Source organism: Buchnera aphidicola (Nipponaphis monzeni) (assembly GCF_006741185.1).
In the GTDB taxonomy this organism is placed as follows: Bacteria; Pseudomonadota; Gammaproteobacteria; order Enterobacterales; family Enterobacteriaceae; genus Buchnera_H; species Buchnera_H aphidicola_T.
In genome coordinates this window covers 519,044-576,714 of record NZ_AP019379.1, presented here as the reverse complement: position 1 = coordinate 576,714, position 57,671 = coordinate 519,044, and the positions used below count along the sequence as shown (strand labels likewise).

Genomic DNA, 57,671 nt, shown 5'->3' with positions numbered 1-57,671 from the left:
TGTGTAATTTAATCTAAAATAGATTACACATTTTATGTATATTTACAAATTATTAATTTTTAATAGTAATATTTATTTACGTAAATGTGCTGATTAAGTAAATTTAAATAATATAATAATCAATTAAACGATTAACATTTTTTTAAATTTAAAAAATTTATTTTATAGGAATAATCATGAATAATAATATTATTAAAGTGACTGATGAAACTTTTAAAAAAAATGTCATTCAAAATGAAAAATTTGTTTTAGTCGATTTTTGGGCTCCTTGGTGTGGTCCTTGCAAAACGTTTGTTCCTATTTTAGAAACAGTATCAAAATTATATGTTGGAAAATTAATTGTTGTAAAAATTAATATTGATGATAACCCTAAAATTATTAATACATATCAAATTAAAAATATTCCTACTTTATTACTTTTTAAAAATGGAAAAGTAATACATAGTAATGTAGGTGTAATATCTCAAGAACGATTAGAACACATCTTAAATACAACGATAAACTAATCTTTACAAAAAATATAATGCGGTTTTGTATTTTGCTGCGAAACCGCTGGTGTATATATTCAAAGTATATTATAATATATTTATAAAAATAATTATGCTAAAGATATTTCTTTTTATAAAAAAAACATTTTTTAATTTTAATACAACATACATTAAATATACTGTGTGTATTTAAATTTTTTAATCAAATGTTAAAAATATTTAAAATATATATTTTAAATAACATTAACAATAATAACTATTTCAAGATATACCTCTAGTTTACAAAGAACCTATTATCATGAACCTTACTGAACTTAAAAATACACCGGTTTCTGAATTAATTATTATTGGTGAAAATGTAGGACTGGAAAATTTAGCGCGTATGCGTAAACAAGATATTATTTTTTCAATTCTAAAACAACATTCAAAAAGTGGAGAAGATATATTTGGAAACGGTGTTTTAGAAATATTACAGGACGGATTTGGGTTTTTAAGGTCGGCTGATAGTTCTTATTTGGCTGGACCAGATGATATTTATGTTTCTCCTAGTCAAATTCGTCGATTTAATTTACGAACAGGTGATACTATTTCGGGTAAAATTAGACCTCCAAAAGAAGGTGAAAGATATTTTGCACTTTTAAAAGTTAATGAGGTTAATTATGATAAACCAGAAAATGCTAGAAATAAAATATTATTTGAAAACTTAACACCTTTACATGCTAATTCTCGTTTACGAATGGAAAGAGGTAATGGATCTACTGAAGATTTAACGGCTCGAGTATTAGATCTAGCTTCCCCTATAGGTTTAGGACAAAGAGGTTTAATTGTAGCACCTCCTAAAGCTGGGAAAACAATGTTATTACAAAATATAGCTCAAAGTATTACCTATAATTATTCAGAGTGCGTGTTAATGGTTTTACTAATAGATGAAAGGCCAGAAGAAGTAACTGAGATGCAAAGGTTAGTAAAAGGAGAGGTGGTAGCTTCTACTTTTGACGAACCAGCTTCTAGACATGTACAAGTAGCAGAAATGGTAATTGAGAAAGCAAAACGTTTAGTAGAACATAAAAAAGATGTTGTAATTTTGTTGGATTCAATTACTAGGTTAGCAAGAGCTTATAATACTGTTGTACCAGCTTCAGGAAAAATTTTAACTGGAGGTGTTGATTCTAATGCTTTACATAGACCTAAAAGATTTTTTGGGGCGGCTAGGAATGTAGAAGAGGGAGGAAGTTTAACTATTATAGCAACTGCTTTAATAGATACAGGATCAAAAATGGATGAAGTAATTTATGAAGAATTTAAAGGTACTGGGAATATGGAGTTACCATTATCTAGAAAAATTGCGGAAAAGAGAGTATTTCCAGCTATAGATTATAATAGGTCCGGAACAAGGAAAGAAGAACTTTTAACTCATGCATCAGAACTTCAAAAAATGTGGATTTTGAGGAAGATAATACATCCTATGAATGAAATAGATGCAATGGAATTTTTACTTAATAAATTATCTATGACAAAAACAAACAATGATTTTTTTGATATGATGAAACGTTCTTAATAGATTAACAATTATTGACGATAAATTTTTTTAAAAAAAGGTTATCTATTAAATAAAAGATACAATTATTTAATAGTATTTATTTTTTAGAAATATACTAATCATGCAATGTATTAAAAATGAAATAAATTAATAATTATATTTTATTTATTTTTTAATAAATTTAAAAAAATATTTTTTTCAATGATTATTATTTGGATATATATGATGTATTAATTTATAATTTTAATTTATTATAAAAGTAATTAAAAAGTTAAATTTATAATATTTTTTTTAAAAATATTAAAGATTAATTAAAATTAATTTTTTTGATTGATTGATGATCATTTTTGTACGAAAGTACTGGACATTTTAATTAAATGAATTTAAAATCAATCATAGTGTTAATGCGCCCATAGCTTAATTGGATAGAGCATTACCCTCCGAAGGTAAAGGTTTCAGGTTCAAATCCTGATAGGCGCATATGAACTTTTCAAATAATTATTTGTAATGGTGGTTATAGCTCAGCTGGTAGAGCATTGGATTGTGGTTCCAGAGGTCATGGGTTCAAATCCCATTAACCACCCATAAAAATATTTATCGGCGAATAGCGCAGCTTGGTAGCGCAACTGGTTTGGGACCAGTAGGTCAGAGGTTCAAATCCTCTTTCGCCGAGAGCTAACTTAATTTTAAATGTAACATAAAAAAATATAATTTAAATTATAAAGATTCATTTATAATATTGATTCGAGTTGTTTATAAGTAATACATTACATATTTTTTTAATTATTAATTTATTTTTTTATGGTTAGTAGTTATTTTATTTAGCAATATTATTGCTTAACTGATTTTTTTAATAATGTTGTTATTGCAATAATTGTTAATATTACTTAGTATTTAGTATTTGTTAAAATAGTAATTTTATTTACTTATGAGTCTAATATTATTTTAGTAATAGTTATGATTGTATTATATAATAGTAGTATTGTATAATATTATTATTGTTTACTATGTATGAAACAAAAAATAAAATTTACTAAAATGCATGGACTTGGTAATGATTTTGTAATAGTCAATAATTTAAATAAAAATTTTTTATTTACTCCAAAAATTATTTCGCAATTGTCACATAGAAATACAGGTATAGGTTTTGATCAATTACTTGTTGTAGAACGATCAAAATATTCTCATTTAGATTTTTTCTATAAAATATTTAATGCTAATGGAAAAGAAGTATATCAATGTGGAAATGGAGCTAGGTGTTTTGCTCATTTTGTTTATCTAAAAAAATTAACTACTAAAAAAAATATTTATGTTTATACTAAACAAAGTACATTACATATTAATAACATTGATAAGGAAGAAATAATAGTTAATATGGGAAAGCCTATTTTTGAACCTTATAAAATACCTTTTTTAGTTCCAGAGTATAATAAGGAGTATTCTATTACTATAGAAGATAAAAATATCGTTTGTAGCGTTTTGTCATTAGGAAACCCTCATTGTATAGTAAATACAAAAAATATTTTTAAAACTTCTGTAACATTTTTAGGGGGATTAATAGAACGTCATTTTTTATTTCCGGAAGGAGTAAATGTTAGTTTTATGCAAATTAAAACAACAAATGAAATCAGTTTAAGAGTATATGAAAGAGGAGTAGGAGAAACCAAAGCTTGTGGTAGTGCAGCATGTGCAGCAGTAATAGTGGGTATTTTACAAAAAAAAATAACAATGGGACGTGATATAATAGTTCATTTACCTGGAGGAGTTTTAAAGATATTTTGGGAAAATAAAAAATCATGTGTATATATGAAGGGACCTTCTACACATGTATATGACGGAATTATTAATATATAAAATATATAAAATATTTTTTTTAAAAAAAATATATTTAGTGTACTATTTATATGAATTAATATTTAATCATTTTTAATATATAAATATTAATTTGCTATTATTAAATTTAAAGGATAAATCATATTTGATAATTATCTTAATTTAAAATATAAAATTTTTTTATGTTTAAATTGTTTAAAAATATTTTTTTTAACAATTGATATTTGGTATACATTTTTTACATTATAAAATGTAAATATAATAATATTAGTTACTTTGTAGTATTTTAATATTAATATTATATATTACGTATAGAATTTTATTCTATATTATTTATTAAATTTAGAACTTTAAAATTATTACAAAATTTTTTTTATATAAAATGTAGATTAATTATTATTAACCTAATAAGTCTTAATTTGTTTAAGATTATATGTTATTTTTATCTTTTATAATTGTTCGTAACAGTAGTAACTGTTACATTAATTTTTTATTAATTTCCTAATGTATTTTAGTAATAAAGATTATTTTTTGAAGTAATTTATTTTTTTTGTTTAATTAACTAACATTGTATTAGGTAATTTTATAATTATTAATTTTTTATTTAGTAATTTCCAATATGAATTACTTTTATTTATTTTTTTGATTTACTCATTAATAAACGTTTTTATTGTATATATAAATTTTATAATTACAGTTATATTCATTAAATTTTTTTATTATAGTTTATTATATATATTTAATCAAATAGTTAGATTAATGTATTTAATTTTTTTTGTAAGATAGTAAATATTTAAAGCTCAATTTTAAATTTTCAGGTCATTTTTATATTTATAATTTAACTTATTTAATATTTTTATGTATTAATTAAAACAATTATTTAATAATTATTTTAATTAATACGAATAAATTTATAATTTTAATACAGATCAATAATTTTTAATTTTTTTTAAAGAATTTTAGCAAATAAATTAAAATATTTTATTTGCAAATTTCATGAATTACTTGACTAAAAAATAAAATTGCAGTAAATAAAAAATATGGAAAATAAATTAGGACATAATGTTATGTCATCCATTTCTTTTATAGATAAAAAAATAGAATTTAAAGGTAATAGTTTTAATTTTTTAAAAAATTTGAGATTACGTAAAAATATAACTCAAAATAATTCAGCAAAGATTCATAATAAACCAGAAATGGGCGAAGTTGTTACTTTATCACCACAAGAAAAAACGTTAACATATTCAAAAACATCTTTAGATCCAAAATACCCTATAGTATTTCATAAAAAACATGCTCGTATAGATAAACCAGTAACAGTAGAAAATAAAAATATTATTGATGAAGATGAAATACCAGTTCATCCAGATGGACCTTGTTTTGCAGAATTGTTGGGATTTGGTCATAGTTTAAGAGGATTGACTCCAGTATTTCATGCGATTAAAAGTATTGTTACTAGCGCTAAAAAAACAATTTCAGAAGCATCATTACCTGAAAATTTGTCTTCTGTTGTTACATATCCTGTCAATTCTTTTGTACAAAATTTATCTTCTAGATTTGCTTTTATTTTAAACTCTATTAATAAAACAATACAAAAGTCGTTTGTTGATGACTCTCATTCAAAAAATCCGGGGAAAATTGATTCTAAAGTTCATTCTGAATCTTCTAATCCCCGTAGTCTTAGTCCATCGTTAAACAACGAAGAAATTAATAGTGAATTACCTTGGAAAGCTTTTAGAGATAGAGATCATGCTATTCAAGCATCACATTTTGGAACAATGTTACAAAATACATTTGAAACATTACAAAGTAAATCAATGTTACATAGTTTATTTTTGAAAAAATTAGGTCGTTCTTCATATGAAATAAATGGTGTTAAAATACCTACTTCATCAGCTAGAATTGCACTAAAAAAAATGATTAACATAATACCTAATGCTGAATCTATTCAGTTAATTTCAACATATGCAAATGAAGGAGTATTCGGACAAGCATATTCAAATTTATTGAGTAAATATCCAGAAGTATCTAAATTACGTTTTAATAATTCACATGTTTCATATAAAATTAATGCATTAGATAAAGATACTTTTAGAATTGTAGCAACTAATTTAAGTGAATTAAAACCAACTTATGATTTTATGCAAACTCCATATCATTCATTAGGAATGCGTTCTTCTATGATTTTTTCTAAGAAAAATCATCCAGTAATGAAAAATGCTTTTTTTGTTCGTTAATAGTATACTTTAATATATAAAATATATTGAAAGTAAATTTTTTAAATTTTTTGTCGTTGAGGACGATATTAATAACCAAATATCGTCCTCAAAAAAATAGTAACATTTATATTATTATATTATTTTTTACGATTTTTTTATTTGTAATAATTTTTTTATTTATCTTTTTTAAATTATTTTTTATAATAAAAAGTGTCTTGAATATTTTGAACAAATTTACTGTTATTAATAATAACGATTTTATTAATGTCTATTAGTTATTAATTTAAGTAAGTTTAATTATTATTAAACAGTAATAGTACATGTAGTTACTTATTAAATTCATTTAGTGATTTTTTGTATATGTGTTTAAATAGTTTGGTTTTAAATTGTTACAATAAATATTTTAATTTATAACATAACCAATTAGTATTTATAGTAATTGTTATTAATTAATTAGTTTATTAGAAAGTGTTTTTTTAATTATATAATTGAGTTAAGTATTTTGATGTGTATGATAAAACTATTTAGATTAAATATAATAATTGATAATCAATGTTGTTGAATTAGTTTGTTTTGAAAATATATTTAATAATATTGCTTCAGCAAAATTAAATTTTTTTACTATATGTGAATAAACGTTTATTTATAAATATAAAATGATAAAAAACAAATTTAAACTAATTGATAACAATCTATTAAAAATTAATATAACATAAATAGTTTTCTTTGTATGTATACGTTTTTTTATTATAATATAGGTGAGTTTATAAAAATTTTAATATGTATAATATATATTATGTTGAAAAAATTATATTTCGTATTTATATATTAGTTATTAAAATTATTATTTTGTTGGCCATTGAATTAATAATTTTATATTGAATACTTTTAGTGTAGTTAATATGTTGTATAAACAACTCTTATTTTTCAAGAAAAGTAATGATACAAATAGTATAATTTTACCAATAATTTTCTGTTGTAATATGTCCAGGTTTCCTTCTAAAATGTTTTTCTATATTATATTTTTTTTTGAAAAAACATAATGTATCTTTTACCATAAAAGGATTTCCACATAACATTATATGAGAATTATTTATATCTATTTCTAAACCTATTTTATTTTCAATTTTTTTATTCAATAATAATTCAGGAATTCTTCCACATAAAGAATCTTTTTCATATTCTCTACTAACAATAGTTAATACACGTAGTTTATTTTTATATTTTTTCTGTAATTTTTTTATTAAAGGTAAATAATTGAGCTCTGATACATATCGGACAGCATGAATTAATATTATGGTTTTAAAGCGTTTAATATTTTCATATTCTTGCAGTATAGAACAATATGGACCAATAGCAGTTCCAGTAGCAAACATCCATAATATTTGACAATTTGGAATTTCATTTAATGTAAAAAAGCCAAATGATTGTTTGCTAATCATAATATTATCTAAAGGTTTTAATTTATATAATAGTTCAGTAATTTTGCCGGAAGGTATTAATGTTATGTAAAATTCTAAATTTTTATTATTAGGAGAATTAGTGTAAGAGTATGCACGTTGAATTCTTTTACCATCATTATTTATCAAAGATAATTTAGCAAATTGTCCAGCAATAAAAGGTAATATAGGAGCTTTTAAAAATATACTAAATAAATTAGGAGTCCATATTTTTACTTTTGTTATAGTAGCATTTATCCAAATAGTCATTTTTATACTCTTTGTTGTCTATAATAATTGAATTGATTAATTTTTTATTAGAAAGTTTTTAAATGTATTGAATTATTTAAAATATATTTATATGTGTTTATTTAAGATGAGCTATTTATATAGTGATTGTTTAATTATTATTTAATAATTGTTAAAAAATTTAATTTGTAAACTAATTAGTAAAAATATTATATATAAAATATAATGTTAAAATATTAATTTTATTTAATAATATAAATTATATTTGCATTTTTTGTTTTTTATTTTATATTAAGATATTTAATTTTATTACGTTGTAATAGTTGTTAAAAAATACTTTAATATAAAATATGGTATAAATAATAATTATGTATAATAATACATTTATTATTTAGAATGTACTTAAAATATATTAAATTATATTGAAATATTAACTAAATAATTTGTTAAATTTATATAACTAATGTTTTTTTATCTTAGATTAATCTAAGATAAAAAAACATTTAGTACTTTTTGTTCTTTAAATTTTAAGATTTATAATATAAATCGACTAAGATCTTCATTTGCTGCTAATTGACTTAAATGTTTCGTAACATATTTGCTATTAATATCTATAGAATGACCTTTGTTGTCATTAGCATGGAATGAAATATCTTCCATTAATCTTTCTAATACAGTATGTAATCTACGGGCACCTATGTTTTCCATAGATTCATTAACTTTCCAAGCTATTTCTGCTATCTGCCGAATTCCTTTTTTAGTAAAGTTTATAGTAACTCCTTCTGTTGCCATTAATGCTTTGTATTGAACTGTTATTGAAGAAGTTGGTTCAGTTAGAATACGTTCAAAGTCATCTATTGTTAGTGGTTGTAATTCTACTCTAACGGGTAGTCTACCTTGTAATTCTGGAATTAAATCAGATGGTGTTGCAATTTGGAATGCTCCTGACGCGATAAATAAAATATGGTCAGTTTTAACCATTCCATGTTTAGTAGAAACTGTACAGCCTTCAATTAAAGGTAATAAATCTCTTTGTACACCTTCTCTTGAAACATCTGGTCCTGACATATTACTTCGTTTACAAATTTTGTCAATTTCATCTATGAAAACAATACCATTTTGTTCTACTGCATGAATTGCTGCTTTTTTTATTTCTTCTATATTGAAAAGCTTAGCAGCTTCTTCTTCTGCTAATATTTTCATAGCATCTTTGATTTTTAACTTACGTACACTTTGTTTATTACTTCCTAGATTTTGAAACAATGATTGTAATTGATTTGTTAATTCTTCCATTCCAGGAGGAGCCATTATTTCAACTCCAATAGGTACAGTAGATACATTAATTTCAATTTCTTTATCGTCTAATTTTCCATCTCTTAATTTTTTTCTAAAAGATTGAATAGTAGTTAAAGGTCTATGATTTTGTTCATTTGTTCGCCAATTGTTTTGAACGGTTGGTACTAAAACAGCTAAAATCCTTTCTTCTGCCATCTTTTCTACTTTACTTTTGTTTTTTTTAATAATTTCTATTCGTATCATTTTAATAGCAGAATCAGTTAAATCTCTAATAATTGAATCAACTTCTTTTCCAACATAACCGACTTCTGTAAATTTTGTAGCTTCTATTTTTATAAATGGAGCATAAGCTAATTTAGCTAAACGTCTTGCTATCTCAGTTTTACCAACTCCTGTAGGGCCAATCATAAGAATATTTTTAGGTGTTACTTCATAACGTAAATCATCTTCTAATTGCATTCTTCGCCATCTGTTTCTTAAAGCAATTGCTACAGCTTTTTTAGCTTGATTTTGTCCTATTATAAATTTGTCTAATTCACTAACAATTTTTTTAGGAGTCATTTCAGACATAAGATTAATCCTTATTTTTTAGAAGGTAATTCTTTTATTGTAAAACTATGATTAGTGTAAATACAAATATTAGCAGCGATATTAAGTGATTTTTGAACGATTTCTTTTGCGTTAAACGTAGAATTATCTAATAATGCTCTAGCGGCTGCTTGAGCATAAGAACCTCCTGATCCTATTGCTATTAGATCATCCTCAGGTTGAATAACGTCACCACTGCCTGTAATAATTAATGAGGTATCTTCATTTGCTACGGCTAATAAAGCTTCTAATTTTCTTAATATACGGTCTGTTCTCCAGTCTTTTGCTAATTCTATAGCTGCTCTTTGAATTTGTCCTTGATACATTGTTAATTTTTTTTCAAATAACTCAAATAAAGTAAAAGCATCTGCTGTTCCACCGGCAAATCCAGCAATTACCTTTTTGTTATATAAAGTTCTTACTTTTTTCACATTACTTTTCATTACTGTATTACCTAAAGTAGCTTGACCATCTCCGCCAATGACTACTTGGTTTTTTAGACGAACACTTAAAATTGTTGTCACGAATAATTACCTTATGTAAATCAAAAATTATTAAATTTTTATATATTATTTTTTATAAGTGGTGTTCTTTGTAATGTTATGTATTAAATTTAGTGCAATATATACAATTGTAATTGTTATAATAAAATTTAACTATTTTTAGTATTGAGTAATTTTTGACAAATTTAATAATTTATGAAATATTTTTTTTAAATCTTATTTTTTTTAAAAATTGATTTTTAACATAAATATGTTTAATTAATTTTATCTATTAATTTTTAAATAAATAAAATTAATTTGTTTAGTTTTCTTGTATTGTTTTAATATAAAAAATGTTATTAAATGTTTTGATAGTAATGATTATTTATGATAATCAAAGCAATTGTATTTTTATTTATAAAAAATCTAACAATTTAGTATTTATTATTTACTTGAAAACAATAATTGTAATTGATAGTTTTTTTATATACAATCTTATGTTGTAAATATATACATTTTGTTATGTATAATGATATGTTTATATTATTAATTTTTTGAATAAACAATTTTTATATGTTTAATAAAAAACTAGTAATATACTTAATATATTCAATGATTTATTAATGTAATTTTAAATATATAAGTAATTAATTAAAGGAAAGAAACGTGAAAAAAAATATACACCCTAAATATTCGAAAATTAGTGTTAATTGTTCCTGTAGTAACGTTATTGAAATTTTTTCAACATTAACTCAAAATTTAACTTTAGATGTATGTTCGAAATGTCATCCATTTTATACAGGAAAACAGCGTATTGTTGATACTAGTGGTCGTGTTGAAAAATTTCATAAACGTTTTACTAGTCTTGTACGTTAATTCAATAAAAAATATGTTACACGCTATATATTTTCATTTTAGTTTTTATTAACAAAATTATTTACATAAAAATATTTTTTATATTTTATATAGTTATAAATAATTATGTTTTTATTACATAATATTATTATTTTAATACTTTAATAAAGTTAATATTAATATCGATATTATACTATTTTTAAAAAATTGATTAAATGATTGATTACATTTACATGTATATTATGATAATTTATAAAATTATTAAAAATAATGTTATTTTTTAGTTTTACAGTCATTTTTTAGTAAAATTGTATACAACAAAAATTATTATTAAAATTAATTTTAAATAAATAAAAAATAAATATTTTTTAATATTATTGATATAATACAAATATCATACATATTAATTGTTAATTTTTTTAAATTATTTTGTTATCTTATTTATTAATAATATTTATATTAAATTTGTTTGAATTATTCTTATAGTTTTTTTATTGAAAATAAATTTAATATTTTAATGTGCATTTTGATGTTTTATATATTTATAATATTTTTAGGTTTAATTTATAAAAATTAACCTAATTTATTTTTCTATATTTTATAGACAATTTTTTTTATTTGTAAGTATGGTATTACTGCTTAACAAAACAAATTAGTTTGTTGTTATGATATTCAAATAACATGTTTTATATTATTCATAATTGTTTTTTTATATTTAAATAATTTTTTTATTATATAATTGATAATAAATTATATATGTGTTTTTTATACTGAAATTTATTAATATTTTTTAAAATAAATTATTCCTAAAAATTTAAAAATTTTTTGTTATGGGAATGTTAGTAATATAGTAAATAATTTTATTATTAATTATTTATTTTTTAAAATTAATTTAAATCAACTTTTGAAGTATATTAGTAATGTTTTTAATATTACATGTTCAAAATGTAAAGTATTGTATGTCAAAATTATGAAATAAATTTTTACTAAAACAAAAAGATAATTATTTCTAAATTAGAAGCAAAATATTATTATTATAATACATAAATAAAAATTTAAAAGTATTTACTAGTAGTTGCTACATATTAACATGTTAAAAATATTAAAAAATGTTTAATTAATAATTTTTATTACTCTTATTATTATTTGTTTTATTTATTGCATTATTACGAATTTTAAGAAATTGATTTTATACCCATAGGTTATAAATAAAAATTATTATTAAATTTATTATAAGTAATAAATGATACTATTAAAGTTTGTTTGTATATTAACAATGCTTACTTAAAATAAATTGAATAAAATTAAATATTATGATAAATAATTTTTTTTTAATTTATAATTTTTAGCACAATATTGTGTATTATAGATTATTAATTATGAATTTAAATCAATTATTTAAATATTAAACTGTATATAATGTGTTTGGAAAGATTTTTATTTGTAAGTTTATAATAGTAAATAATATGATTATGAAGTATAACAATTTTTTTTAAAAATATAGTTAAATATTTAATATAGTTTTAAAATTAAATATCAATTGAAAATTGATAATTTTAGAATTTATTTTTAAGGAACATAAATAACTTTAATAATTTTAGTAAATATAATTTTTTTATTATTGCATAATAGTTAATTAATTTATAGTAGTTATCAATAATATGATGTTGATATAAGAAGTATTGTTTTGTTATTAAAATAGATATTTTTTTTAAAAAAATAGAAATTAAATATGAGTATACTTTAATACTAAATGTATTTTTATTTTTGAGCGGGAAACGAGACTTGAACTCGCGACCTCAACCTTGGCAAGGTTGCACTCTACCAACTGAGCTATTCCCGCATCAATTAATATATTATGTTCTTATAGTTAAACACAAAAAAATATATAATTCAAGAATCTTTATAAATTTTTTATGAAAATGCATATTTTATAGTCATTAAAACTAATTTTGAATAAAATGTTTTTTATAGAATGATAATTCTGAAATAGATGCATAAATGTCATGTAAAGCAGAATGTATATTATTTTTTTTAATCTTTTTTAGAATTTCAGGTTTCCATCGATAAACTAACTCTTTTAACGTACTAACATCAATATTTCTGTAATGAAAAAATAATTCTAAAGTTGGCATATATTTGAACAAAAATTGTCGATCTTGGCCAATTGAATTGCCACACATAGGCGATGTATTTTCTGGTACCCATTTTTTTAAAAAGTTAATTGTACTTAATTCGGCCATTTTTTCATTAAATAGGCTATTTTTTACTCTTGTAATTAGTCCATTTTTTGTATGAGTAGTACAATTCCAATTGTTCATGATATTTAGTGTTTTTTCAGATTGATATATAGGTATAACAGGGCCTTCTGCTATAACGTTTAAGTGAGAATTAGTAATTAAAGTTGCTATTTCTAAGATATAGTTCTTTTCAGGGTTTAACCCAGTCATTTCTAAATCAATCCAAATTAAATTACTTTTATTCATTATGTTATTAATTATTTTTTATTAAAATGTACAATTGTACATTTTTAAAGTATTGCAAATATTTTTTGACTTAAATAATTCAGGTCACTTAATTTTTGCGTCTTTGTACATTTATTTAGTGTATCATATAGTAACTGGTAATTTATTTGAGATAATTTAAATTAAGCTAAAATTTTTTACTATTTTTACAATTATATTTTTTATATATGTAAAAAATTTTTTAATAATAAATTGATTAACATTAACATGTTTAACTAATATGATTAAATAATTTATAAAATTATTCATTATATTAGTAATAATTGTATTTAAAAGCAAGTTACTATCTTTTGTCGCGCAGTATTAAATATATATAATTATATCTGTTTTAGACGTTTAAAATATATGTTTTATATATAAAATTATTTTCTAAAAAAAAATTATATTTTTAAAAAAATAGTATTATTTAATGTGATGTTATTTTTATATAATATCAATATATTATTGAATAAAAAATTAGAAACATAATTTTAATAATATATTATTGAATATTCATTAAATTTATATGAACTATGTTAATTATATAAACATTTTTTTTGCAAAACATATTTTTTTATAATGTATATATTTATAATTTAATTATATATTTTTTATTTATGAAATGTATGAAGGTAATATTTTATTATATTTTATATTAATTTTTTATTAGTTATGGATAGATTATATTAACTAAAATTATTTAATGAGATATTAATTTTTTTAAGAATTTTAAATATTATTATAAATAATAGGTTTTAACATTATATTTTTTTATATTTTTTAAATTTTAGTGAATAATTGTTATTATAATGAATAATTTATTTTTATTAATAAATATTAATATTATTACAATAATTAATTCGTTTAAAAAATTAATTTAAATTAAATGTAAAGATGCTGTTATAAGAATACTGTTATATTTTTAGTTGTTAAAATTATTATAATTTTGTTATCATTATGATAATGTAGTATGTATACAATCTATTTTAACAAAAAATATATTTTGTATTAATAAAATCATTAAATATTTTTTTAAAAAAATATTGTAAAATTGATATTTTATATAACATTTTATATATTTATAAATGATTTGATTTTTTTAGTATTTTATATAGTAAATATTATAGTAATTTTTATTATATTAAATTTATTTAATATTTTATTGATTTCAAATTCATATCATAAGAGTTTATTAAATGAAATATCTTGATCCTATAAATACACAAGCATGGGTAGAATTAAAAAAACATTTTGAACAAATTAAAAACGTACATATAAAAGATTTATTTTACAATGATTCAAATAGATTCGAAAAATTTTCTATTAATTTTGATAATCAATTATTAGTAGATTTTTCTAAAAATAGAATAACTAGTGAAACTGTTAATAAATTATTACAATTAGCTAATGAAATGAAATTAAAATCATCAATACAGTCTATGTTTAATGGAGAAAAAATTAATTATACTGAAAATCAACCTGTATTACATGTTGCGCTAAGGAACCAAATTGATAAAAAAATGATAGTTCATGGTGAAAATATTATGTCATGTATTAATAAATCTTTAAAAAAAATGCAAATATTTTCAGAATTAGTTATTAACAAGATTTGGATAGGGTTTTCTAATAAAAATATTACTGATATAGTAAACATAGGTATAGGGGGATCTGATTTAGGCCCACATATGGTTTATGATGCATTAACTCCATATCGTAACTATTTAAAAGTTCATTATGTTTCAAATATTGATGGATCTCATTTATTAAATGTTTTAAAAAAAGTAAATCCAGAAACAACATTGTTCATAGTAGTTTCAAAAACTTTTACTACTCAAGAAACTATGATTAATGCTAATAGTGCTTGTAATTGGTTATTAAAGTATGCTAAACATAAAAAATTTATATCGAAACATTTTTGTGCTGTTACTATGAATATTCAAAAAGCTAAGTCTTTTGGAATTGACGAACAGAATATTTTTGAATTATGGGATTGGGTAGGTGGTCGTTATTCTTTATGGTCTTCTGTTGGTATATCAATAATGCTTTCTATTGGTTTTAAAAATTTTATGAAACTTTTAGAAGGTGGACATGCTATGGATAGACATTTTTTAGAAACAGATTTTAAAAAAAATATTCCAGTGTTATTAGCGCTTATTAGCGTTTGGTACAATAATTTTTTTAGAATGGAAACAGAAGCTATATTACCTTATGATCAGTATTTACATAGGTTACCTGAATATTTACAGCAAGCAAATATGGAGTCTAATGGCAAATGTGTTAATAGAAATGGAAAATTAGTAACATGGCAAACAGGACCTATTATATGGGGTAAATCGGGTACAAATGGACAACATGCATTTTATCAATTAATGCATCAAGGTACAAAAATTATTCCATGTGATTTTATAGCTGCTATTAATAGTCATAATGAATTAGATGATCATCACAAAATTCTATTGTCACATTTTTTTGCTCAAACAAAGGCATTAGCATTTGGAACAAATAGTGATATCATTTTTAATGATTTTAAAAATGATATTGAATTTAAAAATCATGCTTTACCTTTTAAAGTTTTCTTGGGAAATCGGCCAACAAATTCTATTTTACTTAAAAAAGTGACACCATATACGTTAGGTTTATTATTAGCGTTATATGAACATAAAATTTTTACGCAAGGGGTAATTTTTAATATATTTAGTTTTGACCAATGGGGAGTTGAGTTAGGGAAAATACTTTCCAAAAAAATTTTTGTAAAATTAAATAAAACATTGAATATTTCTAGTTATGATTCTTCAACTGAAAATTTAATTAGTTATTACAAACAATGGAAAGAATAAACATTCTATCATAATTTATATTATACTTAATAAGTTTTTTTAGTTATGAATAACATATTTTATACAACACGATCACAATATGAATTGTAATATATTCACCTTAAGTAAAGTTATTATTTTTAATAGTTTTTTAATTTAACGAAATTGTTATACTGTAAATAAATAATATATTTCTAATAATGAAAAAATTTATTTTAAAATTAATAAATATTAATTTTACACACTTAAGCATGTTAAACAATAAATTTATTAAAAATTTTTAATATATCTTTTAAAAATTTTTAACTAATAGCTTAGTTTATATTAAATAAATAAGTTTAATGACTGATAAGTTAATATGTATAAATTTGTATTTTTTTAATTTTTTTAATATTAATTATTACTAATAAATAATATATTACTAAACATTTTAATAAAATAATGGACAGATAATTAATAATTACTAGTTTAAATTTTTTTTATAATTTTAAAAAATTAATAATTTTTTTTATTCAACAGCATTAATGTAGTAATAATTTAAATATTAATTATTAACTTAATGTTTAGATTGTTAATCGCAATATAGCTATTATTAATGATGGAATTATAAGTATCCGTATAATATTGGGAACATGTTTTTTGTAAAATAATTTAAAAAAGTAATACAAATAATAAAAAATAATTTTTTTTGTTATGAAAAACATACTTTTGTTAGATACTTTAATATATATTTATATATATTTGTATGTATTATAAAAAATAATTTGTCATATAATTTTTTTTAAATATTATTAAATAATAAAAAATTTTTAACAAATTTTAATTGAGTGCTTTATAATAGTGAAAAAAAAATTTCCAATTGTAATTTTTTTAATGGGTCCTACAGCTAGTGGAAAAACTGCTCTTGCAGTTAATCTTCAAAAAATTATTCCTGTAGAATTAATTAGTGTAGATTCTAAATTAATTTATAAGGAAATGAATATTGGTACAGCTAAAATTATTGAAAGGGAATTGAATACTGTTACCCACAGATTGATAGATATTAAAAACCCAAATGAATTGTATTCAGTAGCTGATTTTTATTACGATGCTTTAAAAGAAATTAAAAAAGTTATTTCTTTAGGGAAGATACCGTTGTTGGTAGGAGGAACAATGTTATATTTTAAAATATTGTTAAATGGATTAGCTATTTTACCAAAAAGAAATATTGCATTAAGAACTCTTTTTTTAAAAGAAATAAATGAAAAGGGAAACATTTTTTTATATAAAAAATTAATACAAATAGATCCACTATCAGCTAATAAAATACATCCTAATGATATACAAAGAATTCTTAGAGCTTTAGAAGTATACTTTCTTTCAGGATACACTTTAAGTGAGCAGTTAAAAGTAAAGCACTCAAAATTTCCATATAATTTATTTCAGTTTTCAATTATTCCATCTAATAAAGAGTGGTTAATTAACAGAATTCAAAATCGATTTAAAAAAATGATAGAAATAGGTTTTGAAGAAGAAGTGAAACAATTAATTAACAAATGGGGTTTAACGTTAAATTCACCTTCAATGCGATGTATTGGTTATTCTCAAATGTGGTTGTATATACATAAAAAAATTAATTATAATGATATGGTGTTGGATACTATTTTATCAACTAATAAATTAGCTAAACATCAAATTACATGGTTACGTAAATGGGAAGATATACATTATTTAGAATCAAGTTATCAACAATATCATATTAAACAAATATTAAATATTATAAATTTATAGTATTAATAAATAAGTGTGTAATATCATTTATTCGTTTTATATTTTTTATTTTTTTTAAAATAAATAAAATTAATTAGTTTTTTAATATTTAAGAATACTATTTTGTAGTATTTAATATTATAGAATGTATTTTGTATTAATGGTTTTTATTATAAATAATATTTTTAAAAAAATTTTTGTGAATAAATTTTATAAATAATATAAATATTTTTTTTAAAAAAAAACAGTTATTAGTTATTTAATAATTCATTTTAATAATATTTAAAATATTTATATATAAAAAAGGTTATTTTTTTAATAAAATTATCACTAGTTATTGATAGTACGTTTTATGATCTTGAAATTTAATGTTTAATTTATAAAATAGTTAATTACATGTTATGTTGTATTATTTTATAGTAAATAATAATTAAATGTTTTAAACAAATATGATTTACATAATAGATGTTAATTATTTATGAAAGAATCATTAACAATCATTTATATAAAAAATATTTTTATAAGTTGTTTTTTTAATTTTGTTTTATTAAATTTTTTGTTATTTTAAATTTAATTTATAAAATATAATTTGTATGTTTATTTAAATAATAAGTAATTTTTTTATAGTTGTAAAATAGAATAAAATTTCTACGATAATTTTAATAAAATTTAAATACTTAATGTATTGTATATTACATTAAAATGTTGTTGTTGTGACTGTATAAAATTAATTTTTAAAAAAAAATATTAATAATTGAATAAGAGCGTTGTTTATTTATATAGATAATTATTATAATAATAAATATTTTGTTAATTATTTTTTATTATTATTTCTAAGGTTATTTTTTTAAAGTAAATGATCAATAATTTATTAATAAATGTTATTGGTTACTTAAGTATAAACAATTTTGCGATGAATTATATATTTTATATAAATTATTTATTACCAAAAAAATAAAAGAAATACTTAAATGTATAATGTTTGAATTATTGTATTAAGTAGTAAGTTTTTATATAATATTTTTTTATGAAGAATAAGTTTTAATTTTTTGGTGATTTTATATAAATTTTAAAAAAAGTTAAAAATGTATAAAGATGTGAAAGATTATACTAATATAATGTTGTTTAAAATAGAAATATAAGTTTAAAAAAAATTTTTTATACAATATATATATTGTACAGTATCAAAAAATCATATGTTTTGAAAATTTATAAAAAAATTTTTATTTTTAAAATTTTTTTTATAATGTAAATTTATTAAATAATTGTCTCATGAAAATTTTTAATATATATTATATTATACAATATCATTATTATGATGATAATAAAAAATTTATAAAACAATAGTATATTTTTTATTGAAATATTTAAAAAATTTATTAAATGAAATTAATTTTTTTATATGTTTTTTAAATGTTTGAATGTAGCATTATCAAATGTTAGTATTTATTACATTTTAAATATATTTTTTTAAAGAAAATATGTAATACGTATAATTATACATTACATTTAAAATTAAGAATACAAATATATAAAATATAGGTTTATATTTTAGATTATTTAATTTTTTTTGTTTATTAGTTGTAATGAATTATTTATTTTTTATGTATATAAAAAGTAAGTTTTTTAATGTTTAGTAAAATAGTGTCCGTAATATATTGAATAATTTATTTTATACATTAAATATTATATTTGATATTTTACGTATTAACATTATTAATATTATATATACAGATAAAAATTATAAATAATATTTATAGATAAATTTATTGTTAAAAAGAATAAAATACTTGTTAAAATATTAAATTAAATCAAATTTTTTTTAAAAAAAACATTTTATTTTTTATAAATATAACTAATATTGTTAACTTAGAGGTATTAATTAGTGATAAATAAATTAACATATGAAATATTATTACAGAATATTTAAATATATAATAAATTATTAAATACTTTCAATAAATTGTTTGTGAATATAAAATTAGTATTAAATATTAATTTATTTTGTAGTTTACTTGATTAATTCAAAAAAAAAAATAATTACTAACAAAATTTAACGATATTTTTATTATCAAATAATAATTAAAGATTTATTAAATAATAATATAAAAAAATAGATATATAAATAATATATTTTTTTATTAATACAATTAATTTATTTCTAAAAGTATTTTTTTAATATAAAATTCTTTTAGAAATATAATATTTTATGAAATAATAAGTATTAACAAATAAAAAATTTAAAAAAAAATAGATATAGAATTGATAATAAAGTAATAAAGTTATTGTGACATTAAAACAGTATTAATAATTAAATTAGATCAATAAATTATTTTTTATGAATAATTATTTAAAATGTTTTAAATAAAAATAATATTTTTTAAAACTATATTTTTATTTGTGTAGGTTATTTTATTTCTTTATATCAACTATAATTAATTAATATTAAATTATTGTTGATATTTTTAAGTATATTTTATTTTGTTTATATATTACTCTAACAATTTTTTTAAAAAAAATAATATTTAACATTTTTCAATAAAAAAATATTTAAATGATTTAATTAGTAATTATTTAATACAAATAATACATTTTCTATTTTAAAGGACTCGTTATGGCTAAAAATGTTGTAGTATTAGGTATGCAATGGGGAGATGAAGGAAAGGGGAAAATTGTTGATTTTTTAACTGAAAAAGTAAAATATATAGTTAGATATCAGGGCGGGCATAATGCAGGCCATACTATTATTGTTAATAATAACAGAATAATTTTACATTTAATACCTTCAGGAATTTTAAATAAACATAAAATATGTATTATAGGTAATGGAGTTGTAGTTTCTCCTTCAGCTTTAGTAAAAGAAATTAATATGTTAAAAAAACATAATGTTTCTATTAAGAATCGTTTAATTATTTCAGGATATTGTAGTTTAGTGTTAAAATACCATGTTGCTATGGATAAAGCTAGGGAAGAAATAGATAAAATTGGGACTACTGGTTGTGGTATTGGGCCAGCTTATGAAGATAAAGTAGCAAGAAGAAGTTTACGTATTGGTGATTTAAATAATGAAAATTTTGTAATAAGTTCTTTAGAAAAAGTATTAAGATATTACAATCATCAATTAGTACATTTTTATCATAAAACACCTATTTTAATAAGTGATGTTTTACAAGAGTTATTACAATATAAAGATTTATTATTAGATTTAGTAGGGGATGTGCCTATTATATTATGTAACGCGATTAAAAACAACTTGTCCATAATGTTTGAAGGATCACAGGGGTTTCTTTTAGATGTAGATCATGGAAGTTATCCTTACGTAACATCTTCAAATACTATATCTGGAGGAGTGACAGCAGGAGCGGGAGTTGGTCCTACACAAATTAACAATGTTATAGGAGTATCAAAATCATATACAACTCGAGTTGGGTCAGGCCCCTTCCCTACAGAGATATTAGATGGAATCAGTACACACTTATGTACAAAAGGAAGAGAATTTGGTACCACTACTGGCCGTCGTAGAAGAATAGGATGGTTAGATACAGTTATTATTAAACGAAGTATTCAAATAAATTCTGTAACTTCTTTATGTTTAACTAAATTAGATGTTTTAGATGATTTAAATGAGTTAAAAATATGTATTGGTTATAAAAATAGTAAAACTGGTAAATGTAATATGGAAATTCCATATATCATAAGTGATTGGGATATCATTGAACCTATTTATGAAATTTTACCTGGATGGAGTCAAAGTTGTTATAAAATTACACAGTTTAATTTATTACCTATAGAAGCTAAAAATTACATTCTTAGAATTGAAGAAATATTAGAAATTCCAATTAGTATAGTTTCTACAGGACCTAGTAGATTAGATACAATAATATTAAAAGATATAAATTTACGTTAAACAAAATGTTTTTTTTTAATTGTATAAAATACAATATTATATATTATATATTTGAAATATATAATTTATTTGCTATTAATACGTTATTTAATTATGTAAATTGATGTTTTTTTACATTTGAATTTTCAAATATTATGATGTTTTATAAATAAAAATGTTTTTAATTAATTTTTTTATTGACAAATTCAATATAACGTTTTGTAATTATTTACTTAATATTTTTTTATGTAAAACCATTTTTTTTAAAAAAAATATTAGTTAATTGACATCTAATTTTTTCTAAATAAATTTAATAAAATATAGACATATTTGATACAATAATTAGCTAATCTTTACAAGATAAAGATTAAAAAAAATAAATTTTTTCATTAAAATTAAAAATAAAATGTTTATAAGTTGTTAAATGCGACTGATTTTTTAGTAATCAGAATCATGATGACTGATCAATGAAATGTAAAAATATTTTTATGCATGTACATTTTTACTTATATGTATTTGTACGATTTATATATTTATTATAGAAAATAATATTAGCAAATTTTATTTTTTTATAATATTACAAAAAAATTACAGATGTATAAATTTGTAGTGATGTAAAAAAATATTTTAAAATAATTATTTTTTAATAAGTTAAGTTAAATATATTATATTTTATTAATTATTTTACATGAATGCAAAAACCATTGTTAAATAAATTATCATTATGATATTTTGTATTATTGTTAATATTTTTAAACTATGTAATAATAGTACGTTAGGTTAATTATGGATATTTCAACTATAATAAAAAATATAATTCATAAAAATTCTATTCCTGAAAGTTGGTCTGATAAGTTAAAGCAAGAAATTTTAAATTATAAAAATAGTAATATTATATCAAATATTACAAGAATAGATTTAAGAACATTAGATTTTATAACTATTGATGAAGAAGACGCAAAAGACTTTGATGATGCAATTTTTTGTAAATCTCTTGTAGGAAATAGATGGAATTTAATAGTAGCTATTTCTGATGTTAGTTATTATGTTAGACCTAACACTTACATTGATGAAGAAGCTAAAAAAAGAGGGGCATCAATATATTTTCCTTCTAAAGTTATATCTATGCTACCAAAACAACTATCTAATAATATTTGCTCTATAATTCCTCATGAAGATAGGTTATGTTTAGTATGTGATATTATTATTTCTACAGATTTAGAAAAAGTACTTGAATATAAATTTTATGAAGCTGTGATTAACTCTAAAGCTCGTCTTAGTTATAATATTGTTTGGAAAATATGGAATAAAAATCAATTTTGGTGTAGAAAATATAAAAAATTGTTAATTTCAATAAATAATTTATATCAAATGTATTTAATTTTAAAAAAAATTAATGAATTAGAAAAGTGTATTTTTTTTAAAATTCATGAATCAAAAGTTGTGTTAGATAATCGGTTTAAAGTTAAAAAGATATTTATTCATCAAAAAAATTTAGTTCATCAGTTAATTGAATTATGTATGATTTTAGCAAATATATTAGCAGCTACATATATTATTCAAAATAATAAAGTACTTTTGTTTAGAGTTCATAGTTATCCTATTAAAAGTAATATTTTAAATATGCGATTGATATTAAAAAAATTTAATTTACCTATTCATATTCAAAGTAATGTATCATCAGTTGATTATATACATTTTTTAACTATGATTAAAAAACATCCATGTGATCAAATTATTCAAAAAATATTATTACGTTCAATGAACAAAGCAATTTATAGTAATAAAAATGTAGGGCATTTTGGTTTAGGTTTAATGTCGTATACACATTTTACATCTCCTATTAGACGGTATTCTGATTTAATTATACATAGAATTATTAAATATTTACTATATTGTAATAAAAAAAGTTATACTAACAGATATTATACAGGTGGTTATTTATATACTGAAGAACATATTAAATATTTAGGTGATTATTTATCTAATCTTGAAAATCGTATAGAAAAAGTTACTAGGCATGTACTTGATCAAATAAAATGTCATTTTTTAAAAATTAAGATGAAAAATATACATCAAGGTGTAATTCATACTATTACTTCTTTTGGTTTATTTGTAGAGCTAGATAAATTTCATATTGATGGATTGTTACGTTTATCAAGTTTAAAAGATGATTTTTATATATTTTACCCTAATAAAAATCAATTAATTGGTAAAAAAAATAAAAAAAAATATCATGTAGGAGACATTTTAAATGTCAAAATTATAAAAATAAATGTTAAAAATAATATGATAGAATTAAAGATAATTTAAAAAGAATATTTATTATATATTTTTTAAATTAATTTTATTTAAACAATATAGATTATTTAGAAATTAATTGAATAATAGTCATGGTAATTATCGTTAAACAAATAATTTGAATTGTTTATAGAATAGAATTTATTATTGATAGATCACAATAAAAAATATAAGTATTTTTACTTAATATATTAAAAAAATATTTTATAATATATAAATTTATAAAAAATTATGATTAATATAATTATAAACATAAAAGGTTATATAAATGCGTCATTATGAAATTATCCTTATAATTCATCCTAACCAAAGTGAAAAAATTTCTGAAATTGTTAAGTGTTATAGTAATATTATTATTAATAGTAAAGGCAAAATACATAGATTAGAAGATTGGGGCAGACGTCAGTTGGCTTATTCTATTAACAAATTACATAAAGCTCATTATATTTTGATTAATATTGAAGTAAATCCAGAATTAATTCATGAATTAGAAAATAAATTTAGATATGATGATTCTATTATAAGAAATTTAATTATTACTACAAAAAATGCAGTGACTGGTGCATCTCCAATGCTTAAGATTTTAGAAGAAAACAAAGATTCAAAGGTAGGTTTGAATAAAATTAATTCTTAAAACCATGTTGATTATGTACAAAAATTTACTTTAATAAGTTAATTGTAATAAATTATTCTTTTGTATACTCAGTATAATTATAAAAATGTTAATTAAAAAATTTAATGACTGTTTAAATAATGTTTAATGTTATAGATGTAAGTATTTATTCTAATGATTTTTTTATTTGAGGTATTTGAATATGGCTCGATATTTTAGAAGAAGAAAATTTTGTCGATTTACTTCTGAAAAAGTAGATAAAATAGATTACAAAGATATTGTAATATTAAAAAATTATATAACTGAAAGTGGTAAAATTGTTCCAAGTCGTATAACAGGTACTAAAGCAAGATATCAGCGTCAATTATCTCAAGCTATTAAAAGAGCTCGTTATTTATCTTTGATTCCTTATACAGATCATCATAAATAATTATAAAGGATATATAAAAATGAAAGTAATTTTAATGACTAATATGAAAAAATTAGGATTAGAAGGAGAAATTGTTAATGTTAAGTCTGGATATGCTCGGAATTTTTTAATTCCTAAAGAAAAAGTAATATTAGCAACTAAAAATAACATTAAAATATTAAAAGTAAAAAAATATGAATTACAATTAAAAGTGGAAAAAGCAATTTTATATGCTAAAAAAAGAATTGAATTAATAGTTTCGCTAGGTAATATAAAAGTATATTCTAAATCAGGTAAAGAAGGAAAGCTTTTTGGTTCTATTAATAGAAAAGATATAATAAAAAAAATTAATTTATTAGGTTGTAAAATTAGTAAAAATGAAATTAATATACTAAATGGTCCTATACGTACATTAGGTAGATACAAAGTAATTTTTGAACCCTATATTAATATTAATACTACTTTTGATGTTGAAGTTATTGCACAAAAATAGTGTAGACATATTTTTTTAAATATTAAATATTTGTTAGTAACAATGTTGTTGTATGGATAACAATTTATATATAAGAATATGTGATACATTTTATGTATTATATGTTTAAATTTATTTAAAAAAATTTGTTAAAAAATAAATAAACAGTGCATATTTATTTTAGAAATAAATTTTTTTATTAATTAAATATTAATTTGTTAAAAAATGTTTTGAAACATTTTCACATTTTTATAACAAATATTTTTTGGAGTATATATTTTATAAATATTTTATTTTTTATAAAAACAATCGACATATTTATTATGTTAACATATTTAATAATGGTTGTGATCAATAACTTTTTATATACAATATAGTTATTTTAAAAAAAAATTTTATTTAAAAGTGTAAATTTATGAAAAACATTGATATAAAGATAATAGATTCTAGGATAGGAAAAAATTTTCCGTTTCCTACTTATTTTAATAAAGGTGCTGCTGGAATAGATTTATGCGTTTGTACTACTACAAACCTTTATTTAAAAAAAAATACAACACAATTATTACCTACTGGTATAGCTATTTTTATTAAAAATCCTGAAATTTCTGCTATCATTATACCAAGATCTGGGATAGGGCACAAACATGGTATTATTTTAGGGAATTCTATAGGTTTGATTGATTCAGATTATCAAGGGGAAATTATGGTATCTGTTTGGAATAGAAGTGATACTATTTTTTGTGTTAAACCAGGAATGCGTATTGCTCAAATAGTTTTTTTACCTATTATTAAAGTGAATTTTAATATAGTTACTAATTTTTCTTTAAGTTGTAGAGGGGGTAAAGGTTTCGGTCATTCAGGATACTAATTAGTTAAAAACTTATATTTATATTAAAAAAGTTTTTTAACATTGTTGTTTAAATGAATATTCAAAATGTATATTTATTTTTTATAAAAATAATATCTTTACTACCTTTATGATTAAAAATATTTAATTATAAGTAATTGTAGTTATTCTTTTCAATTTTTTATTAATTAAAACATACGTTTTACTTATTTAAATATTTTTGTTACTAACAGGTATTTTTTTTTAACAAAAAATTGAGTACATGTATTGATACATATAAAAAAAATTTATTCATTAATATAAACAACAATATTTGTGTCATAAATTAGTTTTGTAATTTATATATTAAATATTATTTTTATACGTTGCTAAAGGTTAATGTACTGAACATGTTATATTTTTTACATCATAATATTGATAATTCTTTATTATGGCCCCTGCTGGATTTGAACCAGCGACCGAACGATTATGAGTCGATTGCTCTAACCACTGAGCTAAGGGGCCAATTTTTACCTTGATGAATACTTTATAACATATTCTTATGATAGTATCTACTAAAATTTTTTTAGGAATTTATTGATATTTTAATATGTAAATGTACTAAAATAATTTATTGTATGTATTTTATATAATATTTTAATTTTTTTTTTAAAAAATAAAAAAATTGACAGTATTATTATTTAATGCTATTATTTTTTTGAAAATCCTCTGTAGTTCAGTTGGTAGAACGGCGGACTGTTAATCCGTATGTCACTGGTTCGAATCCAGTCGGAGGAGCCAATTACTTCGTAATAATTATTAAATAATGTTAATTATTTAGGTATATATCGAAAAAGTGTTTTATCTTAATTATTTTAATTATTTAAATATCTTTTAAATAATTCAGTTATATTTATGAAAATTTTTACTTATTATTAATTGCATTTATTATTTTTTAAAGATAAATATAATTTATTACTATTTTTATAGTTATTTTAATGTACTGCATATTTTTTTTAAAGTAAAAATTTTATTTTTAATAACTTTTTATCTATTTTATTTATTTTATAATATAAATATATTACACAGTTTATTTTTTGAATATAAAATGTATATTTTAATATATTAATAGATTTTTTTTGAATATTTGTTATACAAACATAATGTTAAATTTATTTACTTTTTTTTATTTAATCAAAATATAAATTAAATACTGTTAATATTGATTAATTATATTTTTAATAATTTTAAAAATTTATATATATATGAAAAAATTATGTACTTTTATTTTTTATGATTACGAAACATTTGGTTTACATACAGCTTTAGATAAACCAGCACAATTTTCGAGTGTTAGTACGGATTTTTATTTTAATGTTATTGATAAAGAAAAGGTTTTATATTGTTACCCTCCAATAGATTATTTTCCTAACCTAGAATCTGTATTGTTAACTGGTATTACTCCAATTTATACTCGAAAAATTGGTGTGAACGAGGCAATTTTTTCTAAAAAAATTAGTTATATTTTTAATAAACCTAATAGTTGTATTTTAGGTTATAATAACATTAATTTTGATGATGAATTTACTAGAAACATTTTTTATAGAAATTTAATTGATCCATATTCTTGGAGTTGGAAGAATAATAATTCTAGATGGGATATATTGATATTATTAAGATCTTGTTATGTTTTACGTCCTGAAATTTTAAAATGGTTTAAAAATTCTAAAGGAATAGTAAGTTTTAAATTACAAGATATTACTTATATCAATAATATATATCATCGAAATATGCATGATGCAACTTCTGACGTTTATGCTACAATTGAAATTGCAAAATTAATAAGAAGGGCAAATCCTAAATTTTTTAATTTTTTATTTAGATATCGTTTAAAAAAAGAAACTATACAACTTGTTATGTCAAATAATAAAAATATTTTTTTATATATATCTAACTTTTTTGGTTATAAATGTAATTATATGGGTATAATTACAATTATTGACTGGCATATAAAAAATAAAAATATTTTAATTGCTTTTGATTTATCTAAAGATGTTTTTGAGTTAATTAAATATTTTAATATTAATCAGAAATCTATACTAGATAACAAAAAACTTTTTGAAAAAGGTATTGTTTTTATTTCTGTTAATAAATGTCCAGTATTATTGCCTGTTATCGTATTAAGAAAACAAGACAAAATTAGATTAAATATAAATTTAAATTATTATTTTCGACAGTTAATATTTATTAAACAGAATAGTCATTTTTTTAAGAAAATAGTACAAAAAATGTGTGAAATTAAGAATTGTAAAACTTCAAAAAATGTAGATTTAAAGCTTTATGATAGTTTTTTAAATTTTAATGATTCTTTGTTGATAAAAAAAATACGATTGATGTCTCCCATGTTTTTGTCAAAACAATTGCTCAAATTCCGTGAAGATCGTATGAATGAAATTTTTTTTCGTTATAAAGCTAGAAATTTTCCAGAAAATTTAACTAATGCAGAACAATTAAATTGGAAAAATTATTGTTATCAATATTTTAATTTTAATACTTTAAAAGAATATGAATATTTATTAAAAAAAAATGTGCTTATTTATAATAACAACATTCACAAATTTTCTTTGTTAAAAGATATGATTATATATTATAAAAATATAATTTCTAAAATTAAAAATTAACATTTCTTTATATGTTTTCTTTGTTAAATAGGAAATTTATCATATTTTTTTTTATTTCTTTTTGATCATTTATATTTGTCATGTTTAATTTTTTTTCATTGATTATCATAGTTTGCTGTATCATCCATTTGTCCCATGCTTTTTGTGATATTTCATTATAAATACGTTTTCCAATTTTTCCTGGATATATTTGAAAACTTTGTTTATTAGCATATTTTTTTAAAAAAGTGCAAAAAATTTTTTTTTTCATTTTATAAGCCTTTATTAAAATGTGTGTGATTTTTTGTAAATTGTTGGAGTAATAATTTTGTAAATGTAGGCATACCTACAGAAATATTTGATATTTTAAGTATATTAAACCAAAAATTTGGATTTTTAGTATAAAAATTTATTTTATAATTTACATTAATGATTAACAAAGCTATATCTAGTTTTATATTACTAATTTTATAATTTTTGTAAACTTTATTTTGTGTTAAATTTCTATTGTATATTTGATATTTTTTAAGCCATTGACATGCTTTTTTAAAAGAAAAAAATTCTGGAAAACAAAATAAACCATTCCAAATTTTTTGTAATTTGCGCTGTTCTAACCAAACGTGATTTTTACAGTTTATTATTATAAACCAACTTTTTTTATTCTTAATTTTTTTTTTCTTATTATATAATAAAGAATAATTAATATCGTTTATACTATAAGCAATACAATATTTTTTTAAAGGGCAAATAATACACTTTGGATTTTTATGAGTACATATTGTAGATCCTACATCTAAAATACCTTGGTTAAATTTATCTGTGTTGTATATAGGTGTTATTAAGTTTATAATATTCCATAAGTATTTTTCTAATGTATAAATTGATGTTTGAGGTTTTAAATAATAAAAACGTACTAATATTCTTTTAATATTAGTATCTAATATTGAAAAATAATATCCTTTAGAAAAAGATAAAATTGATCCTGCTGTTGTTTTCCCAATACCTGGTAATTTTATTAATTCTTCAAAACTTTCTGGAAAATAGTAATTTTTTTCTTTTTTTATTAATTGTATTGTTTTGTAAATATTATGTGCTCTTTTATAATAACCTAAACCAGACCAGATAGACAAAATTTCGTTTAATGAAGCATTTGCTAAACATTTTATGTTTGGAAATTTTTTTATAAATTTTATATAATATGGAATAACTGTATTTACTTGTGTTTGTTGTAACATAATTTCAGATATCCAAACAAGATATATGTGTTTATGTTTTTTCCATGGCAAATTTTTTCTTCCGTATATGTGATACCAGTTTATAATAAGGTTAGAAAATGGAGTTTTTATAATCATTTTTAAAAAAAAATATTTACATTATTTTTAATATTATGTGTATAAAATGTTGATTAATGTTAATTTGATAATTATCATGTTTAATTATATTATATTATATACTATATTTTATAAACATTTTATATTTTTTGTGTAAAATTTTTTTTAAAAAATATATATACTTAAACAATTAGATAGAATTTAAGATAATCATGAATTTCACTTTTAAAAAAAATATAATATCTCCCCATTATAACGAAAATGGTATTTTTATAAGGAAAAATCGCAGTTTTATTATAAGACAAAAAAAATTAAGTAAAAGTAAAATAAATATAATTAATTATTATTGGCCTTATGTAGGTATTGATTTTCAAAAAGATATTTTAAATATAGAAACAATTTTTAGTAAAAAATCTCCATTAATGATAGATATTGGATTTGGGAATGGTCATTTTTTAATAAATATGGTAAAAAAAAACATAAACATTAATTTTTTAGGAATAGAAGTTTATCTCCCTGGGATATATTATTGTGTAAATCAAATTAGTTTATTTAATATATTTAATTTAAAAATAATATATCATGATGCTGTTGAAGTATTACGATATATGATTCCAGATAATAGTATATCTAAAATATTTATTTTTTTTCCCGATCCGTGGCATAAAAAAAAACATTATAAAAGAAGACTATTAACACAAAATTTTATATATTTGTTAAGTAATAAATTGATACGAGGTGGAGCAATATATATTAAAACAGATTGGAAACCATATGCTTATGATATTGTTAGTAATATTAGTTATATAGATTGTTTATATCAGGTATATTTGTCAGAATATGTTACTATTGAAAAAAAACCTGATGAAATTACTAATTTTGAAAAAAAAGGATTATTACTAGGTCGAAGTATTATCGATTTAATATTTTTAAAAAAGTGAATATTTCAAATAAAAATTTCTAATAGTGAATTTAGAAAATTTTTACCTTTTGAAGTAGTTTCCCAATACTTTTTGGTTTCTTTTAAAAATCCTTCTGATATTGCTTGTTGTATTTTAGGTTGTATAGTTTGTTCGGTTAATTGAGTGTATTTATATAGATCTTTTTTTGGAGTAGGTTCAATTAATCTAAATCTATTCATAAAAAACTCTAAAGCTTGCTCATTTTTTTTAATTTTTTGTAGATTATGTAAATATTTACCATTAATAAAATCTGTAATTTTTTTGCTTTTTACTGTTCTAATAATTTCCCCTTGTTTTGTTGTAATTTTTCCATGTGCTCCGCAGCCTATCCCTATGTAATCCCCAAATCTCCAGTAGTTAAGATTATGTTGGCATTGATATCCTATTTTTGAATAGGAAGATATTTCATATTTATAATAACCATATTTTTTTAAAATTTTTTCACCATAATTTATAATATTAAATATAGTATTTTCATTTGGTAAATTAAGATTTTTAGAATAAAAAAAAGTATTTTTTTCAATAGATAATTGATACCATGAAATATGTTGTGGTTGACAAATAGTTGTAATTTGAATTAAATCTTTTAATGCTTGCTGTACAGATTGATTAGGTAAACAATGCATTAAATCAAGATTAATACATTTAAAGTGTAATTTATTAGCAAAATGTATTATTTTATTTGCTTCTTTAGAAGAATATGTTCTGCCTAATAATTGTAATTGTTGCATATTAAATGTTTGTACACCTATAGATAATCTATTAATACCTATTTTTTTATATTTATAAAAATTATTACTTTCAAAAGAATTTGGGTTAGATTCAATAGTAATTTCGAGTTGGCTATTTGTTGGTATTCTTTTTTTTATTTCTTGAATAAGGAAATTTATAGAATGACTGCTAAATAAGCTTGGAGTTCCTCCACCTATGAAAATACTATGAATTGTTCTTAATTGAATATATTTGATATCGTTTGATAAATCTTTTAACAAGTGATTAATATATTTTTTTTCATTGATAGTATCTTTTTTAACAAAAGAATGAAAATCACAATAAAAGCATTTTTTAATACACCAAGGAATATGAATATATAAGCTTAATGGTAATGTATTATTTTTCATATAAACAATAACTGTATTTTATGGGTTTATAAAGGTTGTTTAAAATAATAGTGGTTATTAATTGTACAATTTTTTTTGTTAATAATTTATGTTCTTAAAAGAATAAAAGTTGTTTAATTATATTATTATATAGTTTAATTATTAAAAATGTTATTTTCATACTGAGTTTGTTTATTAAATATTATTTAGTTATTTGGTATTTAAAATTATATTTTTAAAAGTGTATATTTTATTTTAATATTGTTAAATTAGTAATTTTTAGGATTAAATATTTGTGTACCTATTCTTATCATAGTACTTCCAGAAATTATTGCAGATTTCATATCATGAGAAGTGCCTAAAGATAATGTATCTATACTAGGATATATTTTTTTTAATTTTGCAAAAACAGTGTATACTTGAGCATGATGTTGTAATTGTTTATTATAATTATTTGTAAATATAGGTAACGCCATAATACCTCTTAATTTTAAATTTGATAATTGAGAAATATATTTTGATAATATAAATAAATTATTAAGTGTTATGCCTTGTTTAGTTAGTTCTTTATTAACGTTAAGTTGTATTAAAACGTTTAAAGGGGGTGCATTTTTATTTATTTTGTTATTTAATAACAATGCTGTTTTAGTATTTTCTATAGAGTGGCACCAATGAAATAATTGAGCTATATATTTAATTTTATTAGATTGAATTTTCCCAATAAAATGCCATTCTAATTTTTTTTGTATATTTTGAATTTTTTGAATACTTTCTTGAATATAATTTTCCCCAAATCTGAATATTCCTAAAGAAGCGATTTTTTTAATATTATTAATAGATTGATTTTTACTAACTACTATTAATTTAATATCTTGTGATTTTCTATGTATTTTATTTGTTATTTTAATAATTTTATTTTGTAAGTTAATTAAATTTTTTTGTATATTATTCATTAAAGTTATCTTTATTAATTAGAAAAAAATTGTATTTTTTTAAAAATAATGTTGTTAAAAAGATGATAGCCAACTTTCTAATATTATTAATGCAGAAAAAGAATCTATATTATTCTTAGTTAATTTTTTATATCCATATTTTTTAAATATTATATTTCTTGCTTCAACTGTAGTTAATCTTTCGTCATGAAGATTAACAGGGATATTAAATTGTGTATATATTATGTTAGCAAATTCTTCTACTTTTTTTGTAATTTTTTGCTTAGTTCCATCAATATTTAAAGGATATCCAACAACTATTATAGATGGTTTCCATTCTAATAACATATTTTCAATAATAGTCCAATTAGGAACCTTATTTATAGATTTTATTGATTGTAAAATATTAGCTGTATTAGTAATATTTTGTCCAATAGCCGCACCAATATTTTTTATTCCAAAATCAAAAGATAAATATAGCATTATTATATGTCCAATATTTAAAAATTTTTATGTATTTATGTATATTAACATGATGATGTTAATTTTTAATTTTATAAAATAGATAAATATAATTAAGTTTTTTTGCAATATTCATTGCAATTAATTTGTACTTTAATTAAGGTTAATTATTAATTAAACTTATAAAAATATTATTTTTTATATATTTTTTATTTGAAACATTGTCGTTATTTTTAAGATATTAAAAATATAAATAAAATATTATTTTAATATGTACTAAATTAATTTTTTTATATAAAAATACATGAAGTAAATTTTAATAATATTAAATATTATTAGTAGTAATAAATTTTATAAATAACACAATTATTAATGATAATAGTTTTGTATAAATATTAGTAATATTTTTGTACTAATTGTTAGATGTTATTTGTATATATTTATTGTATATAGAATATATCATTTATATTATAATTTATTTAGTTAATTTTATTTTTTTTTAGTAATTTTTCAATTCCTTTTAGAAAAATTTTAGTGATTGAAATAGAAAAAAACTTTTCTATTTCGCAAATTCCGGTAGGACTTGTTACATTAATTTCTGTAAGTTTTTTACCTATAACATCTATTCCTACAAATAATAAACCTTTTTTTTGTAATATAGGCGAAATTATATTAGATATTTTATAATCATTTTCATCTAATTGTTGAGGTCGGGCCTTTCCTCCTGCGGCTAAATTACCTCTAGTTTCATTATTTTGAGGTATTCTAGCTAAACAATATGGAATAGGATGACCATGTAGAATTAATATTCTTTTATCTCCATTTTTTATATCTGGTATATAAGATTGTACCATACAGTATGAAGTATTATTTTTAGTCATTGTTTCTATAATTACAGAAAAATTAGGATCATTGGGCTTAACACGAAAAATAGAAGATCCTCCCATTCCATCTAATGGTTTAAAGATAATATCCTTATATTTTTTGTAAAAATTTTTAATTTGTAATGTTTTATTTGTAATTAAAGTATTTGGAATAATTTTTGTAAAATAACTTGCAAATATTTTTTCATTACAATCCCTCAAACTTTTAGGTTTATTAATCATTAGTACATTTTCTTGTTTCTCAGCAAATTCAAGTATTTGCGTAGCGTAAAGAAATGTTAAATCAAATGGAGGATTTTTTCTAATCAAAATAACATCTAAAAAAGATAATGGAATTTCTTGTTGCTTATTCAATGAAAACCATTGTTGACAATTTTTGAAAAAGGTAATCCGTTTAGTAGTTGCGTAAGACTTTCCTGAATACAGGTATAAATCATTTATTTTTATATAGTAAATTTGATAATTTCTTTCTTGTGCTGCTATTAAAACAGCAATTGTTGAATCCTTTTCTTTATTAATTGTATTAATAGGATCCATTATTACACCTAATTTAATGTTCATAATTTATATTTACATATTATTGTTTTGATAGTGTTTAATTTTTTTTAAAAATTGTTTTAGATGTATTTTTGCATTTTTAAAATATATTTTCAACAATTAATATTGATGATATTTGTTATATAAATAAAAAATATTTAAATTAAACAAATTTTTTTAAAATGATTTTTATGTTTATAATACTATTTAATTTATATTAAATAGTATTATAAACAATTAAAACGTTTAATTTAAGTATGTATTTAAATTGTTTTTCAATAGTTATTGTATCTAATATAAACATTTTTTTAGATACTCATAAATTATATATAAACTATATATATTTGTAATTTTATTACATATATGTATTTGTTAGAATGATAAAATATGTTTTAAAAATGTGTGGTGTGCTTATTTAAAAATACGTTAAATAATTATGGATAAATAATATTTATAAAAATAGTATATTAAATATACAATTGTTTATTTTATTTTAAATATTATTAATGTAAAAGAAGTAAATCATTTACAAAAATAAAAAATCATTTTTTATTAAATATGATCATTTTAATAAAAAATTTTTTTATGTACTTTTTTCAGAGTATTGGCCTGCATAATTATCGAATCTAGACCAATGTCCATTAAATGTTAATCGAATAGTGCCTATAGGACCATTTCTATGTTTACCTATAATAATTTCAGCTATTCCTTTTAAGTCACTATCTTCATGATAAACTTCATCACGGTAAATAAACATTATTAGGTCAGCATCTTGCTCTAAAGAACCAGATTCTCTTAAATCTGAATTTACAGGTCGTTTGTCCGAACGTTGTTCTAATGCACGATTTAATTGTGATAATGCAATTATAGGTACTTGTAATTCTTTTGCTAAAGATTTTAAAGTACGTGAAATTTCTGCTATTTCTAATGTTCTGTTTTCTGATAAGTATGGAACTCTCATTAATTGTAAATAGTCTATCATAATTAAGCTTAACCCTTTATTTTCTCGATAAATTTTTCTAGCTCTAGAACGTACTTCTCCAGGAGTTAATCCTGATGAATCGTCAATATAAATATTTTTTTTCTTTAATAAAATGTTTATAGTTCCAGATATTCTAGACCAATCTTCATCGTTAAGTTGTCCTGTTCGAATATGTGTTTGATTTACTCTAGATAATGAAGCTAACATACGTATCATTATTTGTTCAACTGGCATCTCTAAACTAAAAATTAATACCGGTTTATTATAAATCATAGCTATATTTTCACATAAATTCATTGCAAAGGTAGTTTTTCCCATAGATGGTCTAGCAGCTATAATAATTAATTCTGATCGTTGTAGTCCAGCGGTTTTTTTATTAAGATCTTGATATCCTGTATTAATTCCAGTTACTCCGTTAATAGGATTTTTGAAAAGTTTTTCAATATTAGTAATAGTAGCATCTAAAATTTGTTCTATATTTTTTGGTCCAGAATCTTTTTTTAGTCTTTTTTCTGCGATTTTAAAAACATTAGATTCAGCATAATCTAATAAATCTTCACTTTTTTTTCCTTGTAAATTATATCCTTCATTAACTATGTTGTTACCTACGGTAATAATTTCTCTGACCATAGCTCGTTCTCTTACTATGTCAGCATATGCAGTGATATTAGCTGTACTAGGTGTGTTTTTAGATAGTTCTGCTAAATAGGAAAAGTGACCTACTTTTTCTAATTTTCCATTATGTTCAAGAGATTCCGAAAGAGTTATTAAATCAATAGGTCGTCCTAAATCTAATAAATGTTGCATTTCTTTAAATATGATTTGGTGTTGTTGATTAAAGAAATCATCAGCTACTATACGTTCTGAAACAGTATCCCAACGTTCGTTGTCAAGCATTAATCCTCCTAAAACAGATTGTTCAGCTTCTAAAGAATGTGGAAGTATTTTAAATCCGTATGTATGATTATTATATTTTTTTTTAGATATTTTTTTTTTGTCCATGTGTTATAACATACCAAAAATTATAGGTATCTGTTAAGTTAAATATTAATATAGAATAAGATTGGAATGTATTTTATCGATGTTCTTAAATATTAAATTACTTTTTAAAATGATGTATTAATATGATTAAATTACATTTTTATTTAAAAAATAAGATATCATTGTTAGTAAAAAACATTTTTTTTTAAAAAAAATATCCTATATTAGGATAATGCTAAGTGTTTTTTATTTGAAAATAATGTTAATTAAATCTTACGTAATATAAAAACTAAGTTTTAGTTTTTTTAAAAGTTTCAAATAGATATATATTTGATATGTATTTAAGAGTTTTATATATATAGCAATATAATATACAAATTTTAATTTTTAATATGTTTCTAATATTATTAAAATTAATAAACATTATTTAATGTTAATAATATGAGTAATAATATGTTTACATTTCAATTCATTTTTTTAATATTTAAAAATATAGTGGATAGTATATAATAATTTTTTTTAAGTTTTTTAATTATATAACTAAAATTAGTATTTGTTATTAATAAGTATATTAATTGTTACTTTTTTTATTATAATATTATTATAAACAAATTGTTTAAATGTTATTTAAATGATATCTTTAAAAGAAATTTATAAAAAAACATTTTATTAAAAATATTACTATTTTAATATTTAATTAAACAATGAATTTATTTTAAAAAATATGTGAGTAGTTATTAAAAAATTGCCTATATTTATAAAATGAATTATAATACAACAATTAAGTCATATATTTGATATGTAATTTTTTTTGTTTAAAGTATAAAAAATATGATTATTATAACTATAATATATAAATATATAAATATATAGATATATAAAATAGTGTAGTTAGATTTCTTATATATTGCGTCTACAATATTTTTTTAAAAGTGGTTTATATAATTAAATTAAATTTTTTAAATATAATTTTTTAAATAATTTTGAAATAATATTTTTTTGTGTAAATTTATTTGAGAACATTAGAGGATTATTTAGTATGGCTAGTAGAGGTGTTAACAAAGTTATTATAATTGGTCATTTAGGACAAGATCCAGAAATTCGTTATATGCCGAATGGTAGTGCAGTTACTAATATTAATTTAGCTACCTCAGAATTTTGGAAAGATAAAAATACAGGTGAAATGAAAGAAAGAACAGAGTGGCATCGAGTGGTAATATTTAGTAAATTAGCAGAAATTGCAAAAGAATATTTACATAAAGGTTCTCAAGTATATATAGAAGGTTCTTTACAAACTAGGAAATGGCAAGATCAAAATGGTGTAGAACGTTACATTACAGAAATTGTTGTAAACATTGGTGGAACAATGCAAATGCTTGGTACTCGAGTTGCCAGTGCTTCTGCATCTAAATTATCAGATTCTTCTGCAAATGCTTCTGCTAGCAATCAAACAAAGAAAACAAACAGAAATAAAGTATCGATTAATACAGATCAACATCATTATTTAAAAAAAGATCTTTCTAGAAGCAGTGATATAGAATCAGAATTTGATGACGAAATACCCTTTTAAAGTAAAATAGAATATTATATATAAAAATTTTATATAAATTTTTATAAATAACTTTTTATAAACATTATTTAAGTGCTAGATTGAATATAGTGTATTATATATGTAACGGTTTAAAGTGTATTTTGTTATTAATGTGTATTTTAAATATTTTTTTTTGCAATATTAATTTTTTATAACATTTTTTATAAATAATAACATTTTTTGAACAGTGGCTTCAGGATGTGAAATAAACGGTATATGACCTGATTTTTTAATAATGTATGAATAGTTTTTTGGGTATAATTTGTTAATATTTTTTGTTATACGGTGCTGTACTAACATATCTAATTCTCCATATAAACTTAACGAGGGAGTAGTAAATTTTGATAAATATTTTCTTAAATCAATATTAATAATTATATTTAAATATTTTTCAAGTGTAAAAATAGAAGGTTTAGGTTGTATTAATAAATTTTTAATTATATTATTTAAAATAAAATTGTTATTTAAAAATTTATTTATTGGTACTTGTGACTTTAAGAATTGAGATATTGTTTTATAATAATTATGTTTAATTTGATTAAAAAAATTTTGAAGAATATTAATTGGAATTCCTACCCAATCATTTTTTTGTATAAAACATGGTGAATAACATATATTAATTATAGCATGTATATTTTTCTCAAATTTTATATTCATATAGTTTATAATTAGTGCCCCCATAGACCAACCTAACCAAATAGAATTTTTAGGTAATTTTGATATTAACATATTTGTTAATTTTTTAATATTCATAAAAGGATAATTTATATTTTTTCCAAATCCAGGCAAATCTATTATGTAACATTTAAATTTTGAAGAAAGTGTATTAATAATTGCATCCCAAATATTATAGTTTATCCCCCATCCATGTAATAATACTATATTAATTTTCCCTTGACCTCTTATATCCCAACGAAAAGTTTTCATAAATTTTGTAATATTAAATATTATTATATATGTTTTATTATTTTAAAAAGACTTTAATATTATTTATTGTCTTTAAAATAAAGAACAATCTTAAATTATTAAGTTTTTTATTTTTTTAATTATGTTAAAATTAATAAAATATTCTATTTGCGAAAGTGTATCATGTTAATAATATCTAATAAAGCAGAAAATTATCTTAGTAATTTGTTAAAAAAGGAAAAAAAAGGTACTAATATTAGAATTTTTGTTTTAAATCCTGGAACATATTATGCTGATTGTGGTTTAACATATTGTTCTGATAAAGAGCTTACGAATGATGATATTCAATTGCAGTTCACAAATTTTAATATATTTATTAATTGCAAAATTGCTAAATATTTGAAAGATTCTAGTATTGATTTAGTTTATAATAATACTCAATATGAATTACTTCTTAAAGCACCTTATGTAAAATTAAAACCTCCTACAAAACAATCTAGTTTAAATGATAGAGTTGAATATTTTATACAATCTAAAATTAATGTAGAATTATCTAAACATGGAGGTAAAGTTGTTTTAATTGAGATTACAAAAGAGGGTTGTGCACGTTTAAAATTTCATGGAGGATGTAATGGATGTTCTATGTCTAGTCAGACTTTTAAAGAAGGAATAGAAAAACAGTTGTTGCTAAATTTTAGTGAATTGTCAGAAGTTAAAGATATTACTAAACATGAATATGGACGACATTCTTATTATTAACATTATTAAATAATTTATTACATGTTATAAAAATAGTATTATTTAATGTGATCTCATTTATAAAAAATAATGTTATTATTTAATTTAATATTATTTATGTTTTTAATTTGTTATTAAAACATATTTTTTATATTTTTAAATTCTTTAATATTACGTATATATGTTTTTTATAATTATAAAAAAATATTTTCTATTTAAAACATTTAAATTTTTTTATAATATTTCTTAAAAAGAGCGGTTAATAAATAATTAGTTATATAACACTTAAAATTATTTATTCTAATTTTTGTTAGATATACATATTATATTATATTATATGTATTTTTTATACTATAAATAGTAATTAATTTAATTTTAATTGAATATTTATATTTTATATCAAACGTTTTTGAAATAAGTTTTAAGTATATAAAAGATAATTTTATTATAAAAAAATTTTATTATTAAAACAATGTAAAAAATTATTTTAGTTATAAAATATTACTTATATTTTTAATATGTAAGTGATTAAATATATTTTTAATGGTGAGAAAGGGATTCGAACCCTTGATACGAATTATAACGTATACACACTTTCCAGGCGTGCTCCTTAAGCCTCTCGGACATCTCACCTTTTTTTAACGCTTGGATAAATTCAAAATATTTTTTTTTAAAATAATTAATGTTACGGTAAAACAATCACATCTTGTATGTAAATTTTATTTAAAAATTTGTTATTAGTGATTTAAGTATAATTTAATTATTTCTAATGTGTATTATATCAAATTTAAGTATTTTTATATATAGTAGATTTACTTTATAAGTATATTTATTTTAGTAGAGATGTAATTATTTTTTTTAATTTACGTATAAAATTAATATTGAAAATTTTTGGTATTGTGAATTTTTTTGTAATAATATATTGAATACATACATTGTATTTATTAAAAAAAATAATATTTTTAAAAACAAAAAATATATTGTTTAAATGGGTAACAATATATTACTATTTATTAATAGTATTTGTAATTTTTGGTATACTCATAATACTAGAGATAATATAATTTTTAGAAACTATTGTTTACATTTTTTTGAAGTAACAGATATAATAAATGGATAATTAACATTTTTTAATAATTCTATGTATCATAGGATGAATATTAATAAATTATTTTACAGATTTATATTTCTTATTATAGGTCATATTAAGTATATTTATACTACAACATATGTGTATTTATGTATTTAAGAAAATTAAAAATTACTACCAATAAATTAATTATTGGATTTTATTTAACAATAACAAATTATTATTAATAAAAAAAATGGCAGAACACAGAAATATTTTTTTAGTCGGCCCTATGGGGGCTGGTAAAAGTACTATAGGACGACATATAGCTCAAAAATTACGTATGGATTTCTATGATTCTGATCAAGAAATTGAACGACGTGCGGGAGTTGATATAAGTTGGATTTTTGATGTAGAAGGTGAAACAAAATTTAGATATCGAGAAGAAAAAATTCTTGAAGATTTAACAAATAAACAAGGGATTGTATTAGCTACAGGAGGAGGTTCGATATTATCTGAGATAAATAGAAATAAACTTTCGTCTAGAGGAATTGTTGTTTATTTACAAACTACTGTAGAAAAACAACTAATGCGTACTAAAAAAGATAAAACAAGACCATTATTACAAGAAAATATATCCAATAAAATTTTTTTAGAGAGTTTAGCTTTAAAAAGAAATCCATTATATAAAAAAATTGCTGATTTTATAGTTCAAACAGATACTAAAAGTCCTAAAATAGTAGCTCAATACATTATTAATATATTAGAAAAATATTAAATGTTAATTTAATAAAAAAATATTTAAGGGATAATATTATATGACAGTATTACAAGTACCTTTAAATACAAGAACTTATTTTGTCAAAATAGGTTATTCTTTATTTAAAAAAAATAGTATGATTTATCCTTTTAAGCCAGGTGATAAAGTAATGTTAGTTACTAATGAAAATATAGCTAACATTTGGAGTAATAAAGTAGTAAGCCATTTAGAAAATTTAGGAGTCCAAACTAATCAAGTTATTTTACCTGATGGAGAACAGTATAAAACATTAAAATCATTAGATATTATTATTACCGAATTATTAAGGTGTCATTATAATAGAAATTGTAAATTAATTGGATTAGGTGGGGGAGTTATTGGTGATTTAACAGGTTTTGCAGCGTCTGTTTATCAAAGAGGAATTAATTATATTCAAATTCCTACAACTTTATTAGCACAAGTGGATGCTTCAATAGGAGGTAAGACAGCTGTAAATCATGTTTTAGCTAAAAATATGATAGGTACTTTTTGGCAACCAAGCAAAGTTATTATTGATATAAAATTTTTATCTACGCTATCAAAAAAAGAATTAATTTCTGGATTATCTGAAGTTATCAAATATGCTGTAGCGTTTGATTTAGATTTCTTTGGTTGGTTAGAAAAATATTATAAAGATGTATTACGTTTGGATTATTGGGCTGTTATGTATTGTATTAAAAAATGTTGTAAGATAAAATCTTTAATAGTTTCGGAAGATGAAAAAGAAAATAGTTGTAGAGTATTATTAAATTTAGGCCATACTTATGCACATGCTATTGAATCTTTTAGTAACTATAAATGGTTGCATGGAGAAGCTGTAGCAGTAGGAATAATAATAGCATCATATACGTCACATGTTTTAGGACACATGAATATAAATGATGTTTATCGTATAATAAATTTAATAAAGAATGTTGGATTACCTATAGAAAGTCCTAAAAATATGGATGTTAAATCTTATGTACTATTAATGAAAAGAGATAAAAAAATTTTTAATGAAGAATATTTAAGATTAGTATTACCAATAAAAATAGGAGAAGCTACAGTTTTTGAAAAAGTTAATACTAAAGTAGTTGAACAAGCTATTATTAAATGTATGTAATATTTGTATTATAAATAAAATGTTATTTTTAATAAAACTAAAAAATGAATTATTAACATGTTGTATTTATTTTTTATATTTAATTTATATAAAAAAATATTTTAGAAGTATAATTTTAGAATAATTATATAATTAGCATTAATTATATTTAATATAAATTTAATGCGTATTGTTTTAATAGTTTGTTGATTAATTTACATTGCACATAAATTGTTTATATTATTCAACAATTGTTATCTGTTATTAAAAACTACTGTCAAAAATTGGTAATAATGTATGAAAAAATTTTTAATACTACCATCAATTTTATCTGCCGATTTCTCGAAATTAGGAGAGGAAATAACAAAAGTTTTACAGGCTGGAGGGGATATTATTCATTTTGATGTTATGGATAATCATTATGTGCCTAATTTAACAATAGGACCTATGGTTTTAAAATCGATTAAAGATTACAATATAAATGTTCAAATAGATGTACATTTGATGACTAGCCCTGTTGATAATTTAATTCCTATTTTTGCAGATAACGGAGCTAATTTTATTACATTCCATCCTGAATCAACAAATCATGTTGATAGAACGCTAGCATTAATTAAGCATTATGGATGTAAAGCAGGGTTGGCTTTAAATCCTTCAACTCCACTAAATATTTTAGATTATGTTATGGACAAATTAGATGTTATATTATTAATGTCTGTTAATCCTGGATTTAGTTGTCAATTATTTATTCCTTCTATTTTAGAAAAAATTAAAAAGGTAAGAAAACGAATTGATAATAGTATGTATAACATTTTATTAGAAGTAGATGGGGGTATTAAAATTAGTAATATAGGAAGCATTGCTATAGCTGGAGCTGATGCGTTTGTTATTGGATCAGAAATATTTAAAAGCATAAGTTATTATAAAACTATTAAAAAAATTAGAAATAAATTACGTGAAATACATGATCTACATATTCATTAATATATAATTGATTAAAATAAAATTTTATTGTGAATGATAAAAGTCGTAGTTAGTTTTTTAATTTTTATACGAAAATTATTATTGCAATTTTATATTTTGCTTAATATATTCATATATATGTTTTGTTATTAACATTATCAAATAAAATTTATTAATGTTAACAATACGAATATTATAATAATATAGTTTTTATTACTTAATTTTATTTTTATAGAAGGTAAAATATCTACATGTTAGATTTTAAACAAACTATTGTTTTTAGCGCTATTCAGCCTTCAGGAAAATTAACTATTGCAAATTATATAGGTGCATTAATGCATTGGTCTGCTATACAAAAAGTTAATAAATGTTTCTATTGCATAGCTGATTTACATTGTTTAACTGTGAATAAAAATATTTTTTCTTTAAAAGAATCTGTTTTGGATACTTTAGCTATGTATTTAGCTTGTGGGGTTAATCCTAAAAAAAGTATTGTTTTTGTTCAATCACATGTATATGAACATTGTCAATTACAATGGTTATTAAGTTGTTTTACTTATTTTGGAGAATTGTCTCGTATGACTCAATTTAAAAAAAAATCAATTAATTATTGTAACAATGCGGGTTTATTTAATTACCCGATATTGATGGCTTCTGATATTTTATTATATCAAAGTGACAAAGTTCCTATTGGAATAGATCAAATACAACATTTAGAATTAACTAGAAATATTGCAAAACGTTTAAATGCTTTATATGGTGATTTATTTAAGGTTCCAACTCCAATAATATTTAAACAGGGAGGGAAAATTTTTTCTTTACAAAATCCAACAAAAAAAATGTCTAAGTCAGATCCTAATAAGGATAACAGTATTTTTTTATTAGAAAAAGTAGACACTTTGAAAAAAAAGATACAAAAATCTAAAACAGATTCTGATAATCCTCCAACTATTTTTTATGATTACAAAAATAAACCAGGAATTTCTAATTTATTAAACATTTTTTCTATTTTAACTAATACTAAAATTTCTGTTTTAGAAAAAGATTTCGTAGGTGTAAAATATAGTGATTTTAAAAATTTATTAGCAAACGTTATATCTAACAAATTGTCTTATTTACAAAAATCTTATTTTATGTATCGTAAAGATGAAACTTATTTGTATAGTATAGCTAGAGAAGGAGCAGACAAAGCACGCCTAATAGCTCAGAGTACATTTAAAAAAATTCAGGAAGTAATAAAATTTTTTTAATTAAAAAACTTAGTTAATTTAAATATATAAATAGATCATATTAAACCTCAGATTTAATAATAAGTTTTAATTAATATATAAGTTTTATATGGTTAGTAATAATATTAAACTTTTAGATATGTACAATTATTTGTGTGATTAGATATTATTAGAATTTATAAATAATTTATTAGATATTATGATATAAATTTATTAAATAAATTTGTTAAAATGTATGATAAATATTGTTTTTAAAAAAAATACAATATAATTCGCATTATTTAGTAATAGTTAATAATAAAAACATTATATTTATAAAATTTATTATATAATTTAAATTATTAATAATATAGGTATTGTTTATATATCTAATCATATTATTTTATATTAAATCAATATTATAATAACAATTATTAAATTAATTTGTTAATATTTATAGTGAGTTAAATATAATGTAAAAAAATATTAAAATTAAGTATATAATCACATTATTTTATAATGTATTTATTGTTTGAATATAATTGAATATTATTAAAAAATATGTGTTATTTATATAATTTTTTATTTACATGTTTTTATTATAAAGTTATAAAATTTTTATAAAAAATTTTTTTATTATTTCTTGAAAAGATGTTTTGTATAGTTTTATTTAAATAAATATAAATATTATAAAAATAATTTGAAATGATATGATGTTCACTAAAATAGGTGATATAATTTTATTAAAAAACAAACGTTTAATTTTATTTTTACAATATTTTTAATAATGATCGATAATTTTTATCATTATAAAAAAAGTTAAAATCATTGAATAAATTTTTTATAATAATTCTTATAAAAGATAATATTTCTTTTATTAAAAAATATTTTTTTAAAATATATTTATTTATTAAATTTTATTCTTTATTTTATCATATAAATATATTTTAAAAGTATTTAACGTTATTTATTTTAAGTAAAAATAAATAATAAAGTCTTCTCGTTTAATTATTTTTTAGTTTGTATTTTATTTTATAAACATTAATGTAATGAACTATCTTACAAATAATATTAAAAGATTATTTGATAAGATTATTTTTTACAATTTTAGTTTTTTTTAAAATTTATTAATTTTTTAAGTTTATTAATTTTTTTTAGTTTATATTTAATTATCTTTATAATGTTTTTGAATAAAAGGTTGTAAAATGAAGAATAAAAAAAATTCTTTGATACAAGAAACATACGATAAATATATATTGCCTTTATATAAACCTGTATCCATTGTTCCTGTTAAAGGGTTAGGAAGTTATATTTGGGATGTACAAGGTAAAAAATATATTGATTTTTCTGGAGGTATTGCAGTTACTGCTATGGGGCATTGCCATCCTATGTTAGTCGAAATCTTGAGAAAACAAAGCGGTGATTTATGGCATACAGGTAATATTTTTATTAACGAACCTAGTACAAAGTTAGCTCAAAAATTAGTAGAGGCTAGTTTTGCGTCACATGTATTCTTTGCTAATTCCGGAGCAGAAGCTAACGAAGCAGCATTAAAGATAGCACGTTATTATGCTATTAAAAAGTATGGAATTAAAAAAACAAAAATTATTTCTTTTATTAATTCTTTTCACGGTCGGACTTTTTTTACTGTATCTGTAGGGGGTAAACTGAAATATTCTGATTGTTTTGGACCAGTTCCTGAAGATATCGTTCACTTACCTTTCAATAATTTAAATTGTTTTAAAAAAATTGTAGATGATTCGGTTTGCGCTGTGATTTTAGAAACTATACAAGGAGAAGGAGGTGTTATTCCTATAGATGTTTTATTCATTCAAGAAATATATAAATTGTGTCAGAAATATAATGTATTGTTAATAATAGATGAAGTTCAAACAGGTATCGGTAGAACTGGTACTTTATTTTCTTATGAGCAATATAATATTAAGCCTGATATGCTGACTTTAGCAAAATCTTTGGGAGGAGGTTTTCCAATTAGTGCTTTATTAACGAATACGAAAGTTTCTGAAATTGTTAAACCTGGTTTACATGGCAGCACATATGGAGGTAATTTATTAGCTTGTTCTGTGGCAACATCTGTATTAAATTTTATCAATAATAAAAAGGTATTATCAGGAGTAAATAATAGAAGTAAATTGTTTTTTGAAAAATTATATAATATAAATTGTGAGTTAAATTTATTTAAAGAAATACGTATTAAAGGATTATTAATAGGTATTGAGTTAATTGATGAATTGCCTATAAATATATTTGATATCGTACATATATGTATTAAAGAAGGAGTATTAGTACTTAGCTCTAGTACTAATGTTATTAGATTAGCCCCTTCTTTAATAATTAGTTATGATGATATTAAATTAGGAATAAGTTATTTAAAAAAAGCTTTTACAAAAATTAAACGTTTATGTGATAATTTTTAATTATTATATATAGTAGTTATTATTGTAATAATGTAATTGAATAGTTATAAACGTTATTATTTTATTTGTTACTTTATATTTTAAATGCGAATTGTACGTAATTATATTATGTATGTTTTAAAAAATAAATTACAATGAAATAATATAGTCATATTGATTTTTTTAAATATTTTAACATCTTATATGTTAAAAAATTTAATGAAGTTATTTATATTAACTTATGTTGTTTTAATAATTTTTAATAGTTGTTTTAAAATTAATAATAAATATGTTGTTTAAATACCTATGATATATATTCTATATATAGATCAAATTGAGTAATAAAATGATGAAATTTTTTATTTTTTAAATTTTTTTTTAGAAAATTGTATAAATATTGTTTTCAAAGTATAAAATGTTAAGGATTTTTGAAAATAATTTAAAAAATTTATTTTAGGAATAACACATGCTATTTTAAACAAAGCATTAATTATTTTTTAAAAAAGCTTCACATTTTACAAATTTATATAAATATAGTTTGAAATAATGTTAAAGTATTTTTTTAAAAAGTTTTACATATTTTTTTAAAAAAGTTAATTTTTTTAAATTTTTTAAAAAATAAACTAAATAAGTTTTTACATTGTTACATTAAAATATGGTAATTCTACTGTTAGATTCATTGATAAAAGTATTTTTACTATACGTTATATAAATAAATTAGTTAATAAAACAACATTTGATAGTTTATACTTAAAAGATAAACTGTTTTCGTTTACTGTAAATAACGTGATTTTTATATAAGGATAAAAATTAAAACTAATAGAAAACAGGAAACGTTAAATTAGTAGTGTTTTTAAATTTAATTTATAGTTCTCTACACTAGTATTTAAGATATTAATTAATTTTACTTTAATAATTGATATAAAAATATTAAATATAAAAAATATTTTATTAGCATAGTTTTATATTCAAAAACTTATTAGTTAAGTATATTTTTTAATAATTATTAAGTGTATAAAAAACTCACCTTTTTAATATATTTTCAATGTTGTTTAATGGATTATATAATTATGAAATATGCATTAATAGTTATGAGCTCCCCTTATAATGAAGAAACTTCAATTACGGCTTATTTATTTGCAAAACATGTAATTAAAATGAATCATAAGTTATATAGTGTATTTTTTTTTGCAAATGGTGCATTACACACTAATATGAAAGATATATCAACAAACATGTCTTGTAATTTAACAAGTAAATGGAATAAACTTAGTATTAAATTTGGAACTAAATTATACATATGTATTAATTCTGCTTTAAAAATGGGGTTAATCTCACACAAAAATGATCAAAATGATTTTTTTTCAAAAATAGGATTACATTTTAAATTAGTTGGTTTAGGTGTATTAGTTAAAAATATGCAAAAATGTGATCGTGTTTTACAATTGTAAAAATTAATAATATCTCTTTTATAATAATTATATGAAATAATTTATATATGAAAAAAACTGCGTTTTTATTTTCACAACCTCCTTTCGGGAATTTTTTGAGTAAAGATGGTTTAGATATCGCATTAGCTGTTTCATTAATAACAAACAAAACAGGATTTTTTTTTATTGGAGATGGGATATTTCATTTAATAAAAAATAAAAAATCAAAAAATATTTTATTATTTGATTATACTACTAAATTTAGTATATTTCCAATGTGTGGAATAGATGAATTTTATTCTTGTGAGAATTATTTAAAAGATCGAGGAATTAATAAAGACTATTCATTTTTAGTAAATCTTATTTTATTAGATCAATTATCTTTTAAAAAAAAAATTGATTCTTTTGATTGTATCTTAAACTTTTAAAGTTGGATCATGTATATGTTACATATCATTACAAAATCTCCTGTTAACTTTGATATTCAATCATTATTTTTAACTATTAACTCATCGGATGATGTGTTAACTATTCAAGATGGAGTGTTATTATCTTTAAACAATAACGTTTATTTAAAGCAAATAGTAAAATATTCTGTTAATTTATATGTTTTATATGAAGATATTTCTGCACGTGGGTTAATTAAACAATTGTCAAATCTTTTTATAATTGTTAGATATTCAGAATTTATAGAATTAACGGTTAAACATACTAAACAAATAACGTGGTAGTGCATGGTGTCATTTTTGTAGCGATAACAAAATATGTTATTAATAATTTTTTTATATAAAAGTATTTTTTTATTTATTGTATATTGTGAACTAATTAGTCATTTTATTTATTAAATATAGAATATCAATTTTAGAAACTTTTATGATACTGTAGTAAATAAAAGTATAAAAAAGGTTAAAATATGTCCACTATTAATCAATTAGTTAGAAAATCACGCATAAAAAAAATAATTAAAAGTAGTGTTCCTGCACTAGAGTCATGTCCTCAAAAAAGAGGAGTGTGTATTAAAGTGTATACAACAACTCCTAAAAAACCTAATTCAGCTCTTAGGAAAGTTTGTAGAGTACGCTTAACAAATGGATTTGAGGTTACTTCGTATATTGGAGGAGAAGGGCATAATTTACAAGAACATTCTGTAATTTTAATAAGAGGAGGAAGAGTAAAAGATTTGCCTGGAGTGAGATATCATGTTATTAGAGGATCTTTAGATTGTGCAGGTGTTAAAGATCGCAAAAATGGTAGATCTAAATATGGTGTAAAAAAAGTTAGATCTTAAAAAAATTAATTAATTTTTTATTATAAAATAAATATATATAAATGTCACATTATTTATTAAATTATGTGAATATTTTTATTTAAGGAAAGACAAATGCCTCGTAGACGTATAATTGGAAGTCGAAAAATTTTGCCTGATCCTAAATTTGTCTCTGACATTTTAGCAAAATTTATAAATATATTAATGGTAAATGGAAAAAAATCTATTGCAGAAGTAATAGTTTATTCTGCTTTAGAAAAACTTTCGAATAAAACAGGTAAAAATCCATTAGAAGCTTTTAATATTGCATTGGATAATGTACGACCAACAGTAGAAGTAAAATCTCGTAGAGTAGGTGGGTCTACTTATCAAGTGCCAGTAGAAGTTCGACCTATTAGAAGAAATGCATTGGCTATGCGATGGATAATTGTGGCAGCTCGAAAACGTAGTGATAAATCTATGGCGATTAGGTTATTAAATGAATTATATGATGCTTCAGAAAATAAAGGGTTGGCTGTTAAAAAAAGAGAAGAAGTTCATCGTATGGCAGAAGCTAATAAAGCGTTTGCACATTATCGTTGGTAAAATAGATGGATTAATTTGTTGTTATATGTAAATAAACTCACGATTTAATAAAATATTTTTATTGACAAGTTTATTACATACACGATTTATATTCAATATTTAACTTAGAGAAGTAATATGGCTCGAATAACACCTATTATAAATTATCGGAATATTGGCATAAGCGCTCATATTGATGCAGGTAAAACTACTACTACGGAGCGTATTTTATTTTATACTGGAGTAAATCATAAATTAGGAGAAGTACATGATGGTGCAGCAACAATGGATTGGATGGAGCAGGAGCAAGAAAGAGGAATTACTATTACATCGGCAGCGACAACAACATTTTGGTCTGGTATGTTTAATCAATTTCTTCCACACCGTATTAATATTATAGATACACCTGGACATGTTGATTTTACTATAGAAGTAGAACGGTCTATGAGAGTTTTAGATGGAGTAGTAATGGTATATTGTGCAGTTGGGGGAGTACAACCTCAATCGGAAACTGTTTGGAAACAAGCTAATAAATATCATGTACCAAGGATAGCATTTATTAATAAAATGGATCGAATGGGTGCTAATTATTTGAAAGTAGTACAAGAATTAAAGTCTCGTTTAGGAGTTCTTCCCATACCTATTCAATTATCTATTGGATCAGAAGATAGTTTTTCTGGAATTATAGATTTAGTAAAAATGAAAGCTATAGTATGGAATGATGGAGATCAAGGCGTTACATTTAAGTATACAGAAATACCTTCTCATTTATTAAAAATTGCTGAAGAGTGGTATCAAAATTTATTAGAATGTGTTGCTGAATCAAATGATGAAATTATGGAGAAATATTTATTAGGAGTAAAAATCTCTGAAAAAGACATAAAATTAGAGTTAAGAAAAAAAGTATTAAATAATGAAGTTTTAATTGTAACATGTGGATCTGCTTTCAAAAATAAAGGGATTCAAACATTGTTAGATGCTATTGTAGATTATTTGCCATCTCCTCTTGATATTCCATCGATACAGGGAACATTAAATGATTCTTCAAAGACAATAGCTATTCGTAAAGCTTACGATCGAGAACCATTTTCTGCGTTAGCTTTTAAAATTGCTACAGATTCTTTTGTAGGTAATTTAACTTTTTTTAGAGTATATTCTGGGGTTATTAATTCAGGAGATACTATTTTAAATTCTGTTAAGTGTCAACGTGAACGATTAGGACGAATTGTGCAAATGCATGCTAACAAGAGAGAAGAAATAAAAGAAGTATATGCTGGAGATATAGCTGCTGCTATTGGTTTAAAAAATGTTACGACTGGAGATACGTTATGTGATTGTAAATTTCCTATTGTTTTAGAACGTATGGATTTTCCTGATCCTGTAATATCAATAGCTATTGAACCTAAGACAAAAATTGATCAAGAAAGAATGGGCGTTGCTTTAAATCGTTTAGCGAAAGAAGATCCTTCCTTTCGAGTATGGACAGATCAAGAGTCTAATCAAACGATTGTAGCTGGAATGGGAGAATTACATTTAGAAATTATTATAGATAGAATGAAAAGAGAATTTAGTATAGATGCTAATATAGGAAAACCACAAGTAGCTTATAGAGAAACCATTCGTAATTCAGTAAAAGAAGTAGAAGGTAAGTATATTAAACAATCTGGTGGTAGAGGACAATATGGACATGTAGTAATTGATTTATTTCCGCTAATTTCTGGTGAGGGTAGTTATACTTTTGTTAATGATATTAAAGGTGGTGTAATACCAGGAGAATATATTTCAGCAATTGACAAAAGTATTCAAGAGCAATTGAAATGTGGTCCCTTCGCAGGGTATCCAGTAATGAACGTTGGGGTACGATTGCATTTTGGGTCTTATCATGATGTTGATTCATCTGAGATTGCTTTTAAATTAGCAGCTTCACTAGCTTTTAAAAAAGCTTTTAAGCAAGCTAATCCTATTTTATTAGAACCTATTATGAAAGTTGAAATAGAAACTCCAGACAATTATATGGGAGAAGTAATTGGGGATTTAAATCGTAGAAGAGGTATTATTGAAAATATGATAGATGTATTAAACAAAAAAAATATTTTTGCTAAAGTACCATTATCTGAAATGTTTGGTTATGCGACTGATTTAAGGTCACAAACTCAAGGAAGAGCATCATATTCAATGGAGTTTATGGAATATTTAGAAGCACCTAAAAATATATCGGAAATAATTATTGAGACAAGAGATAAATTGTAATTTATGATTATATAAAAATTTTTTGTTGTATTATATTATATATTTTGTATTAATAATCAATATTAATTTAACATTATTAAGGATAATTGTAGTGTCTAAAAAAAAATTTGAACGTTCAAAACCACATATAAATGTAGGTACTATTGGGCATGTTGACCATGGAAAAACTACTTTAACATCTGCAATTACAACTGTACTAGCAAAAAAATATGGAGGATCTGCTCGTGCTTTTGATCAAATAGATAATGCACCAGAAGAAAAAGCAAGAGGGATTACAATTAATACTTCTCATGTAGAGTATGATACTTCTATGAGACATTATGCTCATGTTGATTGCCCGGGTCATGCAGATTACATAAAGAATATGATTACTGGAGCAGCGCAGATGGATGGAGCAATTTTAGTGGTAGCAGCAACAGATGGTCCAATGCCTCAAACAAGAGAACATATTTTATTGGGGCGTCAAGTAGGAGTTCCTTATATTGTAGTATTTCTTAATAAATGCGATATGGTTAATGATGAAGAACTTCTTGAATTAGTAGAAATGGAAATTAGAGATTTATTAACTCAATATGATTTTCCTGGAGAAAAAACACCTATAATTAGAGGTTCTGCTTTAAAGGCTTTAGAAGGTAGTAAAGAATGGGAAGATAAAATAATAGATTTATCAAACGCATTAGATACTTATATACCTGAACCTAAAAGAAAAATTAATCAGCCTTTTTTATTACCTATAGAAGACGTTTTTTCGATTTCCGGTAGAGGTACGGTAGTTACTGGTAGAGTAGAAAGAGGAATTATAAAGGTCGGAGAAGAAGTAGAAATCGTAGGTATAAAGCCTACTGTAAAAACAATTTGTACTGGTGTAGAAATGTTTAGAAAGTTATTAGATGAAGGTAGAGCTGGAGAAAATGTAGGAATATTATTAAGAGGTACGAAACGTGATGAAATAGAACGAGGGCAAGTTTTGTCAAAACCTGGAAGTATTAGTCCTCATACAACGTTTGAATCAAAAGTATATGTATTATCAAAAGAAGAAGGAGGTCGTCATACTCCATTTTTTAAAGGGTACAGACCTCAATTTTATTTCCGTACAACAGATGTAACTGGTTCTATTAAGTTGCCAGATTCGATAGAAATGGTTATGCCGGGAGATAACATAGAAGTACTTGTTACTTTAATACATCCTATTGCAATGAATGAGGGTTTAAGATTTGCTATCAGAGAAGGTGGAAAAACTGTAGGAGCAGGAGTAGTTTCTAAAATTATTAATTAATTATTGTTTAAGCAATGTCTAAATGTTTTTTAGTAATTAAAGTAGCTTATCAAGAAGAGAGATTGCACACTCTTTTCTTGATTTTTTTAATCATATTGTCTGGTTTTTAAAAAACATTTTTGATATAATAAGAGATGTTTAAAAAATTATTTAATCATTAATTTGTTATTTATAGAATAATTTTTAATTTTTAATTTCTATTTTTTTTAAAAAAAACTTTGTTCAAATAAAATGCATATAATTATAGATATAAATAATATAATTAAACGTTTTAAAATAGATTATTGTTTATATAAACAAGTATGAAGAGATTTTTTTAAATCATGTTTAATTATAAATTTGACAATTAATGCATTTAATTGAATGTAAATTAAATTATAATAATCCTTATATAGGGGTTACACACACATTACTAAAAAAATTATTGTCGTTAATTAATGTTAATAATATATTTTTTAGTTTGTACATATGGAGTTCTGACCTTATGCAGAACCAAAGGATACGTATTCGTTTAAAAGCATTTGATCATAGATTAATTGATCAATCAACTACAGAGATAGTTGAAACCGCTAAAAGAACTGGGGCTCAAGTAAGAGGTCCTATTCCACTTCCTACTAGAAAAGAACGTTTTACTATTTTAGTTTCTCCACATGTTAATAAAGATGCTCGTGATCAGTATGAAATTAGAACACATAAAAGACTTATAGATATTGTAGAACCTACAGAAAAAACTGTAGATGCTTTAATGAGATTAGATTTAGCTGCTGGTGTAGATGTACAAATTAGTTTGGGATAAATTAGTAACAAAATTTTTAAGGATTTTAATTTAATGATAGGTATAATTGGCAAAAAAATAGGTATGACTCGATTATTTACCAAAGAGGGAATATCTGTACCAGTAACTATAATTGAGATTCAAGATAATTGGATCACTCAGATTAAAACTATACAAACTGATCGATATGAAGCAGTACAACTTACTACAGGTATAAAAAAAAGTAAGAAGTTAAATAAGTCAGAAATAGGACATTTTTTAAAATCTGGTGTTACACCTGGTGTAGGATTATGGGAATTTAGAGTATCTAAAATAAAAAATTTTAAAATAGGAGAAGTTGTTACTCTCGATAGTTTAGATAATATTAAAAAAGTAGACGTTACAGGTACATCAAAAGGTAAAGGTTTTTGTGGGACTGTTAAGCGTTGGAATTTTAAAACACAAGATGCTAGTCATGGTAATTCTTTATCACATAGAGTTCCTGGATCTATTGGTCAAAATCAAACTCCTGGTAGAGTATTTAAAGGTAAAAAAATGGCTGGTCATTTAGGAAATGATAAGATTACTATTCAAAATCTTAACATTGTTGAAATAGATAAAATAAAAAAATTGCTTTTAATAAAAGGATCAACTCCAGGTGTAAATAATAGTAGTCTTATTATAAAACCAGCTATCAAGAAGTGAGGGGCAAGTATAGTATGCAAATGGTACTTAAAGATGATAAAACTAAATTAGTTACTATTTCTGATATAATTTTTAATACTAGTTTCAACGAAGGATTAATTCATCAGGTTATTACCGCTTATTCAAATGCAAGCCGTCAAGGGAGTAAAGCTCAAAAAAATCGTTCAGAAGTATCTGGTTCTGGAAGAAAACCTTGGCGTCAAAAAGGTACTGGTCGAGCTAGAGTAGGTTCGATTAGGAGTCCGATTTGGCGTTCTGGAGGGGTTACTTTTGCAGCTAAACCTCGTAATTATTGTCAAAAAGTTAATAAAAAAATGTATAAAGGAGCTTTAAAAAGTATTTTCTCTGAATTAATTCGTACGAATCGTTTAGTGGTATTTAAAGATTTTTATATAGATATGCCTAAAACTCGGATGTTGATAAAAAAATTAAACAGTATAGAATTTAAAGAAGCTCTAATTTTAACTAGTAATTTAAATAAAAATTTGTATTTAGCATCAAGAAATTTACATAAAGTGTGTGTTCAAGAAATTCGTTACATTAATCCTGTAAGTCTTATTACTTTTAAGCAAATTGTTTGTACTGTACAATCAATTAAAAAAATTGAGGAAATGTTAACATGATTTTTGAAGGTAACATTTTTAAAATAATATTAGCGCCTCATATTTCAGAGAAGTCGTCTTTAGCGGTAGAAAAATGTAATGTCGTTGTATTAAAGGTAGCTAAAAATTCTACTAAATTTGCAATAAAGACAGCTATTAAAAAGTTGTTTTCAGTAACTGTAAAGAAAGTTAATATTTTAGTTATTAAAGGTAAAAATAAGCGTTTAAGTACTGGTCGAATAAGTCATAAATCTGATTGGAAGAAAGCATATGTAACTTTAAAGGAAGGTCAAAGATTAAATTTTTTAGGTATTCAAAAATAGTATAAGGATCAACAATGGCTGTAATAAAATGTAAACCAACATCTCCTGGTAGACGTCATGTAGTAAAAGTTGTGAATTCTATGTTATATAAAGGTAAATCATTTGGAACTTTATTACAAAAGAATAAAAAGACTGGAGGAAGAAATAATCAAGGACGTATAACTACTCGACATATTGGAGGAGGACATAAAAGATTTTATAGAGTAATTGACTTTAGGAGAATTAAAGATGATATACCTGCTGTGGTAGAAAAAATAGAATATGATCCTAATCGATCAGCTAATATAGTTTTAATTTTGTATAAAGATGGTTTGAGAAACTATATTTTAGCT

Annotated in this window: 46 protein-coding genes and 7 tRNA genes (1 of these 53 cut by a window edge); 38 read left to right on the top strand and 15 right to left on the bottom strand. The window is 21.4% G+C overall.

The features are described from left to right. Positions 1 to 176 precede the first annotated feature (176 nt). The 7 genes from trxA to BUCNMO_RS02330 all read left to right on the top strand — a co-directional run bounded on the left by trxA (position 177) and on the right by BUCNMO_RS02330 (position 6,098). Entirely contained in the window at positions 177 to 506 is a 330-nt protein-coding gene (trxA, locus tag BUCNMO_RS02360) for a thioredoxin (RefSeq protein ID WP_158345245.1), read from the top strand. Positions 507 to 786: 280 nt separating this feature from the next. After that, on the top strand, positions 787 to 2,046 hold the full coding sequence (rho, locus tag BUCNMO_RS02355) for a transcription termination factor Rho (protein WP_158345243.1): 1,260 nt from the start codon (positions 787 to 789) through the stop codon (positions 2,044 to 2,046). A gap of 388 nt (positions 2,047 to 2,434) precedes the next feature. After that, positions 2,435 to 2,508: transfer RNA gene (locus BUCNMO_RS02350), tRNA-Arg, on the top strand. A 30-nt stretch (positions 2,509 to 2,538) separates the two neighbouring features. Continuing rightward, positions 2,539 to 2,611: transfer RNA gene (locus BUCNMO_RS02345), tRNA-His, on the top strand. A gap of 15 nt (positions 2,612 to 2,626) precedes the next feature. Continuing rightward, a tRNA-Pro gene (locus BUCNMO_RS02340) sits at positions 2,627 to 2,700 on the top strand. A 339-nt stretch (positions 2,701 to 3,039) separates the two neighbouring features. After that, positions 3,040 to 3,882, top strand: coding sequence for a diaminopimelate epimerase (dapF, locus tag BUCNMO_RS02335; RefSeq protein ID WP_167308864.1), 843 nt, complete (start codon positions 3,040 to 3,042; stop codon positions 3,880 to 3,882). A gap of 1,046 nt (positions 3,883 to 4,928) precedes the next feature. Next, positions 4,929 to 6,098, top strand: a complete 1,170-nt coding sequence (locus BUCNMO_RS02330) for a hypothetical protein (protein ID WP_158345241.1) — start codon at positions 4,929 to 4,931, stop codon at positions 6,096 to 6,098. A gap of 941 nt (positions 6,099 to 7,039) precedes the next feature. Here BUCNMO_RS02330 and BUCNMO_RS02325 read toward each other — a convergent pair. From BUCNMO_RS02325 to hslV, 3 genes are all read right to left on the bottom strand, one after another. Then, entirely contained in the window at positions 7,040 to 7,789 is a 750-nt protein-coding gene (locus BUCNMO_RS02325; protein ID WP_158345239.1) for an FAD-binding oxidoreductase, read from the bottom strand. A gap of 513 nt (positions 7,790 to 8,302) precedes the next feature. Continuing rightward, positions 8,303 to 9,634 (bottom strand): HslU--HslV peptidase ATPase subunit, encoded by a 1,332-nt coding sequence (hslU, locus tag BUCNMO_RS02320; RefSeq protein ID WP_158345237.1) that lies wholly within the window; start codon positions 9,632 to 9,634, stop codon positions 8,303 to 8,305. Positions 9,635 to 9,645: 11 nt separating this feature from the next. Continuing rightward, positions 9,646 to 10,176, bottom strand: coding sequence for an ATP-dependent protease subunit HslV (gene hslV / locus BUCNMO_RS02315; protein WP_158345235.1), 531 nt, complete (start codon positions 10,174 to 10,176; stop codon positions 9,646 to 9,648). Positions 10,177 to 10,800: 624 nt separating this feature from the next. Between hslV and rpmE the strand changes: the two genes are divergently transcribed. Further along, a complete protein-coding gene (rpmE, locus tag BUCNMO_RS02310) occupies positions 10,801 to 11,010 on the top strand; it encodes a 50S ribosomal protein L31 (protein WP_158345233.1) in 210 nt (69 codons plus the stop codon). A gap of 1,749 nt (positions 11,011 to 12,759) precedes the next feature. On the opposite strand, the gene BUCNMO_RS02305 is transcribed toward rpmE, so the two are convergent. Beyond that, positions 12,760 to 12,832 (bottom strand) — tRNA-Gly (locus tag BUCNMO_RS02305). Between the two features lie 103 nt (positions 12,833 to 12,935). Then, complete coding sequence (gene orn / locus BUCNMO_RS02300; RefSeq protein WP_158345231.1) at positions 12,936 to 13,475, bottom strand: oligoribonuclease; 540 nt, start codon at positions 13,473 to 13,475, stop codon at positions 12,936 to 12,938. Between the two features lie 1,214 nt (positions 13,476 to 14,689). Here orn and pgi point away from each other — a divergent pair. The 8 genes from pgi (at position 14,690) to dut (ending at position 26,607) form a co-directional block, all read left to right on the top strand. Further along, the gene (gene pgi, locus BUCNMO_RS02295; RefSeq protein ID WP_158345229.1) at positions 14,690 to 16,330 is read left to right on the top strand and encodes a glucose-6-phosphate isomerase; all 1,641 of its coding nucleotides are present in this window, start codon (positions 14,690 to 14,692) and stop codon (positions 16,328 to 16,330) included. An 819-nt stretch (positions 16,331 to 17,149) separates the two neighbouring features. Continuing rightward, the gene (miaA, locus tag BUCNMO_RS02290) at positions 17,150 to 18,079 is read left to right on the top strand and encodes a tRNA (adenosine(37)-N6)-dimethylallyltransferase MiaA (protein WP_331976476.1); all 930 of its coding nucleotides are present in this window, start codon (positions 17,150 to 17,152) and stop codon (positions 18,077 to 18,079) included. A 2,593-nt stretch (positions 18,080 to 20,672) separates the two neighbouring features. Beyond that, positions 20,673 to 21,965 (top strand): adenylosuccinate synthase, encoded by a 1,293-nt coding sequence (locus BUCNMO_RS02285; RefSeq protein ID WP_158345225.1) that lies wholly within the window; start codon positions 20,673 to 20,675, stop codon positions 21,963 to 21,965. Between the two features lie 765 nt (positions 21,966 to 22,730). Then, positions 22,731 to 24,257 carry a ribonuclease R family protein gene (locus tag BUCNMO_RS02280; protein WP_158345223.1) on the top strand — a complete coding sequence of 509 codons (1,527 nt, stop codon included), beginning with the start codon at positions 22,731 to 22,733 and terminating at the stop codon, positions 24,255 to 24,257. 256 nt (positions 24,258 to 24,513) lie between these two features. After that, a complete protein-coding gene (gene rpsF / locus BUCNMO_RS02275) occupies positions 24,514 to 24,879 on the top strand; it encodes a 30S ribosomal protein S6 (protein WP_158345222.1) in 366 nt (121 codons plus the stop codon). A gap of 181 nt (positions 24,880 to 25,060) precedes the next feature. Further along, a complete protein-coding gene (gene rpsR, locus BUCNMO_RS02270) occupies positions 25,061 to 25,288 on the top strand; it encodes a 30S ribosomal protein S18 (protein WP_158345220.1) in 228 nt (75 codons plus the stop codon). Positions 25,289 to 25,307: 19 nt separating this feature from the next. Further along, positions 25,308 to 25,760 carry a 50S ribosomal protein L9 gene (gene rplI, locus BUCNMO_RS02265; protein ID WP_158345218.1) on the top strand — a complete coding sequence of 151 codons (453 nt, stop codon included), beginning with the start codon at positions 25,308 to 25,310 and terminating at the stop codon, positions 25,758 to 25,760. 394 nt (positions 25,761 to 26,154) lie between these two features. Beyond that, positions 26,155 to 26,607 (top strand): dUTP diphosphatase, encoded by a 453-nt coding sequence (dut, locus tag BUCNMO_RS02260; protein WP_158345216.1) that lies wholly within the window; start codon positions 26,155 to 26,157, stop codon positions 26,605 to 26,607. Between the two features lie 410 nt (positions 26,608 to 27,017). On the opposite strand, the gene BUCNMO_RS02255 is transcribed toward dut, so the two are convergent. Continuing rightward, positions 27,018 to 27,090, bottom strand: a tRNA-Ile gene (locus BUCNMO_RS02255). Positions 27,091 to 27,290: 200 nt separating this feature from the next. On the opposite strand from BUCNMO_RS02255, the gene BUCNMO_RS02250 reads away from it, so the two are divergent. Next, a tRNA-Asn gene (locus BUCNMO_RS02250) sits at positions 27,291 to 27,366 on the top strand. Positions 27,367 to 27,830: 464 nt separating this feature from the next. Next, entirely contained in the window at positions 27,831 to 29,246 is a 1,416-nt protein-coding gene (sbcB, locus tag BUCNMO_RS02245) for an exodeoxyribonuclease I (RefSeq protein WP_158345214.1), read from the top strand. A 7-nt stretch (positions 29,247 to 29,253) separates the two neighbouring features. Here the strand turns inward: sbcB and BUCNMO_RS02240 are convergent, their stop codons facing one another. Both BUCNMO_RS02240 and mutY read right to left on the bottom strand, forming a co-directional pair. Further along, a complete protein-coding gene (locus tag BUCNMO_RS02240; RefSeq protein ID WP_158345212.1) occupies positions 29,254 to 29,496 on the bottom strand; it encodes an oxidative damage protection protein in 243 nt (80 codons plus the stop codon). A 1-nt stretch (position 29,497) separates the two neighbouring features. Further along, positions 29,498 to 30,577 carry an A/G-specific adenine glycosylase gene (gene mutY, locus BUCNMO_RS02235; protein ID WP_232037628.1) on the bottom strand — a complete coding sequence of 360 codons (1,080 nt, stop codon included), beginning with the start codon at positions 30,575 to 30,577 and terminating at the stop codon, positions 29,498 to 29,500. 191 nt (positions 30,578 to 30,768) lie between these two features. On the opposite strand from mutY, the gene trmB reads away from it, so the two are divergent. Beyond that, complete coding sequence (gene trmB / locus BUCNMO_RS02230; RefSeq protein ID WP_158345210.1) at positions 30,769 to 31,497, top strand: tRNA (guanosine(46)-N7)-methyltransferase TrmB; 729 nt, start codon at positions 30,769 to 30,771, stop codon at positions 31,495 to 31,497. Between the two features lie 5 nt (positions 31,498 to 31,502). Here the strand turns inward: trmB and hemW are convergent, their stop codons facing one another. The 5 genes from hemW to dnaB form a co-directional block, all read right to left on the bottom strand. After that, positions 31,503 to 32,639, bottom strand: a complete 1,137-nt coding sequence (gene hemW, locus BUCNMO_RS02225; protein WP_158345208.1) for a radical SAM family heme chaperone HemW — start codon at positions 32,637 to 32,639, stop codon at positions 31,503 to 31,505. 248 nt (positions 32,640 to 32,887) lie between these two features. Continuing rightward, the gene (locus BUCNMO_RS02220) at positions 32,888 to 33,571 is read right to left on the bottom strand and encodes a YggS family pyridoxal phosphate-dependent enzyme (RefSeq protein WP_158345206.1); all 684 of its coding nucleotides are present in this window, start codon (positions 33,569 to 33,571) and stop codon (positions 32,888 to 32,890) included. Between the two features lie 54 nt (positions 33,572 to 33,625). Next, positions 33,626 to 34,033, bottom strand: a complete 408-nt coding sequence (gene ruvX, locus BUCNMO_RS02215) for a Holliday junction resolvase RuvX (RefSeq protein WP_158345204.1) — start codon at positions 34,031 to 34,033, stop codon at positions 33,626 to 33,628. Positions 34,034 to 34,491: 458 nt separating this feature from the next. After that, entirely contained in the window at positions 34,492 to 35,457 is a 966-nt protein-coding gene (gene gshB, locus BUCNMO_RS02210; protein WP_158345202.1) for a glutathione synthase, read from the bottom strand. A 559-nt stretch (positions 35,458 to 36,016) separates the two neighbouring features. After that, positions 36,017 to 37,417 carry a replicative DNA helicase gene (dnaB, locus tag BUCNMO_RS02205; protein ID WP_158345200.1) on the bottom strand — a complete coding sequence of 467 codons (1,401 nt, stop codon included), beginning with the start codon at positions 37,415 to 37,417 and terminating at the stop codon, positions 36,017 to 36,019. Between the two features lie 1,018 nt (positions 37,418 to 38,435). Here dnaB and ssb point away from each other — a divergent pair. Then, positions 38,436 to 38,966, top strand: coding sequence for a single-stranded DNA-binding protein (ssb, locus tag BUCNMO_RS02200; RefSeq protein WP_158345198.1), 531 nt, complete (start codon positions 38,436 to 38,438; stop codon positions 38,964 to 38,966). A 162-nt stretch (positions 38,967 to 39,128) separates the two neighbouring features. Here the strand turns inward: ssb and BUCNMO_RS02195 are convergent, their stop codons facing one another. Further along, the gene (locus tag BUCNMO_RS02195; RefSeq protein ID WP_158345196.1) at positions 39,129 to 39,914 is read right to left on the bottom strand and encodes an alpha/beta fold hydrolase; all 786 of its coding nucleotides are present in this window, start codon (positions 39,912 to 39,914) and stop codon (positions 39,129 to 39,131) included. A 162-nt stretch (positions 39,915 to 40,076) separates the two neighbouring features. On the opposite strand from BUCNMO_RS02195, the gene BUCNMO_RS02190 reads away from it, so the two are divergent. Next, positions 40,077 to 40,652 (top strand): NifU family protein, encoded by a 576-nt coding sequence (locus BUCNMO_RS02190; protein WP_158345195.1) that lies wholly within the window; start codon positions 40,077 to 40,079, stop codon positions 40,650 to 40,652. Positions 40,653 to 41,175: 523 nt separating this feature from the next. On the opposite strand, the gene BUCNMO_RS02185 is transcribed toward BUCNMO_RS02190, so the two are convergent. Then, positions 41,176 to 41,264, bottom strand: a tRNA-Ser gene (locus BUCNMO_RS02185). A gap of 692 nt (positions 41,265 to 41,956) precedes the next feature. Here BUCNMO_RS02185 and aroK point away from each other — a divergent pair. The 17 genes from aroK to rplB form a co-directional block, all read left to right on the top strand. Beyond that, positions 41,957 to 42,478, top strand: a complete 522-nt coding sequence (gene aroK / locus BUCNMO_RS02180; protein ID WP_158345193.1) for a shikimate kinase AroK — start codon at positions 41,957 to 41,959, stop codon at positions 42,476 to 42,478. Positions 42,479 to 42,518: 40 nt separating this feature from the next. After that, on the top strand, positions 42,519 to 43,601 hold the full coding sequence (gene aroB, locus BUCNMO_RS02175) for a 3-dehydroquinate synthase (RefSeq protein ID WP_158345191.1): 1,083 nt from the start codon (positions 42,519 to 42,521) through the stop codon (positions 43,599 to 43,601). A 276-nt stretch (positions 43,602 to 43,877) separates the two neighbouring features. Then, entirely contained in the window at positions 43,878 to 44,564 is a 687-nt protein-coding gene (gene rpe, locus BUCNMO_RS02170; protein ID WP_158345189.1) for a ribulose-phosphate 3-epimerase, read from the top strand. Between the two features lie 230 nt (positions 44,565 to 44,794). Next, positions 44,795 to 45,793, top strand: coding sequence for a tryptophan--tRNA ligase (trpS, locus tag BUCNMO_RS02165; RefSeq protein ID WP_158345187.1), 999 nt, complete (start codon positions 44,795 to 44,797; stop codon positions 45,791 to 45,793). A 1,163-nt stretch (positions 45,794 to 46,956) separates the two neighbouring features. Further along, the gene (locus BUCNMO_RS02160) at positions 46,957 to 48,189 is read left to right on the top strand and encodes an acetylornithine/succinyldiaminopimelate transaminase (RefSeq protein ID WP_158345185.1); all 1,233 of its coding nucleotides are present in this window, start codon (positions 46,957 to 46,959) and stop codon (positions 48,187 to 48,189) included. Between the two features lie 1,049 nt (positions 48,190 to 49,238). Continuing rightward, complete coding sequence (tusD, locus tag BUCNMO_RS02155; RefSeq protein ID WP_160118326.1) at positions 49,239 to 49,619, top strand: sulfurtransferase complex subunit TusD; 381 nt, start codon at positions 49,239 to 49,241, stop codon at positions 49,617 to 49,619. Between the two features lie 47 nt (positions 49,620 to 49,666). Continuing rightward, complete coding sequence (gene tusC, locus BUCNMO_RS02150; RefSeq protein WP_158345181.1) at positions 49,667 to 50,026, top strand: sulfurtransferase complex subunit TusC; 360 nt, start codon at positions 49,667 to 49,669, stop codon at positions 50,024 to 50,026. Positions 50,027 to 50,041: 15 nt separating this feature from the next. Continuing rightward, the gene (gene tusB, locus BUCNMO_RS02145) at positions 50,042 to 50,329 is read left to right on the top strand and encodes a sulfurtransferase complex subunit TusB (protein ID WP_160118325.1); all 288 of its coding nucleotides are present in this window, start codon (positions 50,042 to 50,044) and stop codon (positions 50,327 to 50,329) included. 182 nt (positions 50,330 to 50,511) lie between these two features. After that, positions 50,512 to 50,886, top strand: a complete 375-nt coding sequence (gene rpsL / locus BUCNMO_RS02140) for a 30S ribosomal protein S12 (RefSeq protein WP_158345177.1) — start codon at positions 50,512 to 50,514, stop codon at positions 50,884 to 50,886. Between the two features lie 93 nt (positions 50,887 to 50,979). Beyond that, positions 50,980 to 51,450 (top strand): 30S ribosomal protein S7, encoded by a 471-nt coding sequence (gene rpsG / locus BUCNMO_RS02135; RefSeq protein WP_158345175.1) that lies wholly within the window; start codon positions 50,980 to 50,982, stop codon positions 51,448 to 51,450. Between the two features lie 117 nt (positions 51,451 to 51,567). Then, positions 51,568 to 53,679: an elongation factor G gene (gene fusA / locus BUCNMO_RS02130; RefSeq protein WP_158345173.1), complete on the top strand. Its 2,112-nt coding sequence runs from the start codon at positions 51,568 to 51,570 to the stop codon at positions 53,677 to 53,679. Positions 53,680 to 53,770: 91 nt separating this feature from the next. After that, positions 53,771 to 54,955, top strand: a complete 1,185-nt coding sequence (gene tuf / locus BUCNMO_RS02125; protein ID WP_158345171.1) for an elongation factor Tu — start codon at positions 53,771 to 53,773, stop codon at positions 54,953 to 54,955. Positions 54,956 to 55,439: 484 nt separating this feature from the next. Further along, positions 55,440 to 55,751 carry a 30S ribosomal protein S10 gene (gene rpsJ / locus BUCNMO_RS02120; protein WP_009874476.1) on the top strand — a complete coding sequence of 104 codons (312 nt, stop codon included), beginning with the start codon at positions 55,440 to 55,442 and terminating at the stop codon, positions 55,749 to 55,751. A gap of 33 nt (positions 55,752 to 55,784) precedes the next feature. Further along, entirely contained in the window at positions 55,785 to 56,414 is a 630-nt protein-coding gene (gene rplC, locus BUCNMO_RS02115; protein ID WP_158345169.1) for a 50S ribosomal protein L3, read from the top strand. 14 nt (positions 56,415 to 56,428) lie between these two features. Then, the gene (rplD, locus tag BUCNMO_RS02110; protein ID WP_158345167.1) at positions 56,429 to 57,037 is read left to right on the top strand and encodes a 50S ribosomal protein L4; all 609 of its coding nucleotides are present in this window, start codon (positions 56,429 to 56,431) and stop codon (positions 57,035 to 57,037) included. Further along, positions 57,034 to 57,339: a 50S ribosomal protein L23 gene (gene rplW / locus BUCNMO_RS02105; RefSeq protein ID WP_158345165.1), complete on the top strand. Its 306-nt coding sequence runs from the start codon at positions 57,034 to 57,036 to the stop codon at positions 57,337 to 57,339. Before rplD ends, rplW begins: the two co-directional genes overlap by 4 nt. A gap of 14 nt (positions 57,340 to 57,353) precedes the next feature. Beyond that, positions 57,354 to 57,671 carry the 5' portion of a 50S ribosomal protein L2 gene (gene rplB, locus BUCNMO_RS02100; RefSeq protein WP_158345163.1) on the top strand. Its footprint extends 504 nt past the window's final position, so 318 of the gene's 822 nt are visible here — the first part of the coding sequence; the start codon lies at positions 57,354 to 57,356; its stop codon lies off the right edge, out of view.

What these genes read in the sequence shown, in the direction of transcription:
- trxA (WP_158345245.1), top strand. Translation starts at nt 177, where the DNA reads ATGAATAATAATATTATTAAAGTGACTGATGAAACTTTTAAAAAAAAT.
- rho (WP_158345243.1), top strand. Translation starts at nt 787, where the DNA reads ATGAACCTTACTGAACTTAAAAATACACCGGTTTCTGAATTAATTATT.
- dapF (WP_167308864.1), top strand. Translation starts at nt 3,040, where the DNA reads ATGAAACAAAAAATAAAATTTACTAAAATGCATGGACTTGGTAATGAT.
- BUCNMO_RS02330 (WP_158345241.1), top strand. Translation starts at nt 4,929, where the DNA reads ATGTCATCCATTTCTTTTATAGATAAAAAAATAGAATTTAAAGGTAAT.
- BUCNMO_RS02325 (WP_158345239.1), bottom strand. Translation starts at nt 7,789, where the DNA reads ATGACTATTTGGATAAATGCTACTATAACAAAAGTAAAAATATGGACT.
- hslU (WP_158345237.1), bottom strand. Translation starts at nt 9,634, where the DNA reads ATGTCTGAAATGACTCCTAAAAAAATTGTTAGTGAATTAGACAAATTT.
- orn (WP_158345231.1), bottom strand. Translation starts at nt 13,475, where the DNA reads ATGAATAAAAGTAATTTAATTTGGATTGATTTAGAAATGACTGGGTTA.
- pgi (WP_158345229.1), top strand. Translation starts at nt 14,690, where the DNA reads ATGAAATATCTTGATCCTATAAATACACAAGCATGGGTAGAATTAAAA.
- BUCNMO_RS02285 (WP_158345225.1), top strand. Translation starts at nt 20,673, where the DNA reads ATGGCTAAAAATGTTGTAGTATTAGGTATGCAATGGGGAGATGAAGGA.
- BUCNMO_RS02280 (WP_158345223.1), top strand. Translation starts at nt 22,731, where the DNA reads ATGGATATTTCAACTATAATAAAAAATATAATTCATAAAAATTCTATT.
- rpsF (WP_158345222.1), top strand. Translation starts at nt 24,514, where the DNA reads ATGCGTCATTATGAAATTATCCTTATAATTCATCCTAACCAAAGTGAA.
- rpsR (WP_158345220.1), top strand. Translation starts at nt 25,061, where the DNA reads ATGGCTCGATATTTTAGAAGAAGAAAATTTTGTCGATTTACTTCTGAA.
- rplI (WP_158345218.1), top strand. Translation starts at nt 25,308, where the DNA reads ATGAAAGTAATTTTAATGACTAATATGAAAAAATTAGGATTAGAAGGA.
- dut (WP_158345216.1), top strand. Translation starts at nt 26,155, where the DNA reads ATGAAAAACATTGATATAAAGATAATAGATTCTAGGATAGGAAAAAAT.
- sbcB (WP_158345214.1), top strand. Translation starts at nt 27,831, where the DNA reads ATGAAAAAATTATGTACTTTTATTTTTTATGATTACGAAACATTTGGT.
- BUCNMO_RS02240 (WP_158345212.1), bottom strand. Translation starts at nt 29,496, where the DNA reads ATGAAAAAAAAAATTTTTTGCACTTTTTTAAAAAAATATGCTAATAAA.
- mutY (WP_232037628.1), bottom strand. Translation starts at nt 30,577, where the DNA reads ATGATTATAAAAACTCCATTTTCTAACCTTATTATAAACTGGTATCAC.
- trmB (WP_158345210.1), top strand. Translation starts at nt 30,769, where the DNA reads ATGAATTTCACTTTTAAAAAAAATATAATATCTCCCCATTATAACGAA.
- hemW (WP_158345208.1), bottom strand. Translation starts at nt 32,639, where the DNA reads ATGAAAAATAATACATTACCATTAAGCTTATATATTCATATTCCTTGG.
- BUCNMO_RS02220 (WP_158345206.1), bottom strand. Translation starts at nt 33,571, where the DNA reads ATGAATAATATACAAAAAAATTTAATTAACTTACAAAATAAAATTATT.
- ruvX (WP_158345204.1), bottom strand. Translation starts at nt 34,033, where the DNA reads ATGCTATATTTATCTTTTGATTTTGGAATAAAAAATATTGGTGCGGCT.
- gshB (WP_158345202.1), bottom strand. Translation starts at nt 35,457, where the DNA reads ATGAACATTAAATTAGGTGTAATAATGGATCCTATTAATACAATTAAT.
- dnaB (WP_158345200.1), bottom strand. Translation starts at nt 37,417, where the DNA reads ATGGACAAAAAAAAAATATCTAAAAAAAAATATAATAATCATACATAC.
- ssb (WP_158345198.1), top strand. Translation starts at nt 38,436, where the DNA reads ATGGCTAGTAGAGGTGTTAACAAAGTTATTATAATTGGTCATTTAGGA.
- BUCNMO_RS02195 (WP_158345196.1), bottom strand. Translation starts at nt 39,914, where the DNA reads ATGAAAACTTTTCGTTGGGATATAAGAGGTCAAGGGAAAATTAATATA.
- BUCNMO_RS02190 (WP_158345195.1), top strand. Translation starts at nt 40,077, where the DNA reads ATGTTAATAATATCTAATAAAGCAGAAAATTATCTTAGTAATTTGTTA.
- aroK (WP_158345193.1), top strand. Translation starts at nt 41,957, where the DNA reads ATGGCAGAACACAGAAATATTTTTTTAGTCGGCCCTATGGGGGCTGGT.
- aroB (WP_158345191.1), top strand. Translation starts at nt 42,519, where the DNA reads ATGACAGTATTACAAGTACCTTTAAATACAAGAACTTATTTTGTCAAA.
- rpe (WP_158345189.1), top strand. Translation starts at nt 43,878, where the DNA reads ATGAAAAAATTTTTAATACTACCATCAATTTTATCTGCCGATTTCTCG.
- trpS (WP_158345187.1), top strand. Translation starts at nt 44,795, where the DNA reads ATGTTAGATTTTAAACAAACTATTGTTTTTAGCGCTATTCAGCCTTCA.
- BUCNMO_RS02160 (WP_158345185.1), top strand. Translation starts at nt 46,957, where the DNA reads ATGAAGAATAAAAAAAATTCTTTGATACAAGAAACATACGATAAATAT.
- tusD (WP_160118326.1), top strand. Translation starts at nt 49,239, where the DNA reads ATGAAATATGCATTAATAGTTATGAGCTCCCCTTATAATGAAGAAACT.
- tusC (WP_158345181.1), top strand. Translation starts at nt 49,667, where the DNA reads ATGAAAAAAACTGCGTTTTTATTTTCACAACCTCCTTTCGGGAATTTT.
- tusB (WP_160118325.1), top strand. Translation starts at nt 50,042, where the DNA reads ATGTTACATATCATTACAAAATCTCCTGTTAACTTTGATATTCAATCA.
- rpsL (WP_158345177.1), top strand. Translation starts at nt 50,512, where the DNA reads ATGTCCACTATTAATCAATTAGTTAGAAAATCACGCATAAAAAAAATA.
- rpsG (WP_158345175.1), top strand. Translation starts at nt 50,980, where the DNA reads ATGCCTCGTAGACGTATAATTGGAAGTCGAAAAATTTTGCCTGATCCT.
- fusA (WP_158345173.1), top strand. Translation starts at nt 51,568, where the DNA reads ATGGCTCGAATAACACCTATTATAAATTATCGGAATATTGGCATAAGC.
- rpsJ (WP_009874476.1), top strand. Translation starts at nt 55,440, where the DNA reads ATGCAGAACCAAAGGATACGTATTCGTTTAAAAGCATTTGATCATAGA.
- rplC (WP_158345169.1), top strand. Translation starts at nt 55,785, where the DNA reads ATGATAGGTATAATTGGCAAAAAAATAGGTATGACTCGATTATTTACC.
- rplD (WP_158345167.1), top strand. Translation starts at nt 56,429, where the DNA reads ATGCAAATGGTACTTAAAGATGATAAAACTAAATTAGTTACTATTTCT.
- rplW (WP_158345165.1), top strand. Translation starts at nt 57,034, where the DNA reads ATGATTTTTGAAGGTAACATTTTTAAAATAATATTAGCGCCTCATATT.